49 protein-coding genes and 1 other RNA gene (2 of these 50 cut by a window edge) are annotated in these 57,671 nt (G+C 33.9%); 25 read left to right on the top strand and 25 right to left on the bottom strand.

Features of this window, described 5'->3' with window-relative positions; all coding sequences use genetic code 11:
* Positions 1-688 carry the 5' portion of a sigma-54-dependent transcriptional regulator gene (locus tag ERX46_RS10630; RefSeq protein WP_242494566.1) on the bottom strand. It extends 728 nt beyond the left edge of the window, so 688 of the gene's 1,416 nt are visible here — the first part of the coding sequence; the start codon lies at positions 686-688; its stop codon lies off the left edge, out of view.
* 1,103 nt (positions 689-1,791) lie between these two features.
* Between ERX46_RS10630 and ERX46_RS10625 the strand changes: the two genes are divergently transcribed.
* Complete coding sequence (locus tag ERX46_RS10625; RefSeq protein ID WP_165366213.1) at positions 1,792-3,159, top strand: ice-binding family protein; 1,368 nt, start codon at positions 1,792-1,794, stop codon at positions 3,157-3,159.
* A gap of 1 nt (position 3,160) precedes the next feature.
* Here ERX46_RS10625 and ERX46_RS10620 read toward each other — a convergent pair whose 3' ends face one another.
* Positions 3,161-4,789, bottom strand: coding sequence for an amidohydrolase (locus ERX46_RS10620; protein WP_130093846.1), 1,629 nt, complete (start codon positions 4,787-4,789; stop codon positions 3,161-3,163).
* A gap of 157 nt (positions 4,790-4,946) precedes the next feature.
* On the opposite strand from ERX46_RS10620, the gene ERX46_RS10615 reads away from it, so the two are divergent.
* The 4 genes from ERX46_RS10615 to ERX46_RS10600 all read left to right on the top strand — a co-directional run bounded on the left by ERX46_RS10615 (position 4,947) and on the right by ERX46_RS10600 (position 10,708).
* A complete protein-coding gene (locus ERX46_RS10615; RefSeq protein WP_130093845.1) occupies positions 4,947-6,305 on the top strand; it encodes an SLC13 family permease in 1,359 nt (452 codons plus the stop codon).
* 234 nt (positions 6,306-6,539) lie between these two features.
* Positions 6,540-8,648 carry a WG repeat-containing protein gene (locus tag ERX46_RS10610; RefSeq protein ID WP_130093844.1) on the top strand — a complete coding sequence of 703 codons (2,109 nt, stop codon included), beginning with the start codon at positions 6,540-6,542 and terminating at the stop codon, positions 8,646-8,648.
* A complete protein-coding gene (locus ERX46_RS10605) occupies positions 8,648-9,448 on the top strand; it encodes an energy transducer TonB (RefSeq protein ID WP_130093843.1) in 801 nt (266 codons plus the stop codon). The genes ERX46_RS10610 and ERX46_RS10605 overlap by 1 nt, the downstream gene beginning before the upstream one ends.
* An 18-nt stretch (positions 9,449-9,466) precedes the next feature.
* Entirely contained in the window at positions 9,467-10,708 is a 1,242-nt protein-coding gene (locus ERX46_RS10600; RefSeq protein ID WP_130093842.1) for an O-antigen ligase family protein, read from the top strand.
* Here ERX46_RS10600 and ERX46_RS10595 read toward each other — a convergent pair.
* The 4 genes from ERX46_RS10595 to corA are packed head-to-tail and all read right to left on the bottom strand — an operon-like array spanning position 10,668 to position 14,098.
* The gene (locus ERX46_RS10595) at positions 10,668-11,684 is read right to left on the bottom strand and encodes a succinylglutamate desuccinylase/aspartoacylase family protein (protein WP_130093841.1); all 1,017 of its coding nucleotides are present in this window, start codon (positions 11,682-11,684) and stop codon (positions 10,668-10,670) included. The genes ERX46_RS10600 and ERX46_RS10595 overlap by 41 nt on opposite strands.
* The gene (rimK, locus tag ERX46_RS10590; protein ID WP_130093840.1) at positions 11,684-12,559 is read right to left on the bottom strand and encodes a 30S ribosomal protein S6--L-glutamate ligase; all 876 of its coding nucleotides are present in this window, start codon (positions 12,557-12,559) and stop codon (positions 11,684-11,686) included. The genes ERX46_RS10595 and rimK overlap by 1 nt, the downstream gene beginning before the upstream one ends.
* Before the next feature lie 4 nt (positions 12,560-12,563).
* The gene (locus ERX46_RS10585) at positions 12,564-13,025 is read right to left on the bottom strand and encodes an ATP-dependent zinc protease family protein (protein ID WP_130093839.1); all 462 of its coding nucleotides are present in this window, start codon (positions 13,023-13,025) and stop codon (positions 12,564-12,566) included.
* Positions 13,016-14,098 (bottom strand): magnesium/cobalt transporter CorA, encoded by a 1,083-nt coding sequence (gene corA, locus ERX46_RS10580; RefSeq protein ID WP_130093838.1) that lies wholly within the window; start codon positions 14,096-14,098, stop codon positions 13,016-13,018. Before corA ends, ERX46_RS10585 begins: the two co-directional genes overlap by 10 nt.
* Before the next feature lie 158 nt (positions 14,099-14,256).
* Here corA and ERX46_RS10575 point away from each other — a divergent pair, with 158 nt between their 5' ends.
* Together ERX46_RS10575 and ERX46_RS10570 are read left to right on the top strand one after the other, a co-directional pair.
* Positions 14,257-18,594: a T9SS type B sorting domain-containing protein gene (locus tag ERX46_RS10575; protein ID WP_130093837.1), complete on the top strand. Its 4,338-nt coding sequence runs from the start codon at positions 14,257-14,259 to the stop codon at positions 18,592-18,594.
* Between the two features lie 95 nt (positions 18,595-18,689).
* Complete coding sequence (locus ERX46_RS10570) at positions 18,690-19,259, top strand: SiaB family protein kinase (RefSeq protein ID WP_130093836.1); 570 nt, start codon at positions 18,690-18,692, stop codon at positions 19,257-19,259.
* A gap of 463 nt (positions 19,260-19,722) precedes the next feature.
* Here ERX46_RS10570 and ERX46_RS10565 read toward each other — a convergent pair whose 3' ends face one another.
* Entirely contained in the window at positions 19,723-20,967 is a 1,245-nt protein-coding gene (locus ERX46_RS10565) for a competence/damage-inducible protein A (protein WP_130093835.1), read from the bottom strand.
* A 66-nt stretch (positions 20,968-21,033) separates the two neighbouring features.
* On the opposite strand from ERX46_RS10565, the gene ERX46_RS10560 reads away from it, so the two are divergent.
* The 3 genes from ERX46_RS10560 to ERX46_RS10550 are packed head-to-tail and all read left to right on the top strand — an operon-like array spanning position 21,034 to position 23,460.
* Positions 21,034-21,780 carry a DUF4197 domain-containing protein gene (locus tag ERX46_RS10560; protein ID WP_130093834.1) on the top strand — a complete coding sequence of 249 codons (747 nt, stop codon included), beginning with the start codon at positions 21,034-21,036 and terminating at the stop codon, positions 21,778-21,780.
* 26 nt (positions 21,781-21,806) lie between these two features.
* Positions 21,807-22,673, top strand: coding sequence for a nucleoside phosphorylase (locus ERX46_RS10555; RefSeq protein ID WP_130093833.1), 867 nt, complete (start codon positions 21,807-21,809; stop codon positions 22,671-22,673).
* On the top strand, positions 22,654-23,460 hold the full coding sequence (locus ERX46_RS10550) for a hypothetical protein (protein ID WP_130093832.1): 807 nt from the start codon (positions 22,654-22,656) through the stop codon (positions 23,458-23,460). The genes ERX46_RS10555 and ERX46_RS10550 overlap by 20 nt, the downstream gene beginning before the upstream one ends.
* A 54-nt stretch (positions 23,461-23,514) precedes the next feature.
* Here ERX46_RS10550 and ERX46_RS10545 read toward each other — a convergent pair whose 3' ends face one another.
* From ERX46_RS10545 to ERX46_RS10530, 4 genes are all read right to left on the bottom strand, one after another.
* Positions 23,515-23,904 (bottom strand): response regulator, encoded by a 390-nt coding sequence (locus ERX46_RS10545; protein WP_130093831.1) that lies wholly within the window; start codon positions 23,902-23,904, stop codon positions 23,515-23,517.
* Between the two features lie 48 nt (positions 23,905-23,952).
* Positions 23,953-24,984 carry a type IX secretion system protein PorQ gene (porQ, locus tag ERX46_RS10540; protein WP_130093830.1) on the bottom strand — a complete coding sequence of 344 codons (1,032 nt, stop codon included), beginning with the start codon at positions 24,982-24,984 and terminating at the stop codon, positions 23,953-23,955.
* Between the two features lie 251 nt (positions 24,985-25,235).
* A complete protein-coding gene (locus ERX46_RS10535; protein ID WP_207214159.1) occupies positions 25,236-25,736 on the bottom strand; it encodes a metallophosphoesterase family protein in 501 nt (166 codons plus the stop codon).
* Positions 25,737-26,965: 1,229 nt separating this feature from the next.
* Complete coding sequence (locus tag ERX46_RS10530) at positions 26,966-27,532, bottom strand: chalcone isomerase family protein (protein ID WP_130093828.1); 567 nt, start codon at positions 27,530-27,532, stop codon at positions 26,966-26,968.
* Positions 27,533-27,601: 69 nt separating this feature from the next.
* On the opposite strand from ERX46_RS10530, the gene ERX46_RS10525 reads away from it, so the two are divergent.
* On the top strand, positions 27,602-27,880 hold the full coding sequence (locus ERX46_RS10525) for a hypothetical protein (protein ID WP_130093827.1): 279 nt from the start codon (positions 27,602-27,604) through the stop codon (positions 27,878-27,880).
* A 332-nt stretch (positions 27,881-28,212) separates the two neighbouring features.
* Here ERX46_RS10525 and ERX46_RS10520 read toward each other — a convergent pair whose 3' ends face one another.
* The 7 genes from ERX46_RS10520 to ERX46_RS10490 all read right to left on the bottom strand — a co-directional run bounded on the left by ERX46_RS10520 (position 28,213) and on the right by ERX46_RS10490 (position 34,139).
* Positions 28,213-28,815, bottom strand: a complete 603-nt coding sequence (locus ERX46_RS10520) for a hypothetical protein (protein WP_130093826.1) — start codon at positions 28,813-28,815, stop codon at positions 28,213-28,215.
* 80 nt (positions 28,816-28,895) lie between these two features.
* The gene (locus ERX46_RS10515) at positions 28,896-29,915 is read right to left on the bottom strand and encodes a threonine aldolase family protein (RefSeq protein ID WP_130093825.1); all 1,020 of its coding nucleotides are present in this window, start codon (positions 29,913-29,915) and stop codon (positions 28,896-28,898) included.
* Positions 29,916-29,918: 3 nt separating this feature from the next.
* The gene (locus ERX46_RS10510) at positions 29,919-30,560 is read right to left on the bottom strand and encodes an O-methyltransferase (protein WP_130093824.1); all 642 of its coding nucleotides are present in this window, start codon (positions 30,558-30,560) and stop codon (positions 29,919-29,921) included.
* Positions 30,561-30,582: 22 nt separating this feature from the next.
* Positions 30,583-30,951: RNase P RNA component class A (gene rnpB / locus ERX46_RS10505), an RNA gene on the bottom strand.
* A 17-nt stretch (positions 30,952-30,968) separates the two neighbouring features.
* Positions 30,969-32,045: a T9SS type A sorting domain-containing protein gene (locus ERX46_RS10500; protein ID WP_130093823.1), complete on the bottom strand. Its 1,077-nt coding sequence runs from the start codon at positions 32,043-32,045 to the stop codon at positions 30,969-30,971.
* 127 nt (positions 32,046-32,172) lie between these two features.
* Positions 32,173-33,528, bottom strand: a complete 1,356-nt coding sequence (locus tag ERX46_RS10495; RefSeq protein ID WP_130093822.1) for a hypothetical protein — start codon at positions 33,526-33,528, stop codon at positions 32,173-32,175.
* Positions 33,525-34,139 (bottom strand): RNA polymerase sigma factor, encoded by a 615-nt coding sequence (locus tag ERX46_RS10490; RefSeq protein WP_130093821.1) that lies wholly within the window; start codon positions 34,137-34,139, stop codon positions 33,525-33,527. Before ERX46_RS10490 ends, ERX46_RS10495 begins: the two co-directional genes overlap by 4 nt.
* Positions 34,140-34,261: 122 nt before the next feature.
* Between ERX46_RS10490 and ERX46_RS10485 the strand changes: the two genes are divergently transcribed.
* Entirely contained in the window at positions 34,262-34,747 is a 486-nt protein-coding gene (locus ERX46_RS10485; protein WP_130093820.1) for a SixA phosphatase family protein, read from the top strand.
* Positions 34,748-34,809: 62 nt separating this feature from the next.
* Here the strand turns inward: ERX46_RS10485 and ERX46_RS10480 are convergent, their stop codons facing one another.
* The 3 genes from ERX46_RS10480 to mdh form a co-directional block, all read right to left on the bottom strand.
* The gene (locus tag ERX46_RS10480; protein WP_130093819.1) at positions 34,810-35,574 is read right to left on the bottom strand and encodes a hypothetical protein; all 765 of its coding nucleotides are present in this window, start codon (positions 35,572-35,574) and stop codon (positions 34,810-34,812) included.
* Positions 35,575-35,624: 50 nt separating this feature from the next.
* Positions 35,625-36,305, bottom strand: coding sequence for a DUF4386 family protein (locus ERX46_RS10475; protein WP_130093818.1), 681 nt, complete (start codon positions 36,303-36,305; stop codon positions 35,625-35,627).
* Positions 36,306-36,618: 313 nt separating this feature from the next.
* Positions 36,619-37,545: a malate dehydrogenase gene (mdh, locus tag ERX46_RS10470; protein WP_130093817.1), complete on the bottom strand. Its 927-nt coding sequence runs from the start codon at positions 37,543-37,545 to the stop codon at positions 36,619-36,621.
* Positions 37,546-37,857: 312 nt separating this feature from the next.
* Between mdh and ERX46_RS10465 the strand changes: the two genes are divergently transcribed.
* The 3 genes from ERX46_RS10465 to ERX46_RS10455 all read left to right on the top strand — a co-directional run bounded on the left by ERX46_RS10465 (position 37,858) and on the right by ERX46_RS10455 (position 40,991).
* Complete coding sequence (locus tag ERX46_RS10465) at positions 37,858-38,430, top strand: RNA polymerase sigma factor (protein ID WP_130093816.1); 573 nt, start codon at positions 37,858-37,860, stop codon at positions 38,428-38,430.
* A complete protein-coding gene (locus ERX46_RS10460; RefSeq protein WP_130093815.1) occupies positions 38,420-39,706 on the top strand; it encodes a PKD domain-containing protein in 1,287 nt (428 codons plus the stop codon). Before ERX46_RS10465 ends, ERX46_RS10460 begins: the two co-directional genes overlap by 11 nt.
* Before the next feature lie 448 nt (positions 39,707-40,154).
* A complete protein-coding gene (locus tag ERX46_RS10455; RefSeq protein ID WP_130093814.1) occupies positions 40,155-40,991 on the top strand; it encodes a hypothetical protein in 837 nt (278 codons plus the stop codon).
* 69 nt (positions 40,992-41,060) lie between these two features.
* Here the strand turns inward: ERX46_RS10455 and ERX46_RS10450 are convergent, their stop codons facing one another.
* Positions 41,061-42,350 carry a T9SS type A sorting domain-containing protein gene (locus ERX46_RS10450; RefSeq protein ID WP_130093813.1) on the bottom strand — a complete coding sequence of 430 codons (1,290 nt, stop codon included), beginning with the start codon at positions 42,348-42,350 and terminating at the stop codon, positions 41,061-41,063.
* Positions 42,351-42,823: 473 nt separating this feature from the next.
* On the opposite strand from ERX46_RS10450, the gene rpsO reads away from it, so the two are divergent.
* The 5 genes from rpsO (at position 42,824) to ERX46_RS10425 (ending at position 48,295) form a co-directional block, all read left to right on the top strand.
* A complete protein-coding gene (gene rpsO / locus ERX46_RS10445; RefSeq protein ID WP_130093812.1) occupies positions 42,824-43,093 on the top strand; it encodes a 30S ribosomal protein S15 in 270 nt (89 codons plus the stop codon).
* A gap of 317 nt (positions 43,094-43,410) precedes the next feature.
* On the top strand, positions 43,411-45,549 hold the full coding sequence (locus ERX46_RS10440; RefSeq protein WP_130093811.1) for a polyribonucleotide nucleotidyltransferase: 2,139 nt from the start codon (positions 43,411-43,413) through the stop codon (positions 45,547-45,549).
* A gap of 433 nt (positions 45,550-45,982) precedes the next feature.
* On the top strand, positions 45,983-46,384 hold the full coding sequence (gene rhuM / locus ERX46_RS10435; protein ID WP_207214162.1) for a RhuM family protein: 402 nt from the start codon (positions 45,983-45,985) through the stop codon (positions 46,382-46,384).
* 442 nt (positions 46,385-46,826) lie between these two features.
* The gene (locus ERX46_RS10430; protein WP_165366212.1) at positions 46,827-47,879 is read left to right on the top strand and encodes a PorP/SprF family type IX secretion system membrane protein; all 1,053 of its coding nucleotides are present in this window, start codon (positions 46,827-46,829) and stop codon (positions 47,877-47,879) included.
* 95 nt (positions 47,880-47,974) lie between these two features.
* Complete coding sequence (locus ERX46_RS10425) at positions 47,975-48,295, top strand: DUF6572 domain-containing protein (RefSeq protein ID WP_130093809.1); 321 nt, start codon at positions 47,975-47,977, stop codon at positions 48,293-48,295.
* A 44-nt stretch (positions 48,296-48,339) separates the two neighbouring features.
* On the opposite strand, the gene ERX46_RS10420 is transcribed toward ERX46_RS10425, so the two are convergent.
* Complete coding sequence (locus tag ERX46_RS10420) at positions 48,340-49,272, bottom strand: alpha/beta hydrolase (RefSeq protein WP_130093808.1); 933 nt, start codon at positions 49,270-49,272, stop codon at positions 48,340-48,342.
* Positions 49,273-49,340: 68 nt separating this feature from the next.
* The gene (locus ERX46_RS10415) at positions 49,341-50,297 is read right to left on the bottom strand and encodes an alpha/beta hydrolase (RefSeq protein ID WP_130093807.1); all 957 of its coding nucleotides are present in this window, start codon (positions 50,295-50,297) and stop codon (positions 49,341-49,343) included.
* 54 nt (positions 50,298-50,351) lie between these two features.
* On the opposite strand from ERX46_RS10415, the gene pabB reads away from it, so the two are divergent.
* The 4 genes from pabB (at position 50,352) to ERX46_RS10395 (ending at position 55,077) form a co-directional block, all read left to right on the top strand.
* Entirely contained in the window at positions 50,352-51,554 is a 1,203-nt protein-coding gene (pabB, locus tag ERX46_RS10410; RefSeq protein WP_130093806.1) for an aminodeoxychorismate synthase component I, read from the top strand.
* The gene (gene tilS, locus ERX46_RS10405) at positions 51,547-52,737 is read left to right on the top strand and encodes a tRNA lysidine(34) synthetase TilS (RefSeq protein WP_130093805.1); all 1,191 of its coding nucleotides are present in this window, start codon (positions 51,547-51,549) and stop codon (positions 52,735-52,737) included. Before pabB ends, tilS begins: the two co-directional genes overlap by 8 nt.
* A gap of 104 nt (positions 52,738-52,841) precedes the next feature.
* Positions 52,842-54,068 (top strand): hypothetical protein, encoded by a 1,227-nt coding sequence (locus ERX46_RS10400; RefSeq protein ID WP_130093804.1) that lies wholly within the window; start codon positions 52,842-52,844, stop codon positions 54,066-54,068.
* Between the two features lie 190 nt (positions 54,069-54,258).
* The gene (locus ERX46_RS10395) at positions 54,259-55,077 is read left to right on the top strand and encodes an NfeD family protein (protein WP_130093803.1); all 819 of its coding nucleotides are present in this window, start codon (positions 54,259-54,261) and stop codon (positions 55,075-55,077) included.
* Here the strand turns inward: ERX46_RS10395 and ERX46_RS10390 are convergent.
* Positions 55,074-55,904: an alpha/beta fold hydrolase gene (locus tag ERX46_RS10390; RefSeq protein WP_130093802.1), complete on the bottom strand. Its 831-nt coding sequence runs from the start codon at positions 55,902-55,904 to the stop codon at positions 55,074-55,076. The two genes, ERX46_RS10395 and ERX46_RS10390, sit on opposite strands and share 4 nt — an antisense overlap.
* 182 nt (positions 55,905-56,086) lie before the next feature.
* Between ERX46_RS10390 and carB the strand changes: the two genes are divergently transcribed.
* Positions 56,087-57,671, top strand: partial view of a carbamoyl-phosphate synthase large subunit gene (gene carB, locus ERX46_RS10385; protein ID WP_130093801.1) — the 5' portion only. The gene runs 1,232 nt beyond the window's last position; 1,585 of the gene's 2,817 nt are visible here — the first part of the coding sequence; it begins with the start codon at positions 56,087-56,089; its stop codon lies beyond the right edge, outside the window.

Genomic DNA, 57,671 nt, shown 5'->3' with positions numbered 1-57,671 from the left:
TAGGGATTGCTGCAACGTTTACAGCAACATAAGGTTTTTTACTTCTTTTAGAATTAAAGTGAATTGCTTTTGCTACTAGGTCTTTTCCTGTTCCTGTTTCACCTGTTACTGTCACGTTGATATCAGAAGATATCGTTTTTTCTATTTTTGAAAAAACCTTCTGCATTTCCATACTTTCCCCTTTAATAAAGGTAGTTAAATTGTACTTTTGATTAACCTCTTCGCGCAATACTGTTACTTCTTCTTTTAGATGGACTTGTGCTGCAGCATTATTCGCTACATTCCAAATGCGGTCAAGCGTGTTTTCATCTTTTATGATGTAATCATAAACACCTAATCTAAATAAAGAAGCGGCTACTTGCATGTTTTCTTGTCCAGAAATAACCAATAGTGTTACTGATGGTAATTGTTCTCTTATTAAACCAATAAGTTCATCACCTTGAATGTCTGGTAAATTTATATCAATTGTTATAATGTCTGGAGCCTGAGAAAGTGAGGATAGAAGTTCTTTTGCAGTATTAAAAACTTTTACTTCAAAATCAGGATTTAAACTTAATTTATACTTCAAGAATTTCGCGAAAACTAAATCGTCTTCTACACAAAATAACTTTATACTTTTTGGTAAAGTATTCATAAGCTTATTGATTGTTAATTTACTTTTTTGAGGTGTCCCAATGTTCATTCCCATTTTGGGAAAATTTCAATGCGGAAACAGAATTATTCTTAACTTTGGTCTCAAATGGTAAATATATGTTATTTATAATCAGTAAAGGCAGTAATTGTTTGATTATTATTTAATTAAATAATTATTTCGGATATAGTTAATTATTATTCAATCATAATTTTTTCCCAAAATTGGAAAATATGTATAAACGTTCCTCAATGCTTCTTGAAATTGTCAATTTTTAAAACGTACGGTTGAAACTTACAATATATTTCATTTAAGAAGTTGATTTAATTTTCTGAATTTATATTTTTCACTGAATTAATATCCCATTAGATTTGTCCTGTTATAATTCCAACCATTGCTGCTTGGTTTTTTCCATTTATTGGAATTATTCCACATGAGGGAATATAAATCCTTATATCGATTCAGTTAATCATCTTGTGTATAGAGTAATGTAATTTTAAATACTTATGGCACTATTTTGATACTCTTATTCAAGTGTTTTTAGTAGTGTGAAAATACAAAGTGTAGGTTTGTAGACGGTTGTTAGATTTCTTCTCATAAATTTATAGTTTCATATTTTAACTCTATATTTTGTGTTATGAAATTCTAGCAATCGTTTATTCTTTTTTGAAATATATTAATTTCTAATCACACTTTGAACCATTAATAATTTTGAATAACTCTTTGTCTCATTTTGGGATATTGAGCTTGATTATAAAATTTTGACGGTTTTAGAAAGCAAATTAATTTTATCACGAAAAAGATCGAGTTTTAATATTGTTACTAAGCATCTATACATTCCAGAAACTGACGGTAAATAGAAGAAATAACATAAAGAGATTCTTTCTATCATAATACAATTGATTAGACAGTGAATTGCAAGCAATTTCTCTTTTTTTGAGATTTTTTCTCGATTTAGGAATTTTTATCTTCCGCGTTAATTCGTTAAGTATATGATAATTAGATTTTTAGAATCTTCTTTGAAACAGGCATTATTATTTCAGTTAACATTTTGTGAAATGAATAAAGTTGAGTATCACTGGGTTGTTATAAATGCCTTCTGATTTCATCATGTCTATTTATTATAAAAACAATATTTCGCTGATTTAAAGATGAAAATTATGAAAAACGAAAATGCAGTACCCGGTTTTAACAAGGTTGGCAGTTTTATAAAAACAAATAGTGAAGTTTCAAAAATAGATTGTGAAAAAGGAGTGCTTCCAGTTCATAATATAGTTCAACATTGGAAAGTGAAAACAGGCTTATATAGATTTATTGGGATCCTACTGATTGCAACTTTTATTCCCCTATTGTCCTTTTCTCAGCCATTAAATTTAGGTACAGCAGAAAACTTCGTTTTATTTACTTCAAATGGTGCAATTGGGAATACAGGAACATCTTTAGTTAATGGAAATATGGGTACTAATGTAGGCGCTGTAACAGATTTCGGAGCGCCAAGTGTTGTAAATGGAGGTACTGAGATAGCAAACTCCAAAACAGCACAAGCTGTAACTGATGTGCAGGCTGCATATGATGAAGGCGCAGCTTTGGCGGCAACTCACACTGGTCATGCACCTGCTTTTGGAACTGAAACACTTTTGCCAGGAGTTTATCATATTGCTGGAGCTGGTTCAGTGGGAGGAGACCTGACTTTGGATGCTCAAAATGATCCATCTGCAATCTTTGTTTTAAGATTTGGAGGAGCTTTTAGCACTGGAGCTGCTTCCAAAGTGATTTTAGTGAATGGAACAAAGGCCAGCAATGTATTTTGGTTAGGTGCTGGAGCAATGTCAATGGCCGCAAATACAGAAATGAAAGGAATTATTTTATCACTTACGGGCGCAGTTTCTATGGGTGATAATGTCCAGTTAGAAGGTAGGATGCTCACTACGAGTGGAGCAATATCAATGAATAATGGGGGTGTTACTTCTCCTGAACCTTCTTCACCTTTGCCTATAGGATTACTTTCGTTTGCAGCGGATAGAAATAAAGAAAGTGTTGTTTTGAAATGGAGTACAGCCTCAGAAACAAACAATGACTATTTTAATATCGAAAAAAGCATTGATGGGAAATTATGGAATACAATTGGAAATGTTAATGGAGCAGGAAATTCAACTTCACAAATTGATTATTCTTTAACGGATAGAACCCACATTGAGGAAATAACTTATTACCGATTAAAACAAACCGATTTTGATGGCAAATATTCTTATGAAGATGTAATCAGTATTGACATATGTGATTACCATGAAGATGCAAGTCTAACTATTTACCCAAACCCTACAGATGGGAAAATAGAAATGCGTTTTCATGGAAATTCGAGTGATGTAAATTCAATAGGTATATTTAACTCACGAGGTCAGCAAATATATAGTTCAAAGACACTTCAGTCAGAATTTGATTTGTCAGGTAATTCTCCTGGGCTTTATTTTATGCATGTGCAATATGATGCGAAGGTATTGACTTCTAAATTTGTAATTTCTGAATAAATTACCTCATATCAAAAATGATCTCACCATCTACAATAGTAACCCAAGAATAATTTGGTAAGAAATTAGGAGAGCTTGTTACTTTTTGATCGAAGATTGAAATGTTAGCAAGCTTTCCTTTTTCTAAAGTACCCACTTCAGATTCAGCAAAACAACCGTAAGCTGCCCAAAGTGTCATCGCTTTTAAAGTGGTGGATAGTGAAACAGCTTCTTCTTTCAAGAATCCTTCGATAGGTTCATCTTTAGTGTTCCTTCTTTGAACCGCCGCATGAATCGTTGCAAATGGATCGTAGTGCTCAATTGGGAAATCTGTTCCAAATATTATCATTCCCGACTGCTTATGCAAAGTATTGTAAGCATAAGCTCCATTGTTTAAACGCTCTTTTCCTATGTGATGTTCTGCCCAACGCTGGTCAGATGTCGCATGAGTAGGCTGTACGGATGGTAAAACTCCTGATGATCTAAATAGTTTGTAGTCAGATGGTTTCACGATTTGTGCATGTTCAATTCTCCAACGGTGATCTTGCACATCATTCATTAAAGTGTCAATAATATTTAACACCAACCGATTGGCAGAATCACCAATGCAATGCGTATTTACTTGATATTTTAATTCCTTTGCAGTTCTAAAAATCTCCTTAATTTCCTCTGGGGATTTCAATAGAATTCCGTTCGTTGTTGGATCATCTGAGTAAGGATCAATCATGCAGGCTCCGTGAGAACCCAAAGCTCCGTCTGCAATGACTTTAAAGCTACGTACTGAAAGTCGGTTGTTTTTGTAATTTCCATTCTCTTTTGCAAATGCTATATTTTCCTTAGAAGGAATTAACATGGCATATACGTAAATTTGTAAAGCATTTTCATCTGCTAATTCAATAAATAAATCAAGGTCTTTTTTATATAATCCTGCCTCATGAACATGCGTAATTCCTGCTGCTAAAAGATTGTCTTGAATTTCTAAAATGGCTTTCTTTAATTCTTCTTTACTTGGTTCGGGTAAATTGAAATTCACCAAATCTAAAGCATGATCTAAAAGAATTCCGGTCAATTTTCCATTTTCTATTTTAATCACTCCTCCATTAATAGTCGTTGTGTCAGTAATTCCGATGTGTTCCAACATTGCTTTATTGACTAACATCGCATGACCATCTATTCTTGTTAATGCAACTGGGATTTTAGGAAAAGCTTCGTTTAACAATTTGTTATTCGGCAATTCTTTTTCGTTCCACATACTTTGATCCCAACCTCGTCCAATTATAATTTCTTGATTTGACTTAGCTTGATGCTTTTCTAATCTAGAAATCATTTCATAATAAGACTGTGTTTCGCGTAAATCAACATTGAGTTTTTGTTTCGCCAAACTCATAATGTGTCCATGCGCGTCATGAAAACCAGGGAAAACATCTTTCGCTTGGGCATTAATGATAGTTTGCGCTTTGTATTTATTGAGAATTTGTCGTTCTGGACCAACCTCAACAATTTCGCCGTCTTTAATAGCCATTGCCTCTGCAATATCCATCTTGTCGTTCATCACATGAATTTTTGCATTGTGAATGATGAGGTCAACATCTTTTCCTTTATAACAAGAAGTTACGACAAGCATTAAAATTAAGAGCGCGAAATATTTCATTTTTCTGTTGTTTTGAAATGTAAAAATAAGAAGATTTACATTGAAGTGATTGGAAAGTGAAAACAGTAAATAGAATTTGATTATTTTTGACTCTTGTCAACCGTGACTGATTTATATTGAAGTGGATAAGTCGGGAGATTATAACAAAAATTATTTTGTGAAATACATACATTTTATTATTGGAATTGCCTTGTTTATAGGTGTACGTTTGTTCGAAGTTTCAGCATTCGATACCTCCGCTTTAGGCTTGGCTTTGTGGATGGTTTATTGGTGGATAGTTCAACCTGTTCCGCTTTATGTGACTGCATTATTGCCAATAGCAGTAGGTGTTCCTTTTGAATTAATTCCCAATGATGTTTTAGCGCAATCGTATGGTAATCAAATGATTTTTCTATTTCTGGGAGGATTTATTTTGGCTTTAGGAATAGAGAAGTGGAAATTACATGAGCAAATTGCATTTTCAATTTTACGCCTATTTGGAAGAACTCCTAAAAGAATTCTGGGAGGATTTATGTTCTCTACAGCGCTTCTAAGTATGTGGATCAGCAATACAGCTACTACATTAATGATGCTTCCAATTGCCATGTCGGTTATTCAAGCCATTCCAAGTTTCAAAGAAAAACGCTTATTTTCAGTTGGACTTTTACTAAGTATCGCTTTTTCTGCAAATATTGGTGGAACGGCCACTTTAATTGGAACACCTCCAAATATTCAAATGGCGGGAATATTAGAACAAGAATTCAACTTATCGATTAGCTTTTTTGAATGGTTTATGATTGGAACGCCTTTTATGATAATTATGATGGTGCTGACCTACATTACAGTGAAATTTTATTTCATAAAAAATGCAAGTTTTAAGATGGATAAAATTGAGCCTCAAAAATTAGATCCCAATCAAAAAAGGGTTTTGTATTTGTTTTTAACGGTGGTTGCTTTATGGATGAGTAGAACCTTTTTGAACGATTATATGCCAATTGTAATCAATGATACTGTCATTGCTTTATCGGGTGCCATTCTTTTATTTATTTTTCCTTCAACCGAGAAAAGACCATTGTTGTTATGGGATGATCTTGATAAATTACCTTGGGGAATCCTCTTCCTTTTTGGAGGTGGAATGGCTTTAGCAGCAATTTTAGCAGAAGCGAATATTGTTTCCTTCTTGGTAGACGTTATGAAACCACTTGCTAATTTTCCTGTGATTATATTATTGCTGGTAATTTTCACTGTCGCACTTTTTGCAACAGAATTAATGTCAAATTTGGCTTTGGTGAGTTTGTTAATTCCTTTGATCGGAAAATTTGCTATTGAATTAGATTTACCATTGCTAGGAATTTCTGCTGGAGTAGCATTAAGTGCTAGTTGTGCTTTTATGTTACCCGTTGCTACGCCTCCAAATGCAATTATTTATTCTTCCAATTTGATTCAAATAAAAGATATGGTGAGGTATGGTTTTTTATTAAACTTAATCGCTTCAGTTGTGGTAACAGGTGTGATTTATGTCCTCTTTTTTATTTAAAATAATAATAATAAGCGAGCAGTTTAGTTCATGTAAAATATAGGTTTCATCTATATAAGTAGGTCCGGAATTTAGAATTAAGATTAAAATAACCGATATTGGGCTTTTATACCAAGATATAAATTGGTGTTGTATATAATGAGCTTGGTAACAATTCATAAAAGGTACATCCTTTGTAATAATAATGTTTTTGGTTGACGCGTAATTTTTATCTTTGCTTAACAATAAACCCGAATGAATCGAACGAAATATATTTCAATAATAATTACAAGCTTAATCCTATTGGTAATGGGGTCTTGTAAATTAAGTAAGGGATTTGAAGCGCTTGACGCTTACAATTATTTTGAAGCAAAAAAATATTTGGAAAAGTCTTTAAAGAAGCAAGAATCACCTGCTTCTTATGGATTGAGTAAAATTTACTTTAGAAACGACAATCCATTTCATAATCTTGATTCTGCATATCATTACAGTTTGCTTTCTGTTGAATCTTTTAAAGAATCAAAGGAGAAAAAACAGAAAAAGTGGAGAAAAAAGTATGATTATACTTTAGAAAAGGCAAAATCTCAAAGGAAAGAAATTAGTGATTTAGGTTTTCAAAATGCCACTATAGATAATTCTGTAGTTTCTTATCAATTTTTTATAGCAAAACATCCTTGGTCACATTTTAAAGAAGTTGCTGAAAAAAGAAGAGATTCTCTTGCATTCTTAGAAGCACAAAGCGTTAAAACCAGTGCGGCTTATGAAGAATATTTAAAGAAATATGAAAATAGTGCATGGAGACACAAAACCCGCTCTCTTTTATACCTTGCTCAATATGATGAGAGTGTAAGAGAAGGTGATACGAAAAGTTTCCTCTACTTTATCAACGAATATCCTGAAAATCCATTAGTAAGAGATGCGCATTATCAAGTTTATTCTATAGAAACTAAAAATGGTGCAATTCCAGATTTCAGAAGTTTCATTCGTCGTTTTCCTGATAATCCATTTTTAGATGATGCTTGGACAAGTTTATATCGATTATCAATTGCCGATTACAGAAAAGAAACAATTCAAAAATTTGCAAGTGACTATCCCGATTTTCCTTTCCAATATTTGATTACTCAAGATTTAAAATTAGTGGGTAAACAGTTATTTCATTTTAGTGAGAACGGAAAGTATGGGTTCATGGATGAAAATGGAGCGCTTGTTATCAATCCTATTTATGAATATGCAGGACAATTTAATAACGGATTAGCGGTCGTAATAAAAGATGGAGTTTATGGCTATATTAACAAGGATGGAAACCAATTAATCGATTCTAAATATGAGGAAGCAATGGACTTTGACCAAGGTCGAGCAATTATTGTTGAAAAAGATATGTATGGATTAATTGACGTTTCAGGAGCTTATATTTTTCAACCTGAATATTTAGATATCGGTGAATTCTCAGAAGGTATTGCTTATGTTCAAAATGAAATCGGTTATCAATATTATACCTTGGATGGATCATTGGCTTTTTCAACTATTTTTGATGAAGCGTTTACTTTCCAAAATGGAATTGCTAAAGTGAGAAAAGGAGAAGAGAAAGGTTATATAGGATTAGATGGCGCTTTTGTTGTATCTGTAACGGAAGGGAGTTTAAGTCACTTTAAAGATTCAATTTTCGTTCATGAATTGCGCGACAGTATGAATTTAATGTTTGCTAATGGCGCTTATCTATTTCAAACTGGATTTGATCAAATAGGAACACTTGTGAGTAACCGAGCAATTATAGAAAAGGATGATTTATTTGGCTTCATAGATGGAAAAGGAAAAATAGTAATTCCGATGGAACATAATCCTTATCCAAACTATATGCAATTTTCTCAATTCAAAAACGATCATGTTATTTTACAAAGATTGAATAAATATGCAATGATAGACAGTCTTGGTAAATCGGTTCTTCCAGCAATTTTTAATGGAATTGGAACTTATGGAGAACTTATTCCAGTGACAAAAGGTCAAGGTTGGGGCTATTCGAGTAAAGATGTTCGATTAAAAATTGAATACCAATATGACTACGCATTTGGATTTGAAAATGGAACTGCAATTGTTGAGAAAAACAATATGGTGGGATTGATTAGTTTGAAAAATGAAGTGATAATCCCAATTCAATATGAATCTATTAAAAGACTTTCAAATACCGTTTTATTGGTGAAAATTGAAAATTTATATGGTTTAATTTCAATTACAAATGATACTTTAATTGCTCCAGAATATGATAGGATTTTGGAAATATCACCCAACTTTTATCAACTTATCAAAGATCAAAAAATCACTTATTACGATACCGCTAAGGTTCGACTAATTAGTTTAAAAGAGTAATGGATAAGATATTGCACTTTATAGAACGACACAAATATGGGATATTGATTACGGTGGTAGTCCATATTGGTATTTTTGTGTACTTTCAAATTGCGACATATAAAGAAGCTGTTTTATTTCAACCATGGGAATTTACAAGTGCTCAGGATGAGGTGCAAGATGATATAGAAATTACGCCAGATCAGATTGAAACACCTGAAGAACGTGCGCTTCTAAACCCGCAAGAGGAGGTGACTTCTTTTGTGAAAAATGAAAATGAAAAACGCATTCAGACCAATAAAGACAATGTAAATTACACATCTTCCTATCAAAAGCAGAGTGCTGAGCAATTGGAAAATGATTTTGAACAAAGTCTAAAAGACGAAATTCAACGCAAGAGGGAAGAGAGAAATGGAAAAAAATCAACCGAAGCGACAGACGTAAAACAGGACAATAGTAAAAACAATCCTGACAAAAATAATCCTCAAACTAATCCTTCAAGTAGTGAAGCCATAAGTGGAAAAACAATGGTTTCATTTTCTTTAATGAACAGGCATCCTTTAAATCACAATGATTGGTATGTTCGAAACCCTGGTTATACTTGTGGAAACGTTAATGGAATTGTCACTGTCGCTATCTCAGTTGATCTGGGTGGAGTAGTGACTTCTGCAACGATTATTGAAGAACAAAGTCAAAATGCAAGTTCATGTATGCTGCAAAGAGCTAAAGAATATGCATTGAAATCTAGATTCAATTATTCTGGCGAAGCGCCAAAGAAACAAGAGGGTACAATAACATATAGATTTGTCTATAGAGAGTAATTGTGTATATTTCAAGAAATGAGTAGAATTATAAACGAAATAAGAAAGTTATTTACCGAAGGTCCAATTGGGATTTATATCATGGCGTTCTTTATTCCACTTAATCCTAGAATGTTGGGTATTGCTGTCGCGATAATTATTGTTGAACAATTGATACGCAGTCCAAAAATCAATAAAACACATTTAAAATCTCAACTTTCTTGGAGAAATCCTGGAATTTGGCTCTTGCTCTTTTATCTAATGCATGTTGTTGGTTTGATCAATACCGAAAACATGAGGTTCGCCAATATGGACCTAGGAATGAAAGCTACCTTGGGAATCCTTCCTGTGTTTTTTATACTTTATAAGCTAAAAGTAAATTGGAATCTATTCGTCAAAGTCTTTATTTTTGGAGCTTTTGTATCAATCGTTGCTAATTTCTTCATGTCGCTTGGTGTTTACCTCAAAAGTCCACATTTCTATTACATTTCTGGTGAACGGTTATCTCACTTAATGCACAGAGGATATTGGGCTGTTTATATGGTTGTGGCTTATTTTTTCTTACTGAAACAGATGATTACAGCACAAAGTAAAATGTCATTTTGGATGAATTTACTGGGCGCTATTGTTATGGCTGTATTTATTGAGATTTCAGGATCAAAAGTAGGATTTATAATTTTGTTTTTTGTAACCATTTGGGCAGCAATATCTCTATTTAAACGCTTCAAAAACAAATGGATTTTACCCATTACTTCAGTTGTTTTAGTGGTTGGAATAGCAGCAGTTGTAATTTTAACACCAAGTATCGCCAAAAGACTAGACTCCGCTATTATAGCGGTTTCCCAACCCATAGAAAATTACAATATGGAAGTACCAGAAAGCACAGAAGCAAGAGTAATGGTTTGGGATTCTTCTATAGATTTGATTAAAGAAAACTTTTGGTTTGGTGTGGGAACAGGCGATATCAAAGATGAATTAATTAAGATGAATTTTGAAAATGGCTATTCAGGAGTTGCAGAACAAAAGCTGAATAGCCATAATCAATTTTTTAATTCCCATATTGCTATTGGGGTATTTGGGAGCTTGTTTCTTTTGCTCTCCTTGGCAATGAATTACCTCAAATTAAAACCAGACGAATTACGCAGTTGGAGACTAGGAATAATTACTATTCTCTTTATCGCCTTACTGCCTGAGTCCATGATGGAAACGCAAGCTGGAATTATTCCTTATGCCTTTTTTATTAGTTTTCTAACTTCTTTTCAGCCAAAACAGTCAGCTTAGCAGCATCTCTTTTTCCAATATTGAAAATAGCATCTCCTTTATTTACTAAAGGCATCTCGTTTACATTGAAAATAAATCCATTGGTTGGAGATTTTACTGAACGCTCAAATTTCCCATAAGGATCTGAAATAATAGCCAAAATGCTTCCTTTCTCAACATACTGACCATTATTAACTCTTAGATTCAAAACACCAGAACTACTTGCTCTAATCCATTTTGTTCTCTTGATAATATGGCGTTCTTCTTTAGGAGGCTCAACATCGAAATATCTCATTCCAAGGTGTTGCATTACGCGTAAAGTTCCGTCAATGGCCGTTTGAACAGCAAAATTGTCAATTCTATTCGCTTTTCCTCCTTCAAATAAAATATACCTTTTACCTAATTTGGTAACAGAATTTCGAATTGATTTGGCAATAACAGCTGAGTCAATTGTAAACGGAGCAGCAAAAACTTCACATAATTCTCTAGATTCTTTATCTCTAAAATCGCATCTTGTTTGAGCGTAGTTATTTCTTTGAGAAGCACCTGTATGAAAATCAATTGTCACATCTGTTAAAGGTGCGATTTCTTTCATGAAAATATAAGCAAACTGACTCGCTAATGAACCATTCTTTGTTCCAGGAAACACACGGTTCAGATCTCTTCCATCCGGAAATTCTCTAGACAAGTTTAAAAAACCAAAAATATTAAAAACAGGAATACATATTACTGTTCCATAATTAGGTTTGTGCCATCCTTTCTTGATGATTTGACGAACAGATTCTATTCCATTAATCTCATCTCCGTGCAACCCTGCTAGTAAAAGCAAGGTTGGGCCAGTCTTATTAGCGTGACTAACAATTACAGGAATTTGAATTGGTGTATTCGTATGTAATTTGGCTACTTCTAAAGTCAAACGTACAGTTTTCCCTGCAGCTATTGTATGTCCTAATAGCTCAAATGGTTCACGCTTAAGTGTCTTGCGTTTTTCGTTCATTATTTTGCGCTTCGTTCAATGAACTTTATAATTTCATCTGCTATATCTAAACGTGTAGCATTTTCAATTCCTTCTAACCCAGGAGAAGAGTTTACTTCTAATACCAACGGTCCACGGCTAGATTGTAACATATCAACACCAGCAATACCTAAGTTTAAAGCTTTAGCAGAACTAATTGCTGCCTTTTCTTCAGCTGGAGATAATTCAATAATATGTGAAGAACCACCTCTGTGAAGATTTGATCTAAATTCTCCTTGTTTACCTTGACGTTTCATTGCACCAACAACTTTTCCATCAACAACAAAAGCTCTTAAATCTGCTCCTCCTGATTCTTTGATGAATTCTTGAACAATTACACGTGCTTTAAGACCGTTAAATGCCTCAAGTACAGATGTTGCTGCTTTTTTAGTGTCTGCCAAAACAACACCTAATCCTTGTGTTCCTTCCAGCAATTTGATTACAACAGGAACTCCACCAACTGTTTCAATAACGCTTTCAACGTTTTTTGAATAGTTAGTAAAAACTGTTTTAGGTAATCCAATTCCAGATTTTGTAAGTAATTGTAATGAACGCAACTTATCTCTTGAATCTGCTAATCCACGTGATTTAACGGTTGTAAAAACACCCATCATTTCAAACTGTCTCACAACAGCTGTTCCGTAAAAAGTAACTGATGCTCCGATTCTCGGAATAATTGCATCAAAACCTTCTAGATAATGTCCATTATAATATACTCTAGGAAGTTCTTCTTCGATTATAATATTACATTTTAAATGATCAATCACTTCCACTTGATGTCCGTGCTTTAAACATGATTCAACAAGTCTTCTAGTTGAGTATAAATTAGCGTTTCGGCTTAAAATTCCAATTTTCATTAAATTATTCTTGTTTTATATATTTGTATGATTCGTTTGATAAAGTAGTATCTATCATAAAACGATTAGATAATAATTTACGCCCTAAAAGTACAGGATATCTCATTAACTCTCTATTAGAAAGTGTAAATTCTGTAGAATGTTTTTTTCCAAACAAAACTATATTTCCCTGTATGATGTATCGCAGCTGCATTTGACCGCTTGAACTGCGTACTTTCTTTTTTTCGTATTCTTGAAAATAAAATGATTCTCCAGTATATCCGCTTTCGTTTTCATCAAGAAATACAACGTGTAATCCCTTATCTGTTTTTTCAATAACAGAACAATGAATAGTTGAAGTGTATGCGCCAGAATCAATCTTTACGTTTACCTTCTTTAAATTAAACATTGGCATATCTGCTACATCGACTTTTCCGATAATAGGCTTTGGTTTTTTTATGGGTTTATCCTTCTTTCTTAAAGCCATTTCTTGCGTTTAAAGTAAAATATCATCAGCAAAGTTAATATAGCCATCGCAATCATAGTTATAAGATAACCATATTTATACTCTAATTCGGGCATATTTGTAAAATTCATTCCATAAACTCCTGCAATAAAGGTGAGTGGGATAAATATTGTTGAAACAATGGTCAAAACTTTCATTACATTATTCATACGATTCGACACGCTACTCATGTATAAATCCAATAATCCACTCACTGCATCTTTCAAAACCGTGACTGTTTCAATAACTTGAACTGTATGATCATATAAGTCTCTAATAAATAATTTTGTTTCCTTATGCATATAAGGAACCTCCAATTTTTCAAAACGATTAACAGTTTCTCTCATAGGAAAAACCGACCTTCTAATATAAGAAGCTTCTCTTCTTACTTCATGAAGGTTTGGCAAAATTTTATCTGATGGATTTTCAAGTAATTCCACTTCCAATTCCTCAATCACATTTCCAAAATGTTCAATGGCAATAAAATAATGGTCAACAATAGAATCTAAAAGCGCATAAGCCAAATAATCTGTATGGCGCTGTCTAATTTGACCTTTATCTTCAATTAATCGTTCACGAACTGTATTGAAAACATCGCCTTCCTTTTCTTGAAAGGTGATCAGTAAACCCTCTGCAAATAGTATTGTGATTTGCTCATCTTCAATGTTACCGTCTTCAATACGAAACATTTTAGCTACAATATGAATGTAATGTTCGTATTCATCTAGTTTTGGGCGTTGACCAACACTTAAAATGTCTTCTCCAGACAATTTATGAAGGTCGAAATGTTCAACAATACTTTTAATGATATCAGTTTCATGCAGACCAATAACATTTAGCCATGACATTTTATTCGTGTTGCCAATCTTGGTTAATGCTTCCTGAATAGTATCAATCGAAAGTTCTTCAATTTCACTTTTGTCGTAGGTCATTAATTGTAAAGAAGTATTTTCAACTTTTTGCTCTCCAGTAAATAAAAATTGTCCCGGGGCCATGCCTGTTTTTTTCAACTGACTGCTTTTACTTCTTCTTCTTTTCTTGCTCTTTTGCTTCATCTATACCTCAAGATAAGTTTATTATTTCCACCTAAAATAGAAAATATTCTAAGTTTTTTGATTGTTCTAGTTCACTTTTGTTTAAATCTTTAGTTAATTTGGTCAACTATTCAATACTTTTATACGTTTAATAGAAACTAATTGATAATTTTCCAAAAATGCACAAACTACTTATAACCTTATTTTCTCTATTAATTACCACTTTAGTTTTTTCACAACGTGAGAAAAATGGTGACTATACTGTTGCTGGTCTTAATGAAATAGTAAATACCTATACTACACTTTCTGCAAGTGTTAATGCATCAAATAATTCAATTTCTGTTGCCAATAACAGCTTGACAGGTGCTAATTTCTCTGGTGCTTTGGAAGCTGGAGATTTATTGCTGATTTATCAAGTACAAGGTGGGAAAGCAGATGCTAGTGATTACCCAACAACTGCAGGCTGGGGAGATGTTGTAGTACAATTTTCTTGGTTCGACCCAGGAGTTAATAATGGTGTGAACAACTACATTGAGTTCGGTGAAATGATAAATTATAAAAATGTGGGGATCTTTGAATTTGTGGAAGTTCTTTCTGTGAGTGGAACACAAAACATTACTTTAACTTGTCCTCTAACAAAAGATTTTGTCGCTGGAATTGAAAATAATAAAACACAAGTAATTCGTATTCCTAGATTTAACAATTTAGCTATTCCTAACAGTACAAGTATAACGACGCCAAGTTGGAATGGATCAATTGGAGGAGTAATTGCAATTGAAGTAAACGGAACTTTAAACATAACTGGAACTGGTGAGATTTCTGCCGATTCAACTGGTTTTAGAGGAGGATTACCTGTAAATAACGGTGCGGCGGCTGGAAGTGCAGGAAGCATTTCAAATATTAACGACAGAGGATATTTAGGATCGCAAAGTGCTTCCGAAGGCTCAGAAAAAGGTGAAGGTATAACAGGAGGTTCAATTGAATACGACGTTCTTCACACAAGGTATGGTTATGGTTCACTTGCTAATGGCGGAGGTGGTGGAGGTTACCACAATGCTGGCGGTGGCGGTGGTTCTAATGTAGGTGTAGGAAATTTTTATGGTTATGGAGTTGTTGATCAAGGTCCAGCAAATGCTTATAATTCAGCATGGAATTTAGAAGACCCAACAATGGTAGCAAATCCATCTTCAGGTGGAGGCCGTGGAGGTTATTCTCATTGTGAAATTAACAATAACCCATTAACAGTTGGCCCGCATAATGCAGCTTGGGGAAGTGATTATAGAAGAATTTCTGGAGGAGTTGGAGGACACGCTTTAAACTATACATCAGATCGTATATTCTTAGGTGGAGGTGGAGGTGCCGGACACGGAAACGATAACTTCGCTGGAATTGGTGGTGCTGGAGGAGGTGCTGTATTCTTAAATTTATATGGAAATATTACTGGTGACGGCAAGATTACTGCCAATGGTGGAAATGGGGAAAGTGCGGAAGGTAATCAACCTGGAACTTTCTCAACTTCTAAAACTGGAGATGACGGAGCTGGCGGTGCAGGTGGTGGTGGAGCTATATTTATCAAAAACATTAATTCAATTCCCACAACTTTTAATCTAGAAGCAAAAGGAGGAAATGGAGGAGATCAGATCTTAAAAAGAGGTGGTTTAAATACTTCTAACCAAGCTGATGGACCAGGTGGAGGAGGTGCAGGAGGATTAATCTCTTATTCACTTGGAACACCAAACGAAAATGTAACGGGTGGAATAGCAGGTGTTACAAATTCAACTTATGTAGCTAACTTTCCTGTAAATGGAGCCACCGGTGGAGCAGCTGGAATGGCTTCTCAGTCAACAACTGTTTTTGATATCGTCTTAGTTGATGACACAATATGTGAAGGTCAAACAACTACCTTAGTAGCAAATATCACAGGGAATTTTGGTACGTCACCTTCATTAACTTGGTATGATGCAGCAGTTGGCGGAAGTATAGTAACTTTTGGAACTACATATACTACTCCCGCTTTAACAACCACAACAACTTATTACGTTGGAACTTGTCCTGGAACTTTCAGAACACCTGTAACTGTTGTTGTATCGCCTCAAATTATAATTGTTGGAACTCCACCAACTATTTCTGATGAAACTTGTGCTGGAAACGATGGCTCAATCACAGGGTTAACAGCTTCTGGTGGAATTGGTCCATTAACGTTCGATTGGAATGGAAATAGTTCAATTTCAGAAGATTTAAATAATGCAATTGGTGGAACATACACTTTAACAGTAACAGATATAGCAGGTTGTTCTGAAACAGCGGGTCCTTTTACAATTGTTTCATCTCCTGGACCAATAATCGATGTTTCAAACATGGCAATCACCAATGAAAGTTGTATCGGAAATGATGGGAGTATAACAGGAATTACATTTACTGGTGGCGCTACTCCTTACACTTTCCAATGGAATGGAAATGCATCAACGAATACAGATCTTACAGGAGCAATTTCTGGGAATTACACTTTAATAGTTACGGATAATAATGGCTGTGCGGCAACAGTTGGACCATATTCCATCACTGCGAATAATTCTATTTCTATAGACGAAACAAATATTTCAATCATTAGCGAATCTTGTAATGGAACTGATGGATCAATAACAGGAATTACTGTCACTGGAGGAACAGGAACGCTAACTTATAGTTGGTCTCCATCTTCAGCAACCACACTTGATTTGAATTCAGTTTCAAGTGGGAATTACACCTTAACAGTGTCAGATGCTTCGGGATGCTCAGCTACTTCTGGACCGCATACCATTAATCAAATCGGAGGGCCAACTTCTGATGATGCTAATATTTTAATCACAAACGAAACATGCGGATTAGGAAATGGAAGTATCACTGGAATTACAACAACAGGAAGTGGATTAACTTATGTTTGGTCTCCTTCTGGTGGAACAGCAATTGATGCGAGTAATTTGTCAAATGGAATATATACTTTAACAATTACTGATGGTGCGGGATGTTCAGCTTCTGCAGGGCCTTATACCATTACGAATTCAGCCGCACCAATTGTAGATATTAGTAATATAGCAATTGTGAATGAAAATTGTGCTGGAAATGATGGGTCTATAACAGGAATAACTTTTACTGGAGGAGCAACACCATTTACTTTCGATTGGAATGGAACAGCAACGACTTCTCAGGATTTGAATAACGCTACAGCAGGGAATTATACGCTGACAATAACTGATAATAATGGATGTACAGCCACTGCGGGTCCTTTTAATATTGCAGCTGCAATACCAATTGTGATTGATGAAACGAATATGGTTATTCAAGACGCATCTTGTAATGGAAATGACGGAAGCATCACAGGGATAAACGTGTCTGGTGGTACAGGAACATTGACATACAGTTGGTCAACGGGTGGAAATGCTGTTGATCTTTTAAACATAAATAATGGGACATTTACATTAACAGTTACTGACGGGTTGGGTTGTTCTGAAACTTCAGGACCACATATTGTGAATCAAATTCCAGGTCCAACAGTAGATGCTGCTAATGTTATTGTTGAAGATGAAACTTGTAGTTTAGGAAATGCGAGTATAACTGGTATTACAGCGACTGGAAACGGTTTAACTTATGCTTGGTCACCATCTGGTGGAAATGCTTTAGATGCAAATAACCTAAGTGGCGGAACTTATAATTTATTGATTTCAGATGCTTTCGGATGTACGGTTTCTGCTGGACCTTTCACAATTATCAACACTCCTGCACTTATAGTTGATGTAAGCGGAGTTAGTGTGAATCCAGAAGACTGTATTGGAAATAATGGAAGCATAAATGGGATAATTGTTTCAGGAGGTACAGCACCATACAATTACAATTGGGGAAGTACAGTTACGAATTCACCTAATTTATCAAATGTAAGTGGTGGAACCTATACTTTAATCGTGATTGATGCAAATGGGTGTTCTTCTACGGTTGGTCCATATACAATTCCAGGACTCGATATCCCAGATGTTATGATTCTCACAGCAGATCAATCCATTAATAAAGGTGATTCTGTGCAACTTCAAGCGACAGTTACACCACCAACTTCAAATTTGTTTTGGAGTCCTGCAGATGGATTGTCTTGTGTAAATTGTGATGATCCGTTAGCATCTCCAAGCGTTTCAACTTGGTATGTGGTAACCGCAATTTCCTTGGATGGTTGTATTGAAAGTGATTCAATTTTTATAGCCGTTGAAAATCCTTGTGGAAATGTTAAAGTACCTACTGTTTTCTCTCCAAATGGAGATGGATTGAATGATGAGTTTTGTGTTTTAGGAAACTGTCTTCAATCGATGAGGTTGCAGATTTTCAATAGATGGGGAGAGGTTATTTATGAAACCACAGAGGTAACTGACTGTTGGAATGGAACTTTTAGAGGAAAACCTGCAGGAACTGGAGTTTATGTATATAAGCTTAGAGGTGTTGATAATAAAGGGATAGTTGTCGAATTGGCAGGAAATGTTAATTTATTACGATGAAAGACAACTTAAATTACGATTGAATCGTTATATTTGATGTGATACTGTTAGTTTATAACTACATAAATTGATTTAAAACCATAAGAAACTATTATATGGACAGATCGAATGAGATACAAATAGATGCTAAAGGCATTTATAATGAACTGCACAATGAATTTACAGATCATGGCAATAATCTCATGGTTATGTCTCATTTAGGCGAGTTTTCTCAAGAACTTGTCAATAGTTTGTCTGAAGGTCTTGAATATATTATGGATCAACGAGAAGTGAAGAGAATAATTATCAAAAGAATGTTCTCGATTATGATTGAAGGTCTTCAAAATGTTCGTTTACACGGAAAAGCTAATCTGCTTAAAAAACAATTAGGACATGTCATGATAATTGAAAAAAACGGAATGTTTTCTGTTTCTTTTGGGAATATCGTTGATGAACAAGGCAAAAGCATCCTTACTAAACATTTGAACAAATTAAATAATATGGAGCTTTCTGAAATGAAAGGGTATTATTTAGATGTTTTAGGAAATGGTGATATGACTGATAAAGGAGGCGCTGGTTTAGGGTTTACCACAATAGCATTAAAATCAAAATCTAAAATTAATTTTCAATTCTTAGAATACGAAGAAGATTCTTATTACTTTGAAATGCGTATCGAATTGCTTTAAATCTAAATTCATATTCCCTAGTTACTAGGCTCATCTATTCCTAATCGCTCTTAATTCTTCAATTCGTAATTCCACTAATTCGTAATTGACTTTCCTCTGTGCCCTTTTCGAAAACTTCAGCGCTTTTGCGGTTAAATCCTCCACCAAATGTGAACAACTAAAACGCCCTTGATTCTTCAATTCGTAATTCCATTAATTCGTAATTCGTAATTGACTTTCCTCTGTGCCCTTTTCGAAAACTTCAGCGCTTTTGCGGTTAAATCCTCCACCAAATGTGAACAACTAAAACGCCCTTGATTCTTCAATTCGTAATTCCACTAATTCGTAATTGACTTTCCTCTGCGCCCTTTGCGAAAACTTCAGCGCTTTTGCGGTTAAATCCTCCACCAAATGTGAACAACTAAAACGTCCTTGTTTATTCAATTCGTAATTCCACTAATTCGTAATTCGTAATTGAAAACCCTTAATTGTTGATTCCCAAAATCAGTTTTCTTAAAAAGTTAGCAGCATACAATCCAGTTTTTTCAATGTTTCTTCCTCGGTGTTCTCCAAATAAATAGTGTTCTGTGAAAACGCCATCAGGAGTCGCAATAGCAATCCAAACTGTACCCACAGGTTTTTCGTCTGTTCCTCCATCAGGACCAGCAATTCCAGTTACTGCAATTGTGTAATCAACATTCAAAACTTTTTGACCACCCAATGCCATTTCTTTAGCTACTTCTTCAGAAACTGCTCCAAATTCCTCTAATGATTTTAATGAAACATTGGCTAACTTATGCTTTAAAGCATTTGAATAAGTAATCAATCCGCCTTGAAAAAATGCTGAAGATCCGCTTTTAGATATAAAAGAACTTGCTATTCCTCCTCCAGTGCAACTTTCAATAGTTCCTAAAGTAGCATTTTTAGATTTTAATAATTCTCCAACAGACTCAAAGATTGTTTCTTCATTCATTCCATAAACATATTGAGGAAGTTCTTTCCTTAGTTCATCGAAATAATCATTTATTTTACCTGCTTCTTCGTTGCCTTTTACTGAAGTTAAACGCAATTTAATCAATCCAGATGAAGGTAAGTAAGCCAAGTGTAATCCCTCTTTATAAATGCGCTCTTCCCAATTCTCAATTATCTCAGCTAAAAACGACTCTCCGATTCCTTGAAGCATTAAAGTTTGATGGTAGTTTCCTTTTATACCAAATGAAGATTTAATTCGTGGAATTACTTCTTCCTTGATAAGTGCTTCCATTTCGTAAGGAACTCCAGGCAGTGATACAAGAATTTTTCCGGATTTCTCGAACCACATTCCAGAAGCTGTTCCATGAAGATTATCTAAAATTAAAGCATCTTTGGGTAGCATCGCTTGTTGAATATTAGAATCCAGCATTTCTTTCCCTCTTTGTTCAAAGAAAAACCTTACACGTTCTAACACTTGCTTGTTTAATTCTAAAGTAGTGCCAAAATACTCAGTTAAAGTTTCTTTGGTAATATCATCATTGGTTGGACCTAATCCACCTGTCACAATTATGAAATCAGCTTCATTTATATATTCATCAACTGTCTGAAGAATGTCCTCTTTGATATCCCTTATCGTGGTTGCTTTGTAAACAGAAATTCCAAATTTACCAAGTTCTTGACCGAGCCAAGCAGCATTTGTATTTACTGTTTGACCAATTAGCAATTCGTCCCCTATACTTATAATCCCAGCTTTCATAAACTTCGCTTGTTTTTAGAAATAAAAAAGTAAAATTATTCGTAAGTTTGACAAAAACCAATCGAAATGAATAAAGTTATCAAATCATTTGCTTTAAGTGTTCTATTATTGACATTTTCATCATGTGATGTATTAAATAGTGCTGCTGAAACTATTTTAGAAACCTCAAATGAAGGTGAAGGACGAAAAAGGCTTTCAAATGAAGATGTTATTGCTGGATTAAAAGAGGCATTAACTGTCGGGATTCGCAATGCAGTTGACGTAACAGCAATTACAAATGGATTTTTAGAGAACAATGAAATTAAACTTCCTTTTCCAGAAAGCGCAAATGCAATGAAGGAAAAAGCAATGGAGTGGGGATTGGATGCTCAAGTTGAAAAGGTCGTTACAACTTTAAATAGAGCGGCAGAAGATGCTGCCAAAGAAGCTGCGCCAATTTTTATTCAAGCAATTAAAAATATGACAGTTCAAGATGGTTTTGCTATTTTGAATGGAGGTGAAGGTGCTGCTACAGATTTCTTGAGAAGGAACACAACCAATGAACTTATTGTGGTTTTTGCTCCAAAAGTTCAGACTTCAATTGAAAAAGTAAAGTTGACAGAATACTGGGAGCCAGTTGCAACACGTTATAATCAAGCCATGTTTTTTACTGGTGGAGAAAAAGTAGATACTGATCTTAATAATTATGTTACAGAACGCGCTATTGATGGTTTATTCACAATGGTTGCGAAGGAAGAAAATAAAATTCGTAAAGATCCTGCGGCTCGTGTTACAGAATTATTGGAACGCGTTTTCGGTTCATTATCGAACTAAATATTACATCAAATAAAAATATTTTTATGGCTGATTTTTTACCATCCGAGTTAGTAATTACCCCAAAAGGAGGCGTTTATCATTTAGATATTTGTCCAGAAGACCTTGCAAGAAAGATTATTATTGTTGGAGATCAAGACCGTGTTGAATTGATCTCAAATTATTTTGATGAAGTAACACACAAAAGTCAGCACAGAGAATTTGCTTGTCATACCGGAACTTTTAAAGGGAAAGAGCTTTCAATTATTTCTACTGGAATTGGAACAGATAATATAGACATCGTAATCAATGAACTTGATGCTTTGGTAAATATTGACTTGAAAACAAGAAACGAGAAAAACGAAAAAATTTCTTTAGAAATAGTTCGTTTAGGAACGTGTGGAATTCTTCAAGATGAAATTCCAATTGATAGTTTTATATTGTCTACACATGCTTTAGGAATCGATAATGTAGGTCATTTCTATGAACGTAATGTTGATGCTGAAACTAAGAAGTTAGAGCAAGAAATTGAAGGAAAGGTAAAGCTTCCAAAGTATATAAAACCATATTTGACAAAGGCATCTGAAAGATTGAACAAGCGCTTAGATAATCCTCAAATTGAAAAAGGAATTACTGTTACTAGTTCTGGTTTCTATGGCCCACAAGGCAGAAGATTAAGGCTTCCGCTTGTAGAAACAGAAATGCTTGACTCTTTTAGCGATTTCAAACATGATGAAATTCGTTTTTCGAATCTTGAAATGGAATGTTCTGCGTTATTTGCTCTTGGATCTGCGCTTGGACATGAAACAACTGCTATTTGTCTCGGTTTGGCGAATCGCAGAAAGAAAGAATTTACTACTAATTATGAGACAAAAATCACTGAACTCATTGAATATGTTTTGGACAAAATTTAAGCGTAAGAATCTATATTTTTTATTTTCAATTATTCTATTTTCAGCGGCTTGTTCCTCTGGTAATTCAGAGAATGATAATAAATTAGCCAGTGAGAAAACTGAAGAAGAATCTTTAACTGAAGAAGAAAAAATTATTCGTCAAGTAGAAAATATCTTGGAAATAACTGCTGCCGAAGATTATGATATTCAAATTCAGTATAAACATATCGATCCTGATACATTGAAAGATGCCTTGATTCTAGTCAATAGGAAAGAATATGGACATCAAAAAGCCAAAAACAACAATACGGAACGTTTCTTTGAAAAAACTGGACATACTGGATTGTATAATTTTGTATTTCTGAAATTAGGAGGAAGCGATAAAATTATCTCAACAACTCCAGTGGGTTCAAATGCCGATTATCCCTTGACTGTTCGTTTTTTAGAATTGACTTCGAAGGCACACAAAGATTTCGTGGTGGAATACAGGATTAGAAATAGTGTCCACAGAAATTACTATACCGTTAGGAATGATAAAATGTTCTTGACCTTTAGTTGTCCTGTATTTGATGGTGTTGGATCACCAAACCCTCGAGTTTATGATATTCAACACCCAACAAGTGAAGTGAGAATAGCAAAGGATATTGCCATGTATGAAGGTAAAATCGTAGATTATAATATTGACGAAATTGAAAACATCAATGAATACACTCCAAAAGAAATCATAAGAGATGGAGATCTTTATGTTTACTTTATTTTTGACGATAAAAAAATGAAGTATGTTACGCCGATGGGTGAAGCAGAGTAGTAGGATATTGATTTACAATTCATATTCCCTCAATTACTAAGTCGTCAACAATTATCACCTTTCCAAATAAACCTCCAATTCCTCAACCAATTCATTCACTCTGGATGGTTTTGTCATAAAAGCTGTGGCACCATTTTTCAAACACCTATTCACATCATCAGGATTACTGGAAGTTGAATAAATAATGATTGGTTTATATTGGAATTCGGTTTGACTTCTTAAAAAGTTCAAGCAATCTATTCCATTATATTTCGGCATGTTAAGATCCACAAATATTGAATGAATATTTTTAGATTCAGATAAAATAAATTTTTCAGCTTTTTCGAAACTTGAGAAGGCGCTTAATTGATATTTTGGAAAGTGCATATTAAGCACAGTTTGAAAGATAAGCTGGTCGTCTTCATCATCGTCTATTAAAACACAAGTTTTTTTTGAATTAAGCATTTACTTACTCTTTCGTTATATCACAAAACTAAAAGTAATAAAAAAGATTTACTTTCTCCATTTATCAAAATCTGTTCTTAAAGAAATCATGTTATTGAATCCAGCACTAGAAAAAATGAATAAGCCATAATCAACAGTGAATCGCTTAAAATTCATTCCAGCTCCAAAAGAAAAACCTCCCATTCCTGGACGATTCTGAACCAACATTTCTCGTCTTTGATTATAATCAAATGCACCTCTAATTCTAACTGTTTTACCAATTAATGTTTCTATTTGAACGATAAAGTGTCTACCAAGTTTTTCTCCAAAACTAGCCGTTTCAACGGGAATAAATTCTCCTGTTAATGGATCTGTTGTGGGCTCAGCATTTGGATCGTTGTATGTTAAATCCCATTTGTTTAAATGATGCGCTACAATAGAAAATCGAAATGGTGCATGTTCCAATTTATGGGAAAGTCCTAACATTGCTTGAACGGGTAGTGGAGCTCTCGTTTTTTCAGTATAAGTAGATAATTGTACCCCAGCATTTCTAACTACAGCAGAAACAGTTGTTCTTTCATTTAATGAGCGGTACATACCAGCTAAGTCTACAGAAATCCCCATAGAATTATATGATTCTAACTGCGACCAAATTAAATTAATAGTCGCACCAATAGAAATATTCTTGTTCAAAGTTCTACCCACACTTCCTCCTAAAGCAAAATCTCCTGCAGAAAAGGTTCCGATATTTTCACCGTTGACATCTGTTCTGTCCATTTTTCCGTAGGCAACATATCTTAAATGAATTGCCGCAGTTCCTACCTTATCAATGTCTTTAGCATAAGCAACCATTCCATGATTAATTCCTCCGGCTAATAAAGCTTGGTTGAAACCAATTGAATTGTCCATTTCAGAATTAAAGGAAGCTGGGTTTTGAATTCCCGTATTGATATCGTCATCATAGGCAGTAATAAACTTTCTACCTAGTGCTGCTGCTCTAGCATTATCGGGTAAATCCAAAAATGGAAATGCATTCGTACCACCCGTTTGTCCAAACGTTACAAAGGGAATTAAACAAAGGATAATTATTAGTCGTGTCATCTGATTTTATTCAACGCTTGAATTTATGAAAAATTGTAAGTTGTAAGTAAATAATGAGGAATTTAATTGATTTGAGAATTCAAGAATTCAAATATTCAAGAATTGAAAGGATAAACATTATACAGGGAAGTTTTTCAAAACGTCCGTTAATTACGTTAATGTATAATGTCATTCAAGGATTTCAAAAATTAAAAAAGCAAAATTATTATACTTGTAGATAAAGCCTACAGCCTAAAACGTACAACCTAAAGCTATTTACCTCGTCCACCCATTTCAATAACCTCCATGTTTTTAATTTCACCGTTATTCAAATCAAATCGCAAAAGTGTTTTCATACTGTGGAATCCATGGTTTCCGCAAGCACCAGGATTAAGCCACAACATTTTGAATCGTGGATCAAATTTTACCAATAGAATATGCGAATGACCACAAATGAATAGTTTAGGAGCACCATTTTGTTTTAATTCAGCCAATAATGGGGTGGAATACTTTCCAGGTTTACCCGCAATATGGGTCATTAATACAGCTACACCTTCACGTTCAAATCTTTGAAACTCAGGAAAACGTTGTCTAACCTCAGTATCATCAATATTTCCATAGACACCAACTAAAGGCTTGAACTCTTCGAGTTGATCAATGATTATTGGATCTCCAACATCTCCAGCATGCCAAATTTCATCCACATCTTTAAAGTATTCAAAAACACGCTTATCTAGAACGCTGTGTGTGTCGGAAAGTAAACCAATTTTCATAATTACAAATAAACGAAATGATCAGAGAATAAAGAACAAAAAAACTTCTGAATTATAATATCAGAAGCTTTTTAAATATTATTTCAAAAGTTATTTAATCAATTTCACTTTGTTTATCTTTCCATCAACTGAAGGAAGAAAAACATCTAAATAACATTTCTGATTGCTGAGAAAGTTTACTTTTTGGGATTCTTTAAAGTTGTTTTTAGCTTTTTTTGAATGGCTCTAGTTTAAAATAGTGTTGTTGATAAATCGTTAGTTCGTTGCTTAGATTTTATAATTCAATACTAATAATAGTTGAGCTGCCTTTTCAAGGCGCTGGATTGTTCGAGATTACATTCTAACCCAAGGCGATGCCTTGACTTGAAATGTATTGCCTCTTCAAGGCGCACTAATACTAAGATTTTTTTAATGGGCTGAAAGTCCAGATCATATCATCTGGATACATCGTATACAGATGGTAAGTGATGGCTATTTTAAGCGCACTGAAGGTGCAGCTCAATTTTTTAAACCTCATTTACTGTGTGAAATATATCTGTTTTAAACTAGAGCCTTTTGAATTGGACAACTCAAGAGCTAGTCGTGATTAAGTTTGTAATCCAAGGAGTTGACATTGAAATTAATTTTTGAATTTCTAAGCTCAATAGTTAGACACAAAATTTTCAAAATTTATGAGTTGACTTTTGCCAATGTGGTGTCCTGAGCTTGTCGCTGGAACTGATTACATTGATACTGAAATACATCTAGATAACATTCTTTTAAAATTCGATCTCTGATTAAGAGCATTTTTTTTGAATTAGAAAGCTCAAGAGCTAGGCGTGATTAATTTGATACCGATAGCCATCGTTACCAAGGATTTGACATTGAATTTGATTTTCTAAGCTCAATAGTTAGACACAAAATTTATGAGTTGACTTTTGCCAATGTGGTGTCTTGAGCTTGTCGAAGGAACTGATTACAATGATACTGAAATACATCTAGATAACATTCTTTTAAAATTCCATATCTGATTAAGAGCATCTTTTTGAATTAGACAGCTCAAGAGCTAGGCGTGATTATTTTAATACCGATAGCCATCGTTACCAGGGAGTTGACATTGAAATTAATTTTTGAATTTCTAAGCTCAATAGTTAGGCACAAAATTTTCAAAATTTATGAGTTGACTTATGTCAATGATTAATTTTTCAAAATTCTTGTAACGACACTATTGAGCTTAGAAAACAAAAATACTATACTTTTCCTAGCATTGCCTTCTTAACAGCCTCATCAGCAGGAGTCTTTCCTAACCAAATTGACCAAAGCGCTCTTTTGAATTCCAATCCTTTCGCTCCACCTAGGTGTTTTCCATTCATGTATGCCTCAACACCGCTTTCTGGTTTGTACAATAAAATCACTTCGTCTCCTTCTTTAAATTCTACATTAAAAAGTTTCATGAAGTCTTCGATTTCTTTTGGAGATGCTTTTCCGTCCGAGGAAGTAGCGAAACCTTCTTTAACTGTTTCAACGAATTTATCTCTGGTCACTTTATTCGATAGAATCTTTAAACGAATAGCCGATTCTTCATTTTGATCAATGATTGCTTGTGCATCACTTGTTCTTTCTGGAACATAAAGTGCAGCAACATATAAACTAAAGAAGTATTTTGTACGCAATCCAGCGCCGTTATATTCAACGACTTTATCACTGATTTTAAATTTTGTAGGGAACGTAGCTCCAGAAACAGTAACATTTTGAGCAGTTGCAGTAAATGAAAGGATCACTCCGATAAACAAGGCAACAATTAATTTTGATTTCATAGTTTTGATTTTAATGAATAATGTGTATTTTTAAGCAAATCTTATTCCAAATTTACAAAAAATATACTTATGAATAAACTATTTAGTCTATTACTCGGAACATCGTTTTTAATCCTTACTTCTTGTGGAGGTGGATGGTCAGAAGATCAAAAAAACATTGTTAAAAATGAATGTATCACAATGGGAGGTTATGATTGTGATTGTTATGTTACTAAAGCAACTGAAACATTCAAAAACCCAGCTGAATACAATAAAAAAGCTTCGGAATTAAACGAAAAGTTTGAAACAGCTATAGAGGAATGTGAAGTTCAAGTTGAAGAAAATGATGATAATTTAGAGTCTTTCTAATAATTGATAATTGTCAATTGATAAATTTCAAGGCTTGAAACTGACTCAGTGTGTTTACAGCAAAAGGATGAAGCAAATACACTAGTTGATTTTTGTTGTTAAACAATTAGCAAATTACCCTTTCTATTATCTGTTAATCCTCACAATAACTCTTTTACCAACTTGTTTTAAAAGAGTTATTGTGAGGATTTTGTTACTATTAAAAGCGGAATACAAATTAAATACTTAGCTGATAATACCTGATTACAAACCTTCTACTTAAATCTCCACAATTTCACGAAGTAGGGACTGAATATCCACTCCGTTAGTCATTTACAATTGACCATTAATAATTATTTAACCACCCAATTCATTTTTCCTCTTGGTGATTGATGGATAATGAAATTCAATTTTTTCTTTTGATCGCTTAGGAATACGTCTTGCCAAGTTCTCCGGTTTAAGTTTTTAGAGCTTGCCAAGTAAGAGATTTTACTATCAGAAACCCAAATTATAAAACTCTCCTTACTGCCGTTTATTTCTTCATCAATTCTAATTGAACTACATTTTGGACCAAAACAATCTAGCCAATTGTAAAAAGCATTAACTGTTTTTAAACTATCCCCAAATTCCCATTCAATGAAATGATAAGGAATACTGTCTTTCATAAAATAGGTCTCATCTTTATTTAGAAATCCCAAACGATTTGGCATAAAGAGCATTTCTCTTTCTTTTAAAATGTTTTCTTCATCAAAGTTTAGATCAGGGAATAATTGTAATAGAGTTTCTTGTGTTGGAGTTAATTCGTCGTCAATTAAATCCAAGGAATCATCGGAGTAATCATAATTTCCTTGAGCCTGAGGCAGAATTTCTTCAGAATTTAGAATCACATATTCAGTATTGTCTGAACATGAACTCCATAAAAGAGCAGTAAGAATTATTAGAATAATTTTATTCAATTGATTGACTATTAAATGTAATGAATACCAAATAAATTTCTCGCTCGTTTAAGTTCCGAAATTAACTTCGGACTTTAAAATTACAACTCTTTAAGAACGGAAATGGTATGATCTATATTGTTTGAGTCAATATCTAAATGTGTAACCATTCTAATTGTTTGCTCACCAAATGCCATAAAGTGTAAATCTTTCTCAGCGCATTTTGCAATAAGTTCAGCTACATCAATGTGATCAGCAAGTCGAGCGACAACAATATTTGTTTGAACAGGTAAAACCTCTTCTACCCAATTCAATTCATTTAAAGCCGTTTCCAAAAGCTTTGCATTGTGGTGATCTTCTTTGAGTCTTTCAATGTTGTTTTTCATTGCATAAAGTCCTCCAGCTGCTATGATTCCAGCTTGTCTCATTCCTCCACCTAAAACTTTTCTAGCGCGACGAGCTCTGTGAATAAAATCTTTATTTCCTAATAAAACAGAGCCAACTGGAGCGCCTAATCCTTTTGAAAGACAAATGGAAATAGAGTCAAATTGTGCTGCATATTCTTTGGGTGGAATATTATTTTCTACCAAAGCGTTAAACAAACGAGCACCATCTAAGTGGAGTGGAAGCTTATTTTCTAAACAGACTTTGCGAATAGCTTTTATTTCATTAAAATCATAAATAGCACCACCTCCGCGATTCATTGTGTCTTCTAAAGAAACTAAAGAAGTCAAAGGATAATGTGGATTGTTTGGATCTTTAATTCCACCAAGTACAGCTGCCGCAGTGATTCGTCCACGATCTCCTGGCAATAAAAGCACAGAACTGCCACTGTTTTTGGCAATTCCTCCACCTTCGTAAAAATAAATGTGAGCATCTTTTGAACAAATTACTTCATCGCCAGGACGACAATGTACATTGATTGCAATTTGATTGGTTTGTGTTCCCGAAGAACAATAAAGAGCTGCTTCCATACCGAAATAATCGGCCGCAAATTTCTCCAATTCATTCACTGTTGGATCTTCCTGAAAAACATCATCTCCAACTGGAGCGTCCATCATAAAAGCTTTCATCTCTTGAGATGGTTTGGTAACTGTATCTGATCTTAAATCTGTGTGCATATTTTATTTTTTTCCAATCACCATTAAACCATCACGAATTGGAAGTAAAACATTTTCCACGCGGTCGTCATCTTGTATTTTCTTGTTGAAGATTATTAATGCTTCTGTATCAATATCATTTTTCTTAACTGGCTCAATTACTTTTCCAGACCATAAAACATTGTCTGCTATCATGAATGCGCCTTTTGGTAAATCGTCAATCAATAAATCATAGTAATTCGAGTAATTTGATTTGTCGGCATCAATGAACACTAAATCGAAGTTTTTGTCCAATTTTGGAATAAGATCCATTGCATCTCCAACTTTCATTTCAATTTGATTAGAAAAACCAGCTGTTTCAACATAGTTTTTAACCATTTCTTCTAATTCGTAGTTGACATCAATTGTGATAAGTTTTCCATTTTCTTTTAATCCTTCGGCCATACAAATTGCTGAATAACCAGTGTATGTACCGATTTCAAGAATACGTTTAGGTTGAATCATTTTACTGAACAAGCTTAAAGTTCTTCCTTGAAGATGGCCTGAAAGCATTCTTGGTTGTAAAACGCTGATATGTGTTTGACGGTTTAGGTCGCTTAATATTTCTGACTCTGGAGAAGTATGTGCGTTGACATAATCCTCTAATTTTTCATCTAAAAATTCCATGTATCAAATGTACGAAAAAAAACAAAAAGGCAAATCATAAGCCGGGTCCTGTACACCATCCGAAGATGGCTGTTTGTCATTTATCTAGTCCCGACTTCACAGTCGGGATCCATCGACCTACCCTCCAAGTTAAGCGAGCAGCTCAATAACCTTGGTTTACATGGTCTTTCAGTCCGTAAGGTTTACCTAGCCGACAATGTCACCATTGAAGCGGTGAGCTCTTACCTCGCCTTTTCACTATGACCTCGAATTTGACTTCAAGGCTACTTATTTCTGTGGCACTATCTGTATTCCGATTGCTCGAAACCCTTCCCGTTAAGAAGTACGGTGCTCTATACTGCCCGGACTTTCCTCTCTCCCATTAAGGGACAGCGACAAACTGATTTGCCTTTTGTGCAAAATTAATGTTTATTTAATAAGAATCGGATTAAAACTTTGTCCTTTTTGTGAGATTACTTGAACAGTGTACATTCCTGACGTTAAATGAGACAAATCTATTGTTGTTGACAATCCTGAAGTAGCTTTTTCAAAAACTTGTCTTCCATCTGTACTAAAAACCTTCACAGTTTCAATAGATTCAGCAGTTTCTAAATTTAAAATTCCATTTGTTGGATTTGGATAAATTTTAGTCTCAAGCTCAGCAACATCTATATTAGCAGGTGGAGAGTTAATGTAGGTCGTTCTTGTAGGAACTTCATTGCCAAAAAGAGTTTCAGTTTCTATTTTTAAAACAGGTCTCTTTTTATTTTTCGCCCACCACTCATATTCGCTATTGATGCGATCAATTGGAAACCATTGTGCAATAGGACCCAGTTCTATATATATTGAATCTTGTTCATTGACAACATGTTTAATCCTTAAAACATCATAAGTTCCCCCTGGAGTTGTTAATTGACCATAACCGTCAACATCGCTTTGTCTCTTTCTATTCATTTTAATTCTTGCTTCAGTAGCCGGAGATAAGTTGATATCTGTATATCCAGTTGATGAATAACTATCTCCATAGTTAATTGGGAATTCATAAGCTGTTTCTATTGTATCACTTTTAAAACCTATTATCTGACCTTGAGCTTCTAAGCTGTATCCTGGAAAAGTCAACTCACTACTGTTAATTTTGATCATTCTATTTACAGAGTTGATTTGAATAGGAAGAAATCCTGTTAGTTCCTCAATTGGTAAACCATCAAATTTCTGAAAATAAGATGCTTTATATTCTGCAGGTGCAAAAGGACCAAATTGTATATTGATAATAATTCCTGCTGATGAAAGGGGGCGCGCAGATTCAAAAATATAATCACTTTCTGTTAAGTCAGAAAAGTCCCATGTTGAATTTGGACCTGAGGTTGAAAAATCTAAAGTTAAGTCTGTTGAAGTAGAAATCCCTACAGAATCACCGCTTTGAAGAAAGTCACTTTCATTAATTGTTATTTGACCATTTAGGCTAAAAGACATTAATGCTAAGACTGAAATTATATAATTTTTCATGAGTATGTGTTTATTTCCGTCAAAGTACGGAAAAATACTTTAAAACTATTTAATTTATCCAAGGTTTTGTTCCGTAAATGATTCATTTTGATTTCATGAACAGTCTTTTAGAAAAGCAAAACATTGACTATTTTATCAAATTAACTTTTAAGGATAACTGGCCATAAATTGGATTAGTGGTTGCAGATTCGTTAAAATATGCTCCATCTTTAATTCTACCAGAAATATTTGTTCCTGTTTTTAATCCTAAGGAAATCATAGGGGAGAACCTTTGTTCTATCCAAATATATCCTTGCGTAGAGAAGCTGTTCAATCCATCTCTATTTCCGAATTGTTTTTCTGTATTTACGAGGAGTTTATTTTCGTAATTGTTAAGTTCCATTGATGTGGTCAATAAGTAATTCACTTGTGCTCCAACACCAAAAGAGGTGTTGTTTAATTGATAACCCAGTTCCAATGGAATGTAAATATCAATTAAGCTTTGGTAAGATAAATCTTTTTGGAGCTTGACCACAATAATGTCATTGATCTCTTTTCTTTGAGAAACGATTAAATCAGCATTACTTGTTAATTGTGTTCCTAAACCTGTGCGAAATAAAACATTATTCATGTCAACTTCTAAATTCAATGATAGATCAAACAGACCAGATTCATAAGGACGGCTTGTTTTGTAATTCTCCATTAACCCACCACTCATCTTAGTATAAAGAGAATATTTTGGTCTTTCTTTTATTTCAGAATCTGAAAGTGCAATGTCATTTTTAGCATTTTGAGTCAACGTATAAGCTCTTGTAAAAGGTAAATTCAATATGATGTCATGTCCTTTTTTAGCGTTCGCTTTTCTAGAATTAGATATTTCAGTGTTGATATTTGAGCTATTATTTGCTTTTACCGATGCTTCTGAATTACCATTTACTTGATTGTTCTTTATTCTTGAATCAGATGAATGGGATTTATTCGAACCAATAACTGCTAAATTGCTGTTGTTCTTAAATGAATTATTTTTTATTTGATTTTTATTTATTCTAGAAGTATTTTGATTTTCGCCAACATTATTTTGACTTTCAAGATTACTGTTGATTTGATTTCTCTTGGTGTTATTACTATTTGCTAAAGAAAGTTCTGCGTTTTCAATTTCATTTGTTGCGCCTTGACTTGTTTGATTGCTGTTTTCATCTCTTTCAACAGTTGAAATTCTATTCGCTAATAAATTTTCATTATAAATATTCAAATTCATTTCTTCTCTTACATAGCGTTCTTTTTCAATTGAATTGTCCATGTTTAGTGTGAACAATGAAAGGAAAAGTACAGCAAAAGCCGCTGAACCACCAAGTGCCCAAAATATGAAAGCTCTTTTCTTGCTGTCTTTGGCATTGAGCATAGAATTCATTTCTGCCCAATAAGCCGAATCGTATTGTGGTGCTGATTCTGTATGAGCAGCATCACTAAACAATTGATCAATATTTTTATTTTCTTCACTCATATTGCTAAATTCTGCAATTTAATTTTTTCTTGTTTCTCCAATAATACCTTGAGTTCCTTTCTTGCGGTAGATAAATGCCACTTTGAAGTTCCGTCTGACATTTCCATTATTTCACCAATTTCTTTGTGCGTGTATCCTTCAATCACATAAAGAATGAAAACACGTTTCGTTGATGGTTTTAAATAATCGAGTAACTTCATGATCGTTGCTTCTCCAAAATTACTTTCGGCATCATTAACAACACCTTCAGAATGATATTCTAATTCTCGTTCTTGGTTTCGCTTACTGATTTTTTCTCTGTACTTTCTATTCTTACGGTATTCGTCGATTAAAGTATTTGTCATCACTCGTTTTGCCCAAGCAGCAAAAGGAACTTCTTCTAAATCTAATTTTGGAAGATTGTCGATAATCTTAATAAAAGCCACGTTATAAGCTGCACGAGCATCTTGCTCATTGTTGTGATAACGTTTACATATCGGAATCAAGAACATAAAACAAGCTTCGTAGAGCTTCTCTTGTGCTTTGCGCTTGTTTTTCGAACAAGCCTTGAGTAGTTTGACATCGATATGCATGTAGTTATTGACTCTTCTTATGTTTTCTTCGTTCTCCAAATTACTAAGAATTATGTATTTGAACTATTTTCTTCTTATAGAACGGAATTTATGGTCTAGAGGTTGGTAAAATTGAATAAAATTTTGAAACTTAGCATTTCTTAAAAATAATAAATAATTCCATGAGGCTATATTTACTCCGTCACGGTGATGCGGAAATCAAATCATCAACAGGAAAAGACTTTGATAGAGGACTTACTGAATTGGGAATTAAGCAAATTGAACGCGTTAAAAAAAGGTTCATTCAAGAAGCGGAAGGAGTAGAATTTACTGTTTTTTGTTCAGCTGCTAAAAGGACTAGAGAAACTTGGGGGATTTTAGCTTCTGCAGTTGTTGTTGAAGAATTAGAATTTCTTGATGAACTTTATTTAGCAGATCGAGCGCATTTACTTAATTTCCTATGGAACGTAAATCATCCAACAAATGATATCCTGTTAATAGGTCACAATGAGGGAATTTCTGAATTAGCTTCTTACTTACTAGATGACCGCTATCTTTTACCCACCAGTGGATTGTTAGTGATTGCATTTCCAGATGCTGAAGATTTAAGCGAAACTGGTTTAGGAACAGGGGTAAAGGTGAGTAAATGTTTTCCAATAGAAGAGTGAGGATAATTATGAATGTTGAATTATGAATGTTAAATCCGTCAGTTGTCGTAAAAGTTGTTGAGTTATGAATTGGATGATGGGATTGTATTATTGATGCTCTTTTTTAATATGTCACTGACAATTCTATTTGAAAGCTCTTTTATTCCATAAGCCGAATTTATAATTTTGGTATTGTTTACGCTCCTTAAGTTGAAGTTATCTATTACTTTATCGTTACAAATTATTGCGGTATGATTTTCTGTTTCGGTGTAGTTGTGAGAAAAACCTGATTTGTATTCAAATTCTGAGAGTGTATAGCTGATAATTCCAGTTTCAGGATGGAAATAGATGGCTTCTCCGCTACTTTCATGCTGAGAAATATACCTGTTCAATTCGATAAGTTTAATTCTATTTTGATTGTCGGTGTAAATCAATAAATCAATAATGTTGCTTTTGGGTGATGCTAATTCTAGTTTATATGAATGGCTTAATTCTGAGTTGGAACTTGTTTCAAAAACATTGTTCTGATTTTTATTCTGTTTTTCTTTAATGAATAAACTTTTTGCATCACCAGCTACTATATTCCTCCATTTTAAAAAGTTGGAGAGTTCAGAATCTGTACATTCATTTTTTAATAGAATAGGAGCGTCGGAATCGAAGTTTTTAACTTGGCTTGTCCGATCACTGACGGATATTTTATTTCCCTTATAATCAAATGTCAGTTCTTTTGAATTTAGTAAATCAGCAGAAATGACATTAATGTGAGAGCTGTAATAAATGTAAGCTACGAATAGAACAAGCAATATTGTTATTGAAGTTAGGAATCTTTTACTATTAAATCCTTTCATGATATTTATTCATGTGTTAAAAATAGTGTTGTGCTTTAGTTTTTACCATTTCATTCTTTGAGCTTAGCTATTGTCAGTAATTTTCTTCCAATTAGTATTGAAAAAATAATCCAGGGAATTAAAGAAATTAAAGAAAAAACCAATCCTATTGTTCCTGCTGTTGACGGTATAATCATAAATATCCCTGCAATCAGTCCCCAAGCCGCTGTAGCCTTGTTGAAAATATTGGATTTATACATTGTCTTAGAAATTATTAATAGCGTTATAGTATTAAACACATAATATACATCAAAAGCAGTTCCCTTATATCTTTCTAGCAAGCCATGACCAATAGCCAGTAACTGTTGCCTAATCTCAATGGATTCTGTTGAGTGATATTGTTTACTTAAAGACATCATTTCAAAACCTATAGTTGAGACATAGTAAACCGCTATTCCTATAAATCCAAAAACCAACGCTATAAGCATATCTGCATAATTATCTTTTCTTAATGCCGCAAACAAACCGAGGTATACTAGTATTAAAAGAGCATTATTAATGTAGTACAAAAAATCAAGACTCAATAAACCAATTACCCAATTATCATGAAATAAGTCGATAAAAGCTATTGTTGTATCAGGTGGCGGAAATACAGTGAAAATTAATATTTGTATAGGGATAATGAATACTATTACTAAAGCTGCGACCCCACCTGCTTTATACAATTTAACCCAATTATATTCTTCATTCATTTGCGGTACATCTAACACAGTTTTTTTTAATCCCGTTTTTTATTCATGGCTGACTAATTTCGCTTAAGTAAGCAGTAATTTGCTTCTCATCTTAAATGAAGCACAACGGTTCGATATACACGATTGCGTACATTCAGCCTGTATATTTCTAATCAAATTTAATTATTCCTTCGGACTTTCTAATGCATTGAATAGATTTTTAATTTTTACTTCTTCTTTATATAGCCAACCAAAATAGTTTCGGTCTACCAAAAAAAAATGGTCATTGAATTTCTTCAACAACCATTTCTATATTAAAATATTATTTTGAATCTTACAAATTCAAAGCTCCATTAACTTCACGCACTTTTTCTGCTGCTTCGTTAAATTTAGCTCTTTCGTCGTCAGATAATTCAATTTCTATGATTTCCTCAACACCGTTTTTACCGATTAAAGCAGGAACTCCAAAGCAAATGTCGTTTAGTCCGTATTCACCTTCTAAGTAAAGAGAACAAGGGAACATTTTCTTTTGGTCACATGCAATAGCTTGAACTAAAGCAGAAACCGCTGCACCTGGTGCATACCAAGCAGAAGTACCTAATAATTTAGTTAAAGTTGCACCTCCTACACGTGTTTCTTGTGCAACAGAAGCTAATTGCTCATCGCTTAAGAATTGAGTAACAGGAACTCCGTTTCTAGAAGCTAATCTTGTTAATGGAACCATTCCAGTGTCACTGTGTGCACCGATTACCATTCCGTCAACGTCAGAAATTGGGCATTCTAAAGCTTCTGCTAATCTGTATTTGAAACGAGCACTGTCTAAAGCTCCACCCATTCCAATAATTCTGTTTTTTGGAATATTCGTTGCTTTGTGCACTAAGTAAGCCATTGTATCCATTGGGTTACTTACCACAATAACGATAACGTTTGGTGAATGAGCTACTAATTGTTCTACAACAGTTTTAACAATATTGGCATTTGTTCCAATTAACTCTTCTCTTGTCATTCCTGGTTTTCTTGGAATACCTGAAGTGATCACCGCAACATCTGAATTAGCCGTTTTTGAATAATCATTGGTAGATCCAACAATTTTCGTGTCAAATCCATTTAATGATGCAGTTTGCATTAAATCCATTGCTTTTCCTTCAGCAAAACCTTCTTTGATATCTAAAAGGCAAACTTCTGCTGCGAAATCTTTCATCGCGATATATTCTGCACAACTTGCTCCTACGGCACCTGCTCCAACAACTGTTACTTTCATTATAATATAATTTTATTTATGGTAGAAAATTCTAATTACGAAATTACGAAATTTATCAAAAAGAGTGATAGATATTTGGGAATAATTATCAATTTGTTAAGGTTTTACAACAACTTGAGTAAAATTTTTAAAATTCATTTGAATATACTTTATGAAATCAGTTTTATCTCCTTTCTCACTTTAAAATATTTGAAAGAAGAAAATTCTTAGATTTGGGGTCTATCTTTTTACACAAAAAATATCAAAATTAAAGAACTTTAAATTAAAAAGGCAACCCCAAGAACTATTAAACGTTTTTAAAATGAAACTACAGTGGAAGACGATCAGCTCAGAGAATTAATTAAAAGGTGTGCCGAGCAAGAAAGAAGTGCTCAGGAGCAGTTATTTAAGCTTTTCTATGGGAAGATGATGGGAGTTTGTATGCGATATACGAAAGATCGAGACAGAGCCCAAGAAGTTGTTCAAGAGAGTTTTATAAAGGTCTTTGATAAGCTAGGAGAATTTGATTTTAAAGGTTCATTTGAAGGATGGGTTCGGAGAATTATGGTAAACGCATCAATTGATGCAATTCGTAAAAGAAACCGCCAACCCTTTTCTACAGATGAAGAATATGTTTTCAACGATAGAAGTTCTGTACAAGAACATGATTTTGATGAAGATATTACTAAAATCAAAGCAGAGTATGCTTTGGAAGCAATTCAAGAATTGTCGCCTGCATACAGAACTGTTTTTAACTTGTTCGTGATAGAGAATTATTCGCATAAAGAAATTGCGCAAATTCTTGATATCAATGAAGGAACATCGAAGTCAAACCTAGCTAAAGCAAAGCAGAATTTAAGAAAGATATTAAGTGAGAAATTTGTCAATATAGACCATGAAAGATAATTTAGAAAATGCATTCAAAAACAGCTTAGATCAGTATGAGGTTTCATACGATCCAAAAGCTTGGGATGCTGTAAACACGAAGTTAAATGCGAATGCCGCTGCTGGAAATAGTGCGCTTTCTAGTGCATTGAAATGGGTTTTAGCAAGCGTATTATTAGGAACAGTTGTAACAGGATCTTATTTCCTTTGGTACAATGAAGATAATTCAGCAACGCAACAAACTGCAGCTATCGAAAATGATAATGCTGCTGAAAACTCAGCGAATAAGGAACAAGCGAATAACAATGAAGAAATTCTTGTTAGTGAAAACTCAGAAGAAGTTAGTGAGCATAATTTGAAAGAAAATTCGAATATTACTGTTCCGATTGTTTCTGAGACAGAGAAGCAAGCACCTAATAAAAAGGATGTAAAAGAAGTCGAAAAAGTTGAGAAGGTAAAATCAGATGAAAATGAAATTATAAAAGGAACGAAATCAAATGCTGTGATTCCTAATAAAGAGGTATTCATTTCAGCTAATTTTGTTTCAGGAAAACTTTCAGCTAATGCAATATGTTTAGGAGAAGTTATTGAAATCAATAACTCATCGAAAAACGATAAAGTTCGTTTCCAAATCAATGGTGAATGGATCAACTTGAATTCTGGTAAGTCCTATTTATTTAAGCCTAGAGCATCTTCTATTATCCGATTTGTAGATGATAATAACGTCTTGATTGAATCGAAGTTTTTCACTGTAAATGAATTGCCAACTCCTGACTTTAATTTCGAAGCTAACATTTATGAAAAAGGAATGCCAGTTGTAATAGCAGAGGCTTTCGGAGATTTCGTAAACTATTCTTGGGAATTTAATAAAGAAACGGAAAGATCAGGTGCGATTGTTAGACATCATTTCTTCGATAAAGGAGATTATGAAGTAACTTTAAATGTGAAGGACATGAATGGTTGTGAAGCTTCAATAGCAAAAACTGTTCGTATCAGAGATAAGTTTAATTTAATGGCAGTGGATGCATTCAAACCGAATGGTTCAGATGTAAGAAACAGAACGTTTATGCCTTATTCTTTAACCGAAAGAGAAGTAAGTTTCCAACTGACAATTGTAGATCCAATTGATAATGGTGTTGTATTTACTTCAAGTGATGCTGAAACAACATGGGACGGAACAGATCAAAGAACTGGAAAATTATCACCAAGTAATAAAGCGTTTATTTGGAAGGTTCAGATTTTTAATCCAGCGCCAAATGAGCGTCCAATCTACGCAGGAACGGTTGTCCATAACTAGTTTTTGTTTATAAAGTCGAATATCTGCGTTGCAAATATTTTTGAAAGCAGTCATTGATAAATGTCAACTCCTTGGATTTCAAAAATACCTGCGCCTTAATATTCGACTTTCTAATTCAAAAACAGGCATAAATGATTTTATAGAAAGCTTCAGGATACGTCTTGAAGCTTTTTTTATATTAAGTAATGGAATGAATGAAAACTTAGGATTGCATCCTTTGGTAATGCACCATCCGCCAGTCGAAGGATTTTAAATAGAATTTTCAAAATAGCTATGGATTAAAATTCATGGCTATTTTTGTATTTAATCCTTTTGGGAAATTGTTTTTAGGAATAGATTCAAATCTTTTAAAGTGAATTTCATGATGATTTAAGAATGTTTATCATTCAATAATATCTCATTATCAAAACATATCTTACTTTTAAGACGAATAATAATTTGTCAAATAATGAGAATATTACAAATTGGTTTAATCGCGTTTTTAGTTTTTTCATGTACACCAAATGAAAAAGAAGAGGTCGAATCAAAGGAGAAAACAATTCAATCAGAAGATACTGAAATTATTGTGTCTGAAAATGATGTTGTGAATAAAAGAGATGGTTCTACAATAGGGGAGAGGATTGATGGTCCTGCTAATATTCGCAACAGTCCAGATGGTGAAGTGTTATATGAATTGAATGATGATGTTTTGATTGAGACTACTAAATTGGTTGATGGCTGGTATCAGGTTTTGGTTTATTCTACAATAGAGTTTGATGACGTGAACGTTGGTTCTATTCAGAAAGATAAAGCTATAATTGTCGGAGGTAAGAAAGTTGGAAAAGTTTTGAAAACGCATGATGTGAGTACTGGATACAATCAAGATTTTGCTTTTGCATCACTTTATGGATATACGCACAAAGACAATATTAAATCGGAAACTATAATTGAAAATGTTTTTATAAATAAAATAGCAAGTCAAGGGAGGAAACTTGGAGATTGGAAAGCATTTATCAAAGATTTTAAATTGGAGAGAGATGCTATTGAATACAAAAACCTAAAAACGTTCTATAATTATGAAAACAGTATTGATGATCCATCTCCAGGGTTTAGATTGGTTTTGCTTTTTGATAATGACGAATTGGTTGGATGGTTGCATTCAAGAGAGATTGACCAAAAGATTGAGCATACAAAAACGCTAGAATTAATTTATAATTATGCGGTAACATTCTATAATGATTATCCAGAAAAAGATCAAAAAGGATTTGTGAAGCACATGAATGAATGGATTCAAAGTGTGGATTGATTTGTGTAAGGGTGATTTGTGTAGGGGCGATTTGTGTAAGGGCGATTTGCAAATCGCCCCTACACAAAATTATCTTACAATCAATTTCCTATTTAACATCCCTTTTTCTGTTTCAACTTTCACAAAATAAACACCTTGATTCAATTTGCTCACATTAATGTTTGCATTCGATCCATTCACCATCTGATTTTGAACAGTTCTTCCATTCACATCAACTATGATAATGCTTTCAATATTAAAATCTTCTATCGAAATTGCTACTTCATTTTGAGCAGGGTTTGGATACATTAATAGTCGTTCTTCCAAATCTTCGATTTCAATTCCTGTTGTCCCTTCGTAAAGATGACAAGTAATTGGATCAGCAGGAGTGTTACAAATACAGTACACAGCTTCTCCACAAACTTCGCTCAATAAAAACTGAGTAATATATTGTTCTGTCGTGTCTAAATATGCTGCACTAGCCACATGAGGTACATGATCTGCTCCATAGTGCGCTTTAAAGCAATTTTTAATTCCTAATTCTTCTGCTTTAATATGAACACTTTCGCTTCCATCAACTACCAATAAATCAAAAATAGCAACCGATATCATGTCCGTTCCAAAAGGAACAGTATTGTCATTATCTCCATGCAAGCTCAAAACAGGCGTTGTATTGTTCGACATCCAACTTGCGCTACCAATTGCTCCAGAAATACTCACAATTGCTTTCACATCAGAAGTGTAACCTGGATTTCCAGAATTCCCTTCTAATCCTCCTGTTAAAGATGGATCTGATTGATTAATAGATGCAGGAATTTCAGAAGTCTGATCTAAATAACTGAGGTGTAAAGCCACAAATCCACCAGCGGAACTTCCAACCAGATATATATTTGTTGTGTCAATTCCATAAGGATTACTGTCAATAGCAACCGATTTTTTAAAGAATCGAACAGCCGCACGCGCATCTTGAGTTGCGCGCATCACTGCTTCAGAAGCACCAGATTCACCAGGTCCTGAAATAGTAAATAAATCTTTCATTCCTAATCTATAATTGATTGAGGAAGTTACATATCCTTTTTTAGCATACATTTCAGCCAAAGGTGTTACGTCAAGTCCTGTTTTAGATCCTGCAACAAAAGTTCCTCCATGAATGAATATGATTAGTGGTCTATCCGTTTCAGTATCTCCAGTTGGTCGATAAATGTCTAACAATAAATCTTGATTCGAACCATCAAAGTTTACATTTGAACCATACTGAATATCAGAAGTGATATCGAGGTTTGAGAACATTTCAGCATCGTATCTTCCTCCGGTACAATCTTGCGCTTCAACAGTAAAGAATGCAATTAAAGCAGCTCCTAATAAATAAATTTTTTTCATAAATATTGTTTTAAAGTGTTTTAACAACTGCTCTGACTATAAAAAGTATTGACAATTAGCAATGTTTTACTTAAATGTAGGACAAAAAGTTAAATTATTGTAAATTCAATTTTTAAATAATTAAAAATTGTTTCAAAAGGATTTTATTATGGTTTAAGCGGTTGTTATTGAGGATGGTTTTATTGGTTAATTTCGAATGTGATAATTACGAATTATTCAAAAATTCAATGATTGATGAAAAACATAAATCGAAGATACAACGTAGGGACGATTTGCAAATCGTCCATTACCATTGTTGAATTCCGTTACCATTGTTGATTTTCGGTAACATTGATGAAATCCGACACCGATTATGATCACATATTTATTCAACAAAATAATCTAGCAATTAATAGCTTAACAAAATAAAACCGCTATCTTTGCGGCTGTGTTTAAAGTAACACGTACATAAAAATCATTAAAAAAATATTGGAATGTATTTAGCAACTGAAAAGAAGCAAGAAATTTTTAAAAAGCACGGTAAGTCTGAGAAAGACACTGGATCTGCTGAAGGTCAAATCGCTTTATTTACTTACCGTATCAGTCATTTGACTGGTCACTTGAAGAACAATCGTAAAGATTACGCTACACAGCGTGCACTTCAATTGTTAGTAGGTAAAAGAAGAAGTCTTTTGGATTACTTAAAGAAAAAAGACGTTTTGCGTTACCGTGAGATAGTTAAAGAACTAAGTTTGAGAAGATAATTTTTTTGATCAACAAAATTTAAATAAAAAGGGGAGCAGTCGATATTATTCGAAGTTCCCCTTTTTTGCTAAAGTGAAAGTTGGGAAACTTGAAATCCAAAGAAGTCAAATTGTTTGATAAGAAAATTTCAAAGACAAGGCTTGCGATTCCGATAGCTATCGGAATTTAATTTTAGGCGTTTATCTTTATAAACACGATGCCCTGCGATGTGCTGAGCTTGCCGAAGTAAGCTTGTCGATGGGACTGAAATAAAAAGCGAGTATAACGCAGAATTTGAATTTTTCTTACAAAGAATTAAAATTGTAAATAAATAAATATGAATATAGGAATAAAAAAGTCCATCACTATCGGAGGTAAAGATATCTCTGTAGAGACTGGTAAGCTTGCAAAGCAGGCTGACGGCTCGGTAGTGTTACAAATGGGCAACACTGTTTTATTAGCTACAGTTGTTTCATCAAAAGAAGCTAAAGAAGGAATTGATTTTCTTCCATTAACAGTTGATTACCGCGAGAAATTCGCGGCAGCTGGACGTATCCCTGGTGGATTCTTGCGTCGTGAGGCCCGTCCTTCTGATATGGAAGTTTTAATCATGCGTTTAGTCGACAGAGCATTGCGTCCGTTGTTTCCAGATGATTATCATGCTGAAACACAAGTAATGATTCAAATGATGGCTTACGATGGTGAACACATGCCTGATACATTGGCTGGATTCGCTGCATCTGCTGCATTAGCTGTTTCTGATATTCCATTTAATGGACCAATGTCAGAAGTACGTGTTGCACGTGTTGATGGTGAATTTATTGTTAATCCTTTAAAATCTGAACTTGAAAAGTCAGATATGGAAATAATGATCGCTGGTACAATGAAAGACGTTGTAATGATCGAAGGTGAAATGCATGAAGCGCAAGAATCAGAATTGATTGAGGCGATTAAAATTGCACATGAAGCGATTAAATTACAGTGTCAGTTCCAATTAGATTTGGCTGCTGAAGTTCCGGCTTCATCTCCAAAACGTGAATACAATCACGAAGATAACGATGCGGCTATTGAGAAAAAAATCAATGATTTCGCATACGATAAATGTAGAGAAGTTGCGCGTCAAGGATCTGCAGATAAAAACAAACGTTCTGAAGGATTCAAGGCAATCAAAGAAGAGGTTAAAGCATTGTTTACAGATGAAGAGTTAGCTGCAGGTGGAAAAATGATCAGCGGTTACTATTCTAAAACAATGAAAGAAGCTGTTCGTGATGTAATCTTGAATGAGCGTATCCGTTTAGACGGAAGAAAATTTGATGAAATTCGTCCAATCTGGAGTGAGGTTAACTATTTACCAATGGTTCACGGTTCTGCTGTGTTTACACGTGGTGAAACTCAAGCTTTGATGACGTTGACATTAGGTGGTAAAATGCAAGAGCAAATGATTGATTCTGCTACTAAACAAGGTACAGAAAAATTCATGTTACACTATAATTTCCCTCCATTTAGTACGGGAGAAGCTTACCCAATTAGAGGGGTTTCTCGTCGTGAAATTGGACATGGTAACTTAGCATTGAGAGGTTTGAAATTTGTTTTACCAGATGACAATCCTTATACGATTCGTTTGGTTTCTGAAATTTTAGAATCTAACGGTTCTTCTTCAATGGCTACTGTTTGTGCAGGTACACTTGCATTAATGGATGGTGGTATTCCAATTAAGGCTCCAGTTTCTGGGATCGCAATGGGATTAATCATGAACAAAGAAGGGAAATACGCTGTATTGTCTGATATCTTAGGAGACGAAGATCACTTAGGAGATATGGATTTCAAAATTACAGGTACTGCAAAAGGAATTACTGCATGTCAAATGGACATTAAAGTAGACGGATTGCCTTACGAAGTATTGACAGAAGCATTAGAGCAAGCGAAAGACGGAAGATTACACATTTTAGGAGAGATCTTAAAAACTATTTCTGAGCCTAACGCTGATCTTAAGCCATCTGCACCAAGAGTTGAAACTATTCGCGTTCCTAACGAAGCGATTGGAGCAATCATCGGGCCTGGTGGGAAAATCATTCAACAAATTCAAAAAGATACAGGAGCAACTGTAATGATTGAAGAGGATGAGAAAACTGGAGAAGGAATTGTTCAAATCTTAGCTGACGGAGCGGAGAAAATGGATGCTGCAACGAAATCTATTCGTTCAATTGCATTCCCTCCAACTGTTGAAGAAGGTGCGATTTACGAAGGTAAAGTAAAGTCTGTTCAGGCTTACGGAGTCTTTGTTGAAATCATGCCAGGAGTTGACGGATTGATTCACGTTTCAGAATTTGCTAACGAGCGTATTACTAAAATGGAAGAAGTTGCCAAAGAAGGTGATTTACTGAAATTTAAAGTAGTGGGTCGTGATCCAAAATCTAAGAAATGGAAACTTTCAAGAAAAGTTCTTTTAGAAAAAGAAGAGAAAAAAGAAGATTAATCGTTAAGATTTAATTTCAAAAATATAAACCGTCCCGAGTAATTGGGACGGTTTTTTTTGGTTTTTGACTTCGATATTTCGGTGCCTTCGACAGGCTCCGTCGCCGAAGAGTAATCCGATGACTGAGCCTGTCACAGGCAATGTAGGCAAATGGAAAAACGTTTTGAAAAGAATGAAAATAACTTCAAAATAATTAGGTTCTATCTTAGAATACTATTCAATTGAAGTTGCCTTATTGACGAAGTAGTGTAAATAAAAAGTTACAACTAGATAAAATCTCGCAGCAACTTTTTATGTGAGGATGTGTTTTTAATCCTCTTTTTTGACTTCTGCTCTCTAAATAAAGTGTTATCGCGAGATTTTATCTCTGATAATGCTTTATAAATTCAAAATACAGTTTATTGTCTTATGTCATGCGTTAACTTAGTTTCGGATTGGATTAATAATATACTCAAAGAACCCCAAATCTTCAAAGACAATTGAATTCTTTAAAATAGTTCAAAATAAATTGCTTTGGGCCATTAGTAAACAGACCGCAGCAGAAATAGTTTTTGAACGTGCAAACTCTGAGCTACCTCTTTTAGGAATGCTTTCCTATGATAAGAATGACAAAACTTCAATAAGAAAAACGGAAATTAGTATTGCTAAAAATTATCTAAATGAAGATGAAATAAAACTTTTAGGATTATTAGTGGAGCAATACTTGGCTTTTGCTGAAACTATGGCGCAACAGCAAACTCCTATGTACATGAAAGATTGGGCAGATCGATTGGATAGTATTTTACAACTCAATGGAAGAGAACTCTTAACTCATGCTGGTAAAATTTTCTCATAAAATGGCTTGAGGGCCTTTGAAGAGACAATTAATCCACTTTAATGTATTCTTTTTTCCTTTCTCAGCGTTAAAATTTTAAACCGTAGCTATGGCTATGCTTGAAAATTTAGCCTTGATAAAGAATAAAATAAATACATCAACTATGTACTACTTGTTTCGTCAAAGACCCTAGACAAGTCAGGAGTCGAATATGAAAAGTTTCAAGAAAAACAAAAAGTTATTGAAAAAGAAACAAGCTTAAAAGAATTGCTTGATGATATAGGTAAAATGGAAAAACATAAAAACTAATCCATTTTCACCTTTTGAATATCAGTTTTTCATAACTTAAGTCTCGGTATTCATGATGGCTTTTAGAAGTATACAATTAAAAATATTAAATCCAACCATTACATTTTAGATTTCGTCTAGTCTTTAAATCGTTTTTACTTATATTTACCACACTTTGAAAACAATACTACATAATTGTCATTTAAAATATTGCAGCATATTTATTGCTGTTCTTTTTGCTACTCAGATTTCTGCACAAGATTTTCACTTTTCACAAATGAAATTTACGCCAATGAATGTAAATCCTTCGTTGGCCGGATTGAGTGGAAAGTACAATGCAATTGCAAATTACAGAACACAATGGAACAGTGTAGCTTCTCCTTACACCACATTAGGTGCTTCTTTTGATGCTAATCTTAATAGTCCATACAATCGAAAAGGATTTTTAGCTGGAGGAATAAATTTCTATCATGATGTTGCAGGAGATTTAAAAATGACGACTTCTAATGTTAATTTTAATATTGCTTATCACATAAGATTGAATCGCACCAGTACTTTGGGATTGGGAGTTCAGGTAGGATATGCCCAACGTGGAATTGGACAAGTAAAAGGTTTCTTTGCGAGTCAATATGACGGAAATGACTTTGATCAAACAATTGCTAGTGGAGAAAGTCTAGGGAGCAGAAGTTTCGGATATATAGATGCTGGTGCAGGATTTGTTTTTAAGCACAATTCATTGCGAGAAGGAACTTTTAATTCTGGAGGATATATGTTTTCCGCTGGAGTAGCTGCTTATCATTTAACCAATCCTTCTTATTCGTTTATTCAAGGTGGAAATGATGATCTTTCTGTTCGATACACCGGATTTATAGAGTCAGAATTTAAGTTGAATAATCCACGTTTTTCATTGTTACCGGCTTTATATTACCAACGTCAAGGAAGTCACCAAGAAATCCTTTTTGGTTCTTACATCAAGTATTCTATTGTTGAATCGACCAATAAAACAAGTTTGAGAAATAACTTTTCTATTGCTTACGGTGCATTTTACAGATTTGGTGATGCATTCGTAAATAAATTACTTTTTGATTTTAGTAATTATGCTTTGGGCATTTCTTACGATATAAACGTCTCATCACTTACACAAGCAAGTCGCGGAAGAGGCGGAGTTGAATTTATGTTTAGGTATTACTTGTTGGAGAAATTTCAGACGAGAGCTAGGATTCGTTAGAGTGAGAGTGAGAAACAGAGAGAGAAAGAGAGTGAGAATGAAATGCAGAGCGGTTAGAGAGAGGGGGAAGACAGAGTGAGAGTGAAGAGAAAATAATGAGTATCGAGCAATCGGATAAGATAGATTTTATAAGTACATCGAAATCGGGTACAATCCAACTTACCATATCTGATCATTTAGAATGGAAAGATGAAGAAATGCATTTACTTATTTTGCAGAAAAAGATAAATGCATATTTGGATTTTATTCAAAGTGAGCAAATTTTCGAAGATTATCCAAGTGCAAAAAACAAAAAGATTACAATATCTTTATCGATGAAGTTTAAACCTACAAATGTTGCATTAAAAACTTTGGAAGATTTTAAAATGATTCTAACAAAGCAAGACTTTGAATTCAGTTGGAAAGTAATTAAATAGATCCAAAAATCAGAAGTTGAATCCATAAAGTACATAATTACCAATTATTTAACAAAGCCAACAATAGCCGGAATCAAGTCTGGATGTAACGGTAATTTTGGATTGAAATATGTTTTTGTGTTTTCTTCTTTGTCATCAGGAGCTACTTTTAGGATATGATTCATTCCTTCGATAATAACGAGTTCAGATCCAAAATTCCCACCTTTCTGCATGTTTGCGTCAACTTCTGAAACTTGAATGTCTGTGCTTCCGTGAACAATTAAAACAGGAATTTCTAAATTTCCAATTTCTACTTTTGGATTGTATTTTATCCATGAAATTAGATACGGTTGAGCACTAGGACGGAATAAGGCAGCTAAATCAGGTGATAATTTCTCAACCTGATCACCTCTTTTTAAATGCTTAAACAGTCTTTTTACTTCAGCTTGAATGGTAGATGATTGTCCTGTAAGTTGCTCGATTAAAACAACATCAGCAGGTCTTCCTGTTCCGGCCAATGAAATAAACTTTGAAACTACTTTTCTTTGTGCCGCTAACATTCCAATTAATGAACCTTCTGAATGTCCTAAAACCACAATATTCTTGAATCCTTTTGAAGTCAAAAAATCGATCCACGCCATTGCAAATTCGACATTGTGATCAAATCGAAATTCTGATTCAGTAATATTTCCTTTACTTTCTCCAACGAGTAGTTTGTCATAACGCAAACTAGAGATTCCTTCTTTCGCAAGGCCTTCAGCTAGCATTTTGTAACTATTGGTTTGGAGTAAAACGCTATTTCCATTCCTGTCTGTTGGACCTGAACCTGGAATAATAAGCACTACCGGAGCATTTTTCTTATTGTCACAAGTGATTAAATTGCCGTAAAGTTTTCCATATTTTGTTTTTACTTTTACGTTTTTTTCAGATTGTGACCAACTATTTGTAGAAATAGTAAAAAACAGAACCACAAGGGTAGCCCATTTTAAGTGCTTCATAGTAAATTTGAGGTTTTAGTGTACACACTGCAATATTAAGGATTATTATTTGATGAGAGTAACTAAAATTATTTTGTTAGCGCATTATTAAAAGGTATAATGAATTCTATAATTACAGGAACCAATTCCTCATGTAAAGGTAATTTAGGATCATAATAAGTTTTCATATTTTCATCTTTATCTTCGGGAGCTACTTTCAAAACATGATTCATTCCTTCAATAATTTTTAATTCAGCTTTTGGATTTCCTTCTTTTTGAATTTTAGCATCTTCTGCTGTTACTTGAATATCCGTTGATCCATGAATAATTAAAACGGGGATATTCAATTTTCCTATTTCCTCCTTTGGTGAGTATTTTAACCAAGAAATTACATAAGGTTGAACATCAGTACGGAATAATCCAGCTAATTCTGGGGAGAATTCGGTAACTTCTTCACCATTTTTAAGCTTTTCCAATAATTTTTCAATTTCCTTTGAATATTGTGGGGATTGTTTAGCTATTTGTTCAGCAAGAACAACATCAATGGTTCTTCCTGTTCCGCAAAGCGATATGAATTTAGAAACTTTTCTTTCTTGCGCTGCTAACATTCCGATTAAAGATCCTTCAGAATGACCTAAAATGACAATGTTGGTGAATTTCTTCTTTTCTAAATAGTCAATCCAAGCAGTAACTTGATGCACATTGTCTTCAAAAAGCAAGTCTTTTTCACTCAAATCGTTTTTACTTTCACCAATCATAAGCTTGTCATAGCGTAAACTTGAAATTCCATTTTTGGCTAATTCCTTGGTCAGTAATTTATAGGTATTTGGTTGCATAAATGGATTGTTCCCATTTCTATCCGTGGGACCAGAGCCTGGAATAATAATCACAACTGGATTTTCTTTGTAGTTTTCAACACTTATTAAGTTGCCATAAATGGTACCTTTTTCAATTTTTACATTGACTTCTTTCTCTTTTTGGGACCAACTAAATAAAGAAGTTGATAAAAAGAGCGCAACTAGGACCAACCATTTTAAATGCTTCATAGTATATTTATTACTTTCGTGTTTCTATTGTAATATTAAGCAATATAATTTTTGATGAGAAACATCTTTACCTTTTTTATAAATAATAAAAACCAATCTATACTTGCATTTGATGCGCTCGAAATAATTGAATGTGAAAATGAATTGAACTCTCTAGAAAAAACAGCTGAATTTTTAGTGAAACACACTAAAGATTATCGATTTGGATTCTTGTCTTATGATTTAAAGAATGAGATTGAAGATTTAGATTCTAAAAATGCGGATAGGATAAAATTTCCAACAACAGGATTTTTTGTTCCTCGTTATGTTGTGGAATGGGATGAAAATGGAAAGCGAACTTTTCTGAAAGGAGAAGCGGATCAGAAAGCTTTAGATTTTATTGCTCATTTCGAAAGTCAAAGGGAAATTCTTCCAATTAACAATGTCCAATTAATTCCAGGACTAAGTAAGTCAGAATATATTTCTAAAATTGAAAAACTCCAAGAAGAAATTCAATATGGAAATATTTATGAAGTCACTTATTGTCAGGAATTTTATGCAGAAAACAGTACAATAGATCCATTACCGACTTATTTTGAGCTAAATCGTGCAACAAAAGCTTCTTTTTCGTGCTTTTTAGAATGGGAGGGAAGGTATTTACTTTCTGCAAGTCCAGAACGCTTTTTGAAACGGGAAGGCAATCGATTGATTTCTCAGCCGATTAAAGGAACGGCAAAACGAGGAGCAACTCCAACGGAAGATTTACAATTGAAAACAGATTTATTAGCAAGTGAAAAAGAACGTGCTGAAAACGTAATGATTGTTGATTTGGTAAGAAATGATTTATCACGCATCGCCGAAAGAAACTCTGTGCAAGTAGATGAGTTATTTGGTGTTTATACTTTTGAAACCGTTCACCAATTGATTTCTACTGTTTCAGCTTCGATAGATGAGAAAGTTACCATTTTAGAAATTCTCAAAGCTTTATTTCCAATGGGAAGTATGACAGGCGCTCCTAAAATTAGTGCTATGCATTTAATCGAAGAACATGAAACCTTCAAAAGAGGTTTGTATTCTGGTAGCGTTGGCTATTTTAAACCGAACGGCGATTTCGATTTTAATGTGATTATTCGCAGTATTTTATACAATGAAAAAACGCAAAGTATTAGCTGTCCAGTTGGTGGAGCAATAACACTAAAATCCTCTCCAGAATCAGAATATGAAGAATGTATGATTAAAGTTAAAGCATTAAAAGAAGTTTTGAATTCCAATGAGTAATTCACCAAAATATTGGGTTGCATGCAGTGGCGGAGTTGACTCTGTTGTGCTTTTGCATTTAATGCATGAGTCAAAAAAAGACGTCGGAATTTTACATTGTAATTTTCATTTGAGAGAACAATCTTCTGATGCAGACGAAATGTTTGTGCGAGAATTGGCTATAAAACTAAATGTTCCCATTCGAGTAAAGGAGTTTGATACCAAACAATACAGTAAGAAGAAAAAGATAAATACACAATTGGCAGCACGAGAATTACGCTACAATTGGTTTGATGAAGTTATTGCAAAAGAAGGAGGGATTGTCCTTTTGGCGCATCATTATGATGATCAAGTGGAAACTTTTTTCTTGCAATTGCGAAGAGGAGGAAAAGTTAGAAGTTTAGCTGGAATGCCTGTTTTTAGGAATGGCTATTTGCGTCCGATTCTGAAATATTCGAAAGCTGAACTTGTTTCTTTAGCCAGCAAACAAGGGTGGAAATGGCATGAGGATGCTTCAAATGCTTCGAATGACTACACAAGAAATTGGTACAGAAATGAAATTCTGCCATGGTTAGAATCAACTAACTTTCCGATGGAAGATGTTGTTCCATTAGTACAATCATTTCAACAAGTTTTAGACTTCTTAAAAACTTTTCCAATCCCTAATTCTATTTTAATTTCTGATTGGCTTAAACTGACAATTTGGGAGAAAGAGCATATTTTATCTGAGCAAAATATGGGTGAATACTCCACTACTGAAATTGACAAGCTCACGATTACAGAAAAAGGAAAGTTTTTTGGAAATGATGTTGCTAAAGTTTGGAATGAAGGAAGTGAATTAGTTTTTGTGAATCAAAGTGAGAAAGAAATTCAATATGGTTTGGAAATTACCGCTATTTCAGTTGGTGAATTAGTAATGAATGAATCAGATTTATTTTTAGATGCTTCGAAGATAAAAGGTCAGTTTTCTTTGAGAAAATGGGAAACAGGAGATCAGTTTCAGCCCCTTGGAATGAAAGGAGTGAAATCAGTAGGTAAATTTCTACGCGATAGAAAAGTTGCAGCTCATTTAAAAGAAAATGTTCAGGTTTTGGTGAATGAGCAGGAGGAGATAGTTGGTGTTTTTGGATTTGGAGTGAATGACCAAATGAAAGTTGATTCTACTACCTCAAATGTGATTTGTGTTAGATTACTCAAGATTTAAGTTGTTTTAATAGACAGTAACGATTAGAATCTTGATTTTGATAATTTAGTCAAGTTGAAATATTTTATGTAGTTTTATAAGTATAAGATTAATAAACTACATTTATGAAATCGAAACTACTTTTTTACTTACTTTCTGTATCTTTTATAGCTTTGTTCCTCTATTCATGCGGAACGAACAGTAATGGTGTTTTCGAAAAACGCAAACATTTGAAGGGTTGGCATTTTAATAAGAAGAAAAAATTCAATGCGACTTCAGCTGAACCTAGATCAAAAGAGAGATTGAATAAGAGGGAAAAGGTTAACGAATCGGGTTTTGCATTTCATGATTCAAATCAAGAAATTGAATCAAATTTAGTTGTTAAGAGTAATGATTATAATAGTCCATCCTTAGAGAATCAAAAACTTATCGACATTAAACCCTCTGATAGAGCGGTTGCTAATGATTTTAGAAAAGAAAGTAAGGCCAAGTTAAAAGCCGATAATTTAGAGTTAATTGGTGAAAAATCAGCACTCAAGTCGAATTCTAGAAATTTAAATGTTTCCAATAAAGGTGAAAGTGTTTCTGAAGATTTTAATTCATCTTCTGATCACTGGAATTTTAGCAGTTTGTTTCTGCTTTCATTTATGGCTCCATTATTAATAAAAGGCAGAAAAACGAGACAATTACAACATTGGGCCGCTAAAAATCAGTCAAAGTCGCGAAGTTTGCTTGTTGGATTGAAGCTTGTATTAGCTGGTTCAACAATGGGTTTAGGTTATTTATTACAGTCACCATTTTATTCTCCTCACTTGATTGCTTCGGTTGCAGGGATTGGATTAAGTTATGGCTTGTGGGAATATTTTAAAAGTAAAGATGTATTAAATTCAACACGTAAAATAGGTCTAATTAGTGCCTTAAATACTTCAACTGGTTTTGGGTTTTTTACTTTAGGAGGAATGTTTTCTCATTCTCTACAATTGTCAAGTTGGTCAATAAATAGTGGACTCATGGACTTAGTTCCTCCGACTGTTGAAAAGGAAATGATATACTCGCCATTTGAGATTTTCATTGGTATAGTAATGTTTACTTTATTTTGCTTTATTGTTTTAGCTGCAATAACATATCTCAGTTGTGTCTTAATTTGTAGTTCTTTAGAGGCCGCTGGAATTTCTCTTTTAATTGTTGGAGGATATTTTACCATTGTATTCTTCCTTTATCTTATAACTAAACTTTTTAGAAGAGTAGACAGTGAAGAAGTTTGGTCATTTCCAAAAACCATGTTGGTGACTTTAATTATTGTTACAGGGATAGCTTTTATTACTTTGGCCATTAGTTTTTTGAGTATTTAATCAATTTATTTCTCATTCTCTTAAAATTTATTTTCAATTCATTTTAGCACTGACCTGACAAAATCAATTTGTATATTTCTCGTAAATCACTAGATATGAATTAAAATCACCAATATTTTCTAACATATAGCGAGATTCACCTGATTGTTTTTTATATTTAAAATTCTATGACTATTTTTAAACTACTAAAATGAAATCAAGCTTACTTTTCAAACTTCTTTCCATTTCCTTGTTAATGTTGTTTCTCTATTCATGCGGAACAAGTGGTAATGGTGCATTTGAAAAACGAAAGCATTTAAAAGGATGGCATTTTAAGAAGAGTAAAAAAATCAATTTAGGTTCAGTCAATTCTAAAGCGAAAGAAGAATTTAAATCTTCAAAAAACAAAAAAACATCGGATTTATCATTTCACACTTTAAAAATTGAAAAGAATTCAGATCACGATTTTAAAGCACTAAATATTCAAGTTGATAGTTTTCAGAGCAAGAGTCCTTTGCTTTACTATGCTGATAATAACATTAAAAGCAACTCAATTATTAAGAATTTTGAATCTAATAAAAGTAAGGTATCTGATTCGTCGAATGTTTTGCAAAAGCAAGAGGACCTCCATTTAATAAAGACTTTTGAAAATGTTTATGAAAAAAACCTTATTAAAGAAAAGCGTTCTGATGAGCCAGAAGTCGAGGATAATCGATATTTATTTGGTCCGATTTTAATTATTCTAGCAATTATAGGACTGCTTTATTTATATTTAATGGGGATTGGTGTGGCATTTGCACTTGGGCTTCTTGCAATATCGGTTGGTTTAAGTTGGGCTGTGGGAATAGTGATTTGGATGCTATTGGGATATGTTGTTTCTGCCTTATTTCTTTACATTTTACTTAGGTTATTTGTTCGTAAGGATGGTGAGGAAATTTGGTCATTGAAAGAATCTTTTCGAAAGTCACTGTGGTTTCTGTTGATAGTGCCTTTATTGTATTTCTCATTACTTCTGTTAATTGGTTATTAATCAAAATCCTCAAAAGGCATTAACGCCAATAGTTCTTTTTCGATGTGTGGCTTAAATATATCATGTCCATAAGGGATTATTTTCAACGCTTCAGATTGATCTATTTTTTCTAGAAACTGAGTTGCACTTTTGGAAGTAATGATCTTATCATGTGCTCCAATGATCATGTTGAAATTAATGGAATGTTTGTCAAGCACATGTTTCACTTCTTCATTCGAAGGCCTTAAATCTCTAAATGCACTCCAAGTTTTATAAGCCATTTTAAATTTCTCTTGATCTGAAGTATAGAAATCTAGAAAGGTGACCAATTTAGGATGAATGATTTTGACTTTTGCCAAACCTCGAGAGATTTTCATTAATTCTTCGGGTTTTTCTACCCAACGTTTGAACAGTTTTCTTGTCCACCATTGTCTCTGCGACCAACTGTAGAAATTATTGTCATCTAATCCATCTGGAGCAATTAAAAACATGCTTTTTACGCGATGAGCAAATGCAGGAAATGCACTTAATGTAAAACGTCCACCTTGGGAATAAGCAACCCAGTGAAAATTGTTAACTTTTTCTTTTGTTAATAATTTTTCTAACAATTTTTCAACATGTTCTGTAGTGATTAAATCATCATGAATTCGGGTAGGGGAGAACGTCGAAAAACCATGTAAAAAGAGGTGAACAGAAATGATTTTTCGGGTCTTTCTTGCTAAGAAACGAAAGTCCTCTGCCGACCTACCGTTCCCATGAAAACAGAGGATTACGGTATTTCCTTCTCCATAAACTTCATAAGAAAGTTTCATGTCATCAAGCGTTACATTTCTAATTTCTCGTTCCATTTTGTTCAACTCCTTTTCAATGTTTAGATGTTATTTTAGGCCAATGATTTTTCTATATTCAATTATAAAGCAAAAAATAGGCATAATAAACCTATGCATACCTATAAAAGTAGTAAAAATGAATTAAATTTGTGTCCGATTTGTAGAACGCTTTTACATCAAAAGCATAAAGAAAAATTGGAATGCCTAAGAACGAGAAAATTAAGTCAGTTTTAATAATTGGAAGTGGACCTATCGTAATTGGTCAAGCGTGTGAATTTGATTACGCGGGATCACAAGCATCAAGATCTTTGAGAGAAGAAGGAATCGAAGTTACTTTGATTAATTCGAATCCAGCGACCATTATGACCGATAAAGTAGTTGCGGATAATATTTATCTTTTGCCACTGGAGCCTGAAAGCATTCGCGAAATAATTTCCAAGCACAATATTGATGCGGTATTGCCAACAATGGGTGGACAAACTGCATTAAACTTAGCCATGAAATGTGATGAGCTAGGAATTTGGGAGGAAAACAATATCGAAATCATTGGAGTGGATATCGCTGCGATTGAAATTACAGAAAACCGTGAGGACTTCCGTAATTTGATGGAGCAAATCGATATTCCAATGGCACCGCAAAAAACAGCAAAATCTTTCCTTGAAGGAAAAAGTGTAGCACAGGAATTTGGATACCCTTTATGTATTCGTTCTTCGTTCACTTTAGGTGGAGCAGGAGCAGGTGTAGTTTTTGATGAAAAAGAATTTGACAATTTATTAGATGCTGGATTACACGCGTCGCCTATTCATGAGGTGATGATTGACAAAGCACTTTTAGGTTGGAAAGAATTTGAGTTGGAATTGTTGCGCGATAAGAATGATAACGTTGTTATTATTTGTTCAATCGAGAATTTTGACCCAATGGGAGTGCATACAGGAGATTCAATTACTGTAGCTCCAGCAATGACAATGTCTGATACGACATTCCAAGAAATGAGAAACATGGCCATCAAAATGATGCGTTCTGTAGGTAATTTCTCTGGTGGATGTAATGTTCAGTTCGCTGTTTCTCCGGATGCAGAAGAAAGAATTATTGCCATTGAAATTAATCCACGAGTATCTCGTTCATCAGCACTGGCTTCAAAAGCAACGGGTTATCCTATTGCTAAAATTGCTGCGAAATTGGCGATTGGATATACATTAGATGAATTAGACAATCAAATTACAAAAACTACTTCAGCTTTATTCGAGCCAAGTTTAGATTATGTAATTGTGAAGATTCCACGTTGGAACTTTGATAAATTTCCAGGAGCAGATCGTAAATTAGGTCTTCAAATGAAATCTGTTGGAGAAGTAATGGGAATTGGTCGTAATTTCCAAGAAGCACTTCAAAAAGCATGTCAGTCTCTTGAGATTGGTAGAAATGGTTTAGGAGCAGACGGAAAAGAGTTAACAGATCAGAATGCAATTTTAGAAAGTTTAGAGTTCCCAAGTTGGAACAGATTATTCCATATATATGATGCAATTAAATTGGGAATTCCTTTTAATCGTATTCATGAGAAAACAAAAATTGATGTTTGGTTCTTACGTCAGATTGAAGACTTAGTAAAATTAGAACGCAAGATAGAGAAGTTCAACTTAGGAAATATTTCTAAAGAGATGCTTTATGAAGCCAAACAAAAAGGATATGCCGATAGACAAGTTGCGCATTTGTTGCGTTGTTTAGAGTCGGAAGTTTATTCGAAGAGAGAAGAAATGGGAATTCAACGGGTTTATAAACTTGTAGATA

The sequence above is a fragment of the Brumimicrobium glaciale genome, from assembly GCF_004152935.1.
Classification (GTDB): Bacteria; Bacteroidota; Bacteroidia; order Flavobacteriales_D; family Crocinitomicaceae; genus Brumimicrobium; species Brumimicrobium glaciale.
This window is presented reverse-complemented; position numbering and strand designations above follow the sequence as displayed.

What these genes read in the sequence shown, in the direction of transcription:
- ERX46_RS10625 (WP_165366213.1), top strand. Translation starts at nt 1,792, where the DNA reads ATGAAAAACGAAAATGCAGTACCCGGTTTTAACAAGGTTGGCAGTTTT.
- ERX46_RS10620 (WP_130093846.1), bottom strand. Translation starts at nt 4,789, where the DNA reads ATGAAATATTTCGCGCTCTTAATTTTAATGCTTGTCGTAACTTCTTGT.
- ERX46_RS10610 (WP_130093844.1), top strand. Translation starts at nt 6,540, where the DNA reads ATGAATCGAACGAAATATATTTCAATAATAATTACAAGCTTAATCCTA.
- ERX46_RS10605 (WP_130093843.1), top strand. Translation starts at nt 8,648, where the DNA reads ATGGATAAGATATTGCACTTTATAGAACGACACAAATATGGGATATTG.
- ERX46_RS10600 (WP_130093842.1), top strand. Translation starts at nt 9,467, where the DNA reads ATGAGTAGAATTATAAACGAAATAAGAAAGTTATTTACCGAAGGTCCA.
- ERX46_RS10595 (WP_130093841.1), bottom strand. Translation starts at nt 11,684, where the DNA reads ATGAACGAAAAACGCAAGACACTTAAGCGTGAACCATTTGAGCTATTA.
- rimK (WP_130093840.1), bottom strand. Translation starts at nt 12,559, where the DNA reads ATGAAAATTGGAATTTTAAGCCGAAACGCTAATTTATACTCAACTAGA.
- ERX46_RS10585 (WP_130093839.1), bottom strand. Translation starts at nt 13,025, where the DNA reads ATGGCTTTAAGAAAGAAGGATAAACCCATAAAAAAACCAAAGCCTATT.
- corA (WP_130093838.1), bottom strand. Translation starts at nt 14,098, where the DNA reads ATGAAGCAAAAGAGCAAGAAAAGAAGAAGAAGTAAAAGCAGTCAGTTG.
- ERX46_RS10575 (WP_130093837.1), top strand. Translation starts at nt 14,257, where the DNA reads ATGCACAAACTACTTATAACCTTATTTTCTCTATTAATTACCACTTTA.
- ERX46_RS10570 (WP_130093836.1), top strand. Translation starts at nt 18,690, where the DNA reads ATGGACAGATCGAATGAGATACAAATAGATGCTAAAGGCATTTATAAT.
- ERX46_RS10565 (WP_130093835.1), bottom strand. Translation starts at nt 20,967, where the DNA reads ATGAAAGCTGGGATTATAAGTATAGGGGACGAATTGCTAATTGGTCAA.
- ERX46_RS10560 (WP_130093834.1), top strand. Translation starts at nt 21,034, where the DNA reads ATGAATAAAGTTATCAAATCATTTGCTTTAAGTGTTCTATTATTGACA.
- ERX46_RS10555 (WP_130093833.1), top strand. Translation starts at nt 21,807, where the DNA reads ATGGCTGATTTTTTACCATCCGAGTTAGTAATTACCCCAAAAGGAGGC.
- ERX46_RS10550 (WP_130093832.1), top strand. Translation starts at nt 22,654, where the DNA reads ATGTTTTGGACAAAATTTAAGCGTAAGAATCTATATTTTTTATTTTCA.
- ERX46_RS10545 (WP_130093831.1), bottom strand. Translation starts at nt 23,904, where the DNA reads ATGCTTAATTCAAAAAAAACTTGTGTTTTAATAGACGATGATGAAGAC.
- porQ (WP_130093830.1), bottom strand. Translation starts at nt 24,984, where the DNA reads ATGACACGACTAATAATTATCCTTTGTTTAATTCCCTTTGTAACGTTT.
- ERX46_RS10535 (WP_207214159.1), bottom strand. Translation starts at nt 25,736, where the DNA reads ATGAAAATTGGTTTACTTTCCGACACACACAGCGTTCTAGATAAGCGT.
- ERX46_RS10530 (WP_130093828.1), bottom strand. Translation starts at nt 27,532, where the DNA reads ATGAAATCAAAATTAATTGTTGCCTTGTTTATCGGAGTGATCCTTTCA.
- ERX46_RS10525 (WP_130093827.1), top strand. Translation starts at nt 27,602, where the DNA reads ATGAATAAACTATTTAGTCTATTACTCGGAACATCGTTTTTAATCCTT.
- ERX46_RS10515 (WP_130093825.1), bottom strand. Translation starts at nt 29,915, where the DNA reads ATGCACACAGATTTAAGATCAGATACAGTTACCAAACCATCTCAAGAG.
- ERX46_RS10510 (WP_130093824.1), bottom strand. Translation starts at nt 30,560, where the DNA reads ATGGAATTTTTAGATGAAAAATTAGAGGATTATGTCAACGCACATACT.
- ERX46_RS10500 (WP_130093823.1), bottom strand. Translation starts at nt 32,045, where the DNA reads ATGAAAAATTATATAATTTCAGTCTTAGCATTAATGTCTTTTAGCCTA.
- ERX46_RS10495 (WP_130093822.1), bottom strand. Translation starts at nt 33,528, where the DNA reads ATGAGTGAAGAAAATAAAAATATTGATCAATTGTTTAGTGATGCTGCT.
- ERX46_RS10485 (WP_130093820.1), top strand. Translation starts at nt 34,262, where the DNA reads ATGAGGCTATATTTACTCCGTCACGGTGATGCGGAAATCAAATCATCA.
- ERX46_RS10480 (WP_130093819.1), bottom strand. Translation starts at nt 35,574, where the DNA reads ATGAAAGGATTTAATAGTAAAAGATTCCTAACTTCAATAACAATATTG.
- ERX46_RS10475 (WP_130093818.1), bottom strand. Translation starts at nt 36,305, where the DNA reads ATGAATGAAGAATATAATTGGGTTAAATTGTATAAAGCAGGTGGGGTC.
- mdh (WP_130093817.1), bottom strand. Translation starts at nt 37,545, where the DNA reads ATGAAAGTAACAGTTGTTGGAGCAGGTGCCGTAGGAGCAAGTTGTGCA.
- ERX46_RS10460 (WP_130093815.1), top strand. Translation starts at nt 38,420, where the DNA reads ATGAAAGATAATTTAGAAAATGCATTCAAAAACAGCTTAGATCAGTAT.
- ERX46_RS10455 (WP_130093814.1), top strand. Translation starts at nt 40,155, where the DNA reads ATGAGAATATTACAAATTGGTTTAATCGCGTTTTTAGTTTTTTCATGT.
- ERX46_RS10450 (WP_130093813.1), bottom strand. Translation starts at nt 42,350, where the DNA reads ATGAAAAAAATTTATTTATTAGGAGCTGCTTTAATTGCATTCTTTACT.
- rpsO (WP_130093812.1), top strand. Translation starts at nt 42,824, where the DNA reads ATGTATTTAGCAACTGAAAAGAAGCAAGAAATTTTTAAAAAGCACGGT.
- ERX46_RS10440 (WP_130093811.1), top strand. Translation starts at nt 43,411, where the DNA reads ATGAATATAGGAATAAAAAAGTCCATCACTATCGGAGGTAAAGATATC.
- ERX46_RS10425 (WP_130093809.1), top strand. Translation starts at nt 47,975, where the DNA reads ATGAGTATCGAGCAATCGGATAAGATAGATTTTATAAGTACATCGAAA.
- ERX46_RS10420 (WP_130093808.1), bottom strand. Translation starts at nt 49,272, where the DNA reads ATGAAGCACTTAAAATGGGCTACCCTTGTGGTTCTGTTTTTTACTATT.
- ERX46_RS10415 (WP_130093807.1), bottom strand. Translation starts at nt 50,297, where the DNA reads ATGAAGCATTTAAAATGGTTGGTCCTAGTTGCGCTCTTTTTATCAACT.
- pabB (WP_130093806.1), top strand. Translation starts at nt 50,352, where the DNA reads ATGAGAAACATCTTTACCTTTTTTATAAATAATAAAAACCAATCTATA.
- tilS (WP_130093805.1), top strand. Translation starts at nt 51,547, where the DNA reads ATGAGTAATTCACCAAAATATTGGGTTGCATGCAGTGGCGGAGTTGAC.
- ERX46_RS10400 (WP_130093804.1), top strand. Translation starts at nt 52,842, where the DNA reads ATGAAATCGAAACTACTTTTTTACTTACTTTCTGTATCTTTTATAGCT.
- ERX46_RS10395 (WP_130093803.1), top strand. Translation starts at nt 54,259, where the DNA reads ATGAAATCAAGCTTACTTTTCAAACTTCTTTCCATTTCCTTGTTAATG.
- ERX46_RS10390 (WP_130093802.1), bottom strand. Translation starts at nt 55,904, where the DNA reads ATGGAACGAGAAATTAGAAATGTAACGCTTGATGACATGAAACTTTCT.